Below are 56,833 nucleotides of genomic sequence, written 5' to 3' on the forward strand. Positions count from 1 at the left end.
GGTGGAACGCTTCTACAACCCGCTGGTGCGCCGCTTAGCCGCGCTGCCGAAGCCGGTTATCTGTGCCGTCAACGGCGTTGCCGCTGGTGCCGGTGCCACACTGGCCTTGGGCTGCGACATCGTCCTTGCCGCGCGCTCGGCGAAGTTTGTTATGGCCTTCAGCAAACTCGGCCTGGTGCCGGACTGCGGCGGAAGCTGGGTGCTGCCGCGCGTAGCCGGTCGCGCTCGCGCCGTGGGTTTGCTGATGCTTGGCGATAACCTCAGCGCCGAACAGGCCGCGCAGTGGGGCATGATCTGGCAAGTGGTCGACGATGCCGAGTTGAAAGATACCGCGTTGACCATGGCGCGCCATTTCGCGACGCAGCCGACCTATGGCCTGGGGCTGATTAAGAAAGCCTTGCAGCTTTCCGAAACCAACACGCTGGATCAGCAGCTTGAGCTTGAGCGCGACTACCAGCGCATGGCCGGTCGCAGCGACGACTATCGCGAAGGGGTCAGCGCCTTTCTCGGCAAACGCCCACCACAGTTCAGCGGGAAATAAGCCATGACGCAAACTCTTCATCGCGTTGCCGTGATCGGCGGCGGAACAATGGGGGCAGGCATTGCCGAAGTGGCTGCCAGCGCCGGACATTCGGTCCTGCTGTATGACATTTCCACTGAGGCGATTACTCGCGCCATTGAGGGTATTCGCCAGCGACTCGACGTTCGTGTTGGTCGTGGAAAAATCAGTGCGGAACAGGCCAGTGAATTACTGGCACGGATCGCCCCCGCGACTGAACTGAATCAGCTTGCCGATGCACAACTGGTGATTGAAGCCGCTTCCGAGCAACTGGAAATTAAAAAAGCGCTGTTCAGTCAGTTGGCGGAGATCTGTTTGCCGTCAACGCTGCTGACCAGTAATACCTCGTCGATCTCAATTACCGCAATTGCGGCGGGAGTGAAGCATCCGGAACGTGTGGCGGGGCTGCATTTCTTTAACCCTGCACCGGTGATGAAACTGGTGGAAGTGGTGAGCGGCCTTGCCACCTCAACTGAGGTAGTTGAGCTGCTTAGCCAGTGCGTAATCGCCTGGGGCAAGCAGCCGGTGCGCTGCCGCTCAACGCCGGGTTTTATCGTCAACCGTGTGGCGCGTCCGTACTACGCTGAAGCCTGGCGCGCGCTGGAAGAACAGGTTGCGTCAGCGGAAGTGATTGATGCGGCGCTGCGTGATGGCGGCGGCTTCCCGATGGGACCGCTGGCGCTGACCGACTTGATTGGTCAGGACGTCAACTTTGCCGTGACCTGTTCGGTGTTTAACGCCTTCTGGCAGGACCGCCGTTTTCTACCGTCTTTGCTGCAACAGGAGCTCGCTCTGGCGGGGCGTCTGGGAAAGAAGAGCGGCCACGGCGTCTATCGCTGGCCTGCTGAAGTATCGCCTGAACTGGCTGTTGCAGCGGTAGCGCCTAAAAATGCAGCAAAAAATATCAAGCGTGACGTTGTCACTGAGCTGGATGATGTGCTGCTCCTTGAAACTACCGGTGAAACCGCGCTGGCCTTAAGCGTGCAGCACCAGCGCCCGGTGGTGGTGTATGACCATGCTGCGGGCGACACCGTCGTGCTGGCAAGCGCACCAACCAACCCGGCTTCAGCCACCGACAAAGCGGTGTACTACTTCCAGCAGCAGGGCAAAAAAGTGCTGCGTATTGCCGACTACCCAGGGCTGCTGGTATGGCGCACGGTAGCGATGCTGGCGAACGAAGCGCTGGATACGCTGCAAAAAGGAGTCGCCAGCGCCGAGGATATCGATGCCGCCATGCGCTTGGGGGTCAACTACCCGCACGGGCCGCTGGCCTGGGGCGAATCGCTCGGCTGGGGACGTGTGCTTCGTCTGCTGGAAAATCTACAACAGCACTACGGCGAAGAACGCTATCGCCCGAGTGCGCTGCTGCGCCAGAAAGCGCTGATGGAGATGCGTCATGAGTAACGAAGCCTGGCGCAACGCCCGCGCCATGTATGTGAAAGACACCTGCGCGCAGGCGCTGGGGATTGAAATTATTGAGATGGACGACGGTTATTCGCAGATGACTATGACCGTGTCGCCGTCGCAGCTGAATGGCCATCAGACCTGTCACGGCGGGCAACTGTTTTCACTGGCGGATACTGCCTTTGCTTACGCCTGCAACAGTCAGGGACTGGCGGCAGTAGCCTCAGCGGCCAGTATCGACTTTCTGCGTCCGGCCTTTGCAGGTGACAAACTGACCGCCACCGCGCGGGTCAAGCAGCAAGGCAAACTCACTGGCGTTTACGACATTGAAATTGTCAATCAGCAACACAAAACCGTGGCTCTGTTTCGCGGCAAATCCCACCGCATCGGTGGCACGATTACAGGAGAAGTCTAATGCGTGACGCATTTATTTGTGACGGTATTCGTACCCCGATTGGTCGCTACGGCGGGGCGCTGGCAGGCGTGCGTGCCGACGATCTGGCGGCCATCCCGTTGCGTGAATTACTCAACCGCAACCCACGCCTGGATCCCAGCGCTATTGACGATGTGATCTTCGGTTGCGCCAACCAGGCGGGCGAGGATAACCGCAACGTGGCGCATATGGCGACCCTGCTGGCGGGTTATCCGCACAGCGTTGCCGGCACGACCATCAACCGTCTGTGCGGCTCAGGGCTTGATGCAATCGGCTTCGCTGCTCGCACGATCAAAGCCGGTGATGCCGACCTGCTGATCGCTGGTGGTGTTGAGTCAATGTCACGCGCGCCGTTTGTAATGGGCAAAGCCACCGCGCCGTTTCAGCGTCAGGCCGAGATGTTTGATACCACCATTGGCTGGCGTTTTGTGAACCCGCTCATGCAGCAACAATTCGGAACTGACAGCATGCCGGAAACGGCGGAGAATGTAGCTGAATTGTTAAATATAAGCCGAGAGGACCAGGACGCCTTTGCGTATCGCAGCCAGCAGCGCACGGCGAAAGCCCTGCGTGACGGCATTCTGGCGCAGGAAATTGTGCCGGTACAAATCATTGGCAAGAAAGGGGCAGTTAGCGCAGTACGTGAAGATGAACATCCGCGTGCAGAAACCACGCTGGAGCAACTCGCACAACTGAAAACACCGTTTCGTAAGAACGGCGTGGTTACCGCAGGCAATGCCTCTGGGGTGAACGACGGCGCGGCAGCAATGATCGTAGCCAGCGAGCAACACATAAAGGCCCAGGGACTAACGCCGCGTGCACGCATTGTCGCGATGGCGACGGCGGGCGTGGAGCCGAAGTTTATGGGGCTTGGGCCAGTTCCTGCGGTACGAAAAGTGCTGGAGCGCGCCGGGCTGAATATCAACGATATGGATGTGATTGAGCTGAATGAAGCCTTTGCCGCCCAGGCGTTGGGTGTGATGAGACAGCTTGGACTGGCAGATGACGCAGAACACGTGAATCCCAATGGGGGGGCTATCGCTTTAGGTCACCCGCTGGGGATGAGCGGTGTGCGGTTAGCGCTGGCCGCAACGCTGGAGCTGGAACGACGCAATGGACGTTATGCGCTGTGTACGATGTGTATTGGCGTGGGTCAGGGCATTGCCATGATCCTTGAGCGAGTGTGAGCTAATTGACCTGCGAGTGCCCTACAAAATGACAACGACAACAACAAAATTAGATCCGATTGAAACCGCATCGCGTGACGAATTACAGGCTTTGCAAACCGAGCGCCTGAAATGGACGTTAAAACACGCCTATGAAAATGTCCCGATGTACCGCCGTAAGTTCGACGCGGCGGGGGTTCACCCGGATGATTTCCGTGAGCTGAGCGATCTGAGCAAGTTTCCCTGCACCACCAAGCAGGACCTGCGTGACAACTATCCCTTCGACACCTTCGCGGTACCGATGGAGCAGGTGGTGCGTATCCATGCATCATCCGGCACCACGGGTAAACCGACGGTGGTGGGCTATACGCAAAATGATATCGATACCTGGGCTAACATCGTCGCCCGCTCGCTGCGTGCCGCAGGCGGTACCGCGAAAGATAAAATCCACGTCGCTTATGGCTATGGCCTTTTCACCGGCGGACTGGGCGCGCACTACGGCGCGGAACGCCTGGGGGCAACGGTTATCCCGATGTCCGGCGGTCAAACCGAGAAACAGGCGCAGCTGATTCGCGATTTCAAACCTGACATGATTATGGTCACGCCATCCTACTGTCTGAACCTGATTGAAGAGCTGGAGCGCCAGATGGGCGGTGACGCGCGGGGTTGTTCGCTGCGTACCGGTGTTTTTGGCGCAGAGCCGTGGACAACGGGGATGCGGACGGAGATCGAACGTCGCCTGGGTATTACGGCGCTGGATATTTATGGCCTCTCGGAAGTGATGGGGCCGGGCGTGGCGATGGAGTGCATCGAAACGGGTGATGGTCCGACAATATGGGAGGATCATTTCTTCCCGGAAGTGGTCAATCCGGATGACGGTACGCCACTGGCCGACGGAGAGCACGGCGAACTGCTGTTCACCACGCTGACGAAAGAAGCGCTACCGGTCATTCGTTATCGTACCCGCGACCTGACGCGCCTGCTGCCGGGTACCGCGCGCACGATGCGTCGTATGGATCGCATTAGCGGGCGCAGCGACGATATGCTGATTATTCGCGGCGTCAACGTCTTTCCATCGCAGGTGGAAGAAGAGATCCTCAAGATTGAACATCTGGCTCCGCATTACCAGTTGGAAGTGGATCGCCGTGGCCATCTTGATTCGCTTTCGGTACGCGTGGAGCTTAAAGAGAGTAGCCTGGTGCTAAGCCATGAGCAGCGCTGCCAGATTTGCCATCATTTGCGTCATCGTATTAAGTCGATGGTCGGTATTTCAACGGACGTAAGCATTGTTAACTGCGGCAGCATCCCGCGCTCAGAAGGAAAGGCGTGTCGGGTGTTCGACCTGCGCAAAGTTGCCGCCAACGGTTAAGACTCGTAGGCCTGATAAGCGCAGCGCCATCAGGCGAGAGCGCACAAGTTACCGGATGGCGGCGTTGCCTTATCCGGCCTACAAATTCCTGCCATATCGCGGAAATTATCCTGTGCTATGATTCAAAAAGGACAAAAAAGACAACAGTATGAATCATATGGAAAAACTCGATAGTTTTATTCAGCAGGCGGTAACCGCAATGCCGGTCAGCGGCACCTCGCTTATCGCCTCGCTTTACGGGGACTGTTTATCGCAACGCGGTGGAGAAGTCTGGCTCGGTAGCGTTGCCGCGCTGCTGGAAGGGCTTGGCTTCGGTGAACGTTTTGTACGTACCGCGCTGTTTCGCCTTAATAAAGAAGAATGGCTGGACGTAGTACGTATCGGCCGTCGCAGTTTCTACCGCCTGAGTGATAAAGGGCTACGCTTGACGCGCCGCGCCGAGAGCAAAATCTACCGTGCCAACGCCCCTGAGTGGGACGGTACCTGGCTGCTGCTGCTGTCGGAGGGGCTGGAGAAAAATACCCTGGCCGAAGTTAAAAAGCAGCTGTTATGGCAAGGTTTTGGCGTACTGGCGCCGAGTCTGCTGGCGTCGCCATCGCAAAAACTGGCGGACGTACAGTCGCTGCTCCATGAAGCTGGGGTGGCGGAAAACGTCATCGTTTTTGAGGCGCATTCGCCGTTGGCACTCTCCCGCGCTGCGCTGCGTGAGCGGGTAGAAGGGTGCTGGCACTTAACCGAACAAAATGCCATGTACGAGGCGTTTATCACGCTGTTCCGTCCGTTGTTACCGCTACTGCGTGACGCCGGGCCGGACGAACTTACGCCAGAGCGCTGCTTCCAGATCCGCCTGTTGCTCATTCACTTCTATCGTCGGGTTGTGCTCAAAGATCCGCTGCTGCCGGAAGAATTGTTGCCTGCTCACTGGCTGGGTCAGACGGCGCGTCAGCTGTGCATTAATATTTATCAACGTGTTGCGCCCGGCGCCCAGGTTTTCGTCAGCGAAAAAGGCGAGAGCTCGGTGGGGGAACTGCCCGCGCCGGGTCCGCTCTATTATCAACGCTTCGGCGGATTAGCCGAGGTGTAACAGGAGAAGCCATGCCGATTTACCAGATTGACGGGATGATCCCGGTAGTTCCTGCAGAAAGCTATGTTCACCCAACCGCAGTGCTGATTGGCGATGTCATTCTCGGCAAAGGTGTTTATGTTGGTCCCAACGCCAGCCTGCGCGGAGATTTTGGGCGTATCGTGGTTAAAGATGGGGCGAATATCCAGGATAACTGCGTGATGCACGGATTTCCCGGCCAGGATACGGTAGTGGAAGAGGACGGACATATCGGCCACGGGGCGATTCTGCACGGCTGTGTGATTGGGCGTAACGCGCTGATCGGCATGAGCGCGGTGATTATCGATGGCGCGACCATCGGTGAAAACAGTATCGTTGGTGCTTCGGCGTTTGTGAAAGCGCGAGCTGAGATGCCCGCCAACCATCTGATTGTCGGCAGCCCGGCGAAAGCGATTCGCATGTTAACTGAGCAGGAACTGGTGTGGAAAAAACAGGGCACTCGCGAGTATCAGGTGCTGGTGGGGCGCTGTCAGCAGACGCTTGCAGAAGTGGAGCCGCTGACTGCGGTAGAACCCGACAGAAAGCGGCTGGAGTTTGATGAGAATTTGCAACCTAAGTCAGCGAGTTAGCGATTCTACGCAATACCCGGTGTCAGAACTGATAGCTGGCGGTAACGCTGACGTTACGCGGCTCACCATAAACGATAGAACCGTCGATATTCGTGTCGTAGGTTTTATCGAACAGGTTATTAAGGTTACCCTGCACTGAGAAGTTTTTTGTTACCTGGTAGCGGGTGAACAAATCTACCAGGGCGTAGCTTCCCTGTTCCGCGCGGAATGTGCCATAAGGCGTGACCGTATCGCTGTAAACACGATTCTGCCAGTTAACTCCACCGCCAACGGTCAGTTCCGGCATGGCTGGCAGGCGATAACGGGTAAACAGTTTGACCGTGGTCCGCGGCAGGTTTGGGTTTACTGCATTGCCTTCGTTGTCTTCTGCAACATAGCGTGTCGCACCAAACGTCATCTGCCAGTTATCGGTGATCGCACCGTTAATCTCGAATTCGACCCCTTTACTGACCGTACCATCCATCGCTTTAAAGGCCGTGTCGCCATTGCTACCGGCGATTGGCACGCCGGTTGATTGCGCTACGTTATCCTGTTCGATGCGGAACACCGCGAGCGTGGTGGTTAAACGGCTGTTCATCCAGTCGGACTTCAGACCAAGCTCATAGTTGTTGCCGGTGATCGGAGAGAGATATTTACCGGAACTGTCGCGCTTGTTCTGCGGCTGGAAGATTGAGGTATAGCTGGCGTAGGTAGACCAGTTATCGTCAATGTCATATACCAGACCCGCATACGGCGTGGTGTGGTTTTGCTCCATGCTGTAGGTCAGGGTGTCGATACGCCAGTTGGTGTAACGTGCGCCAACAATCAAATGCAGTGGGTCGGCCAGCGAAATACGCGTTGCGGCGTACAGCGATTTCATGTGCGTGGTATCGTCCTGAGCCAATGACTGCGGGTTCCAGTTGGTTTCAGGGAAGTTACCATCATAGGTATAGAAGCTGCCGATTTCGTTGGGGAAAACGTTCGCCCACGAGCTTTCATAACGGTTATTCTGTTTACTGTAGCTGCCGCCCAGCATCAGATTATGCTGACGACCAAACAGATCGTAACCGCCGTCGGCAAATAGATCGACAGCATCCACTTTACGTTTGCCGCTGTTCCAGCCGGTTCCTCCGACGTAGTCATATCCCGGACCATAGTTGCCATATGGGCCAATCAGCGTGCCGTCGGCCTTATTAACATAGGCATCGACGTACATCATTTTACTGTCGAACTTGACCTCGGAGTGGGTGGCGTTCATGGTCGCCTGCCAGGTATCGGCAAAACGCTGTTTGATGGTGACAAACACTTTGTTGAAGTCTTTATCGTTGTAAGCCCAGTCCGGCGCAGTGCTGCGCGAACGGTCGTAGCTGTTTTTACTGCCATCGGTATTCCAGCGCGGCAATCCACCCCAGGTTGGGCTGTTGATATCAATGCGCTGATATTCATAGCCCGCAGACAGGCTGGTGGTGTCACCCAAATCGGCATCGACAATCCCGGAGAAGAACATTTTTTCGCTATTGTAGCGATCAAGCCAGGAGTCGTTATTCTGGTAACCCGCCACGATGCGACCGCGCACGTTGCCGTCTGCCGTAAGCGGGCTTTGCAGATCGGTCACATAGCGTTGTTTGTTCCAACTGCCATATTCCGCTGAAACATTACCGGTGAACTCGCGGCTGGTGGCATGCTTACGGATCATGTTAATGGAGGCTGAAGGGTTACCCGTCCCGGTCATTAGCCCGTTTGCGCCACGGACCACTTCGACACGCTCAAAAAGGGCGGTGTCAGAAAGGGCGTCACCGAGATTCCAGCGGGATTCAAAATAGGTCGGGATCCCATCGACCATATAGTTATCAATCTGAAATCCGCGCGAGTAATAGCTGCTGCGATCTGAATCCGCCTGGCTTTTGCTTATCCCCAACGTGTTGTCCATCACATCGCCCAGCGTTTGCAATTGCTGATCTTCCATGCGTTGCTGGCTGACAATGCTGACCGATTGCGGAATATCGCGCTGTGTCATTTGCATTTTTGTGCCAGCGGTCGTTGATTTAACGCTGTAATCTTGCTCCTCACTGGATGCCGAAGGAGCAGAACCTTCCACGATCACTGTCTCTTCTGCAGGGGCTGCGAGGCTGGTGGAAGGTAAAAGGGCTAGCGTGATGCATGCTGCCAGCAAAGAAGGGGCAAGCCCCGGTTGGCGTTGAACATTCCCGTTGAGTGTTGTGAAAGACATCGAAAAGTCCTTGATAATTATTAATATTAAGTTCAAATCACCGGTAGTTGTGATGAACCCTTTGGTTGTAAACTATTAAATGCGCATGTAAATACAAATGCGAAATATACGCATTAGCAATTAATGTGTAAACAGATGCTACGACATAAATGAAATATTGTTTCAGTACTATGCTTGAGCAATAGCGCAGGAAAATGGTTATAAGAGCAGCACTGACTGAGGTTTTCGCTTAAAAAATCGAGGGTTAAAGTTGAAAGAGCGTGAGGAACTCGCTCATACTCTATACTCGCAGAGTTACCCGGCGTAGCATGGCAAAACGCTTGGGCTGTTAATGAAAAAGGAAAACGTCGTGGCAGAAGAAACTATATTCAGCAAAATTATTCGTCGTGAGATTCCGTCGGATATCGTATACCAGGATGAACTGGTCACTGCGTTTCGTGATATTTCCCCTCAGGCACCAACGCATATCCTGATCATTCCTAACATTCTGATCCCAACTGTCAACGATGTGACGGCGGAACATGAACAGGCATTGGGCCGCATGATCACCGTTGCGGCGAAAATTGCTGAGCAGGAAGGCATTGCTGCAGATGGGTACCGCTTAATCATGAACACCAACCGCCACGGGGGGCAGGAGGTGTATCACATTCATATGCACCTGCTGGGTGGACGTGCGCTTGGCCCAATGCTTGCGCATAAAGGTCTGTAAGCATGACCAGAGGATGCATTGCGCTTTCACTGGGCTTGTTGTTGCTGGCGGGTTGTCGTTCACACCCTGAAATCCCAGTAAGTGATGAACAGTCGCTGGTGATGGAATCAACAATTCTGGCGGCGGGTATTACAGCAGAGCAGCCCACGTTAACAACGTCTGATATTCAGGCTTCGGCATCCTCGCGACTCTATAACGAAAGACAAGAACCCGTTACCGTTCATTATCGGTTTTACTGGTATGACGCCAGAGGGCTGGAAATGCACCCTCTGGAAGCGCCACGCAGTGTGACTATTCCGGCCCATTCGTCGGTGACGCTGTACGGCAGCGCCAATTTTCTGGGGGCGCACAAGGTTAGACTTTATCTTTATTTGTAAGGGGTGAATCTTGATGAACAAAATGAATCGCTACGCACTGATTGCCGCGCTGGCGATGTTTCTCTCTGGCTGTGTGGCGCAACGTGAGCCCGCGCCGGTAGAGGAAGTGAAGCCGGTACCGGAACAGCCTGCGCAGCCGCAACAGCCGGTGCCGGTTGTGCCAACGGTGCCAAGCATACCGCAGCAGCCGGGCCCAATTGAGCATGAAGACCAAACGGCGCAGCCTACGCCACGTCAACGTCACTATGACTGGAACGGGGCTATGCAGCCGATGGTCGGCAAAATGCTGCAGGCAGACGGCGTCAAAGCGGGCGGCGTTCTGCTGGTTGATAGCGTGAATAACCGCACCAACGGTTCGTTGAACGCGGGTGAAGCCACCGAAACCTTACGTAACGCGCTGGCGAATAACGGTAAGTTTACGCTGATTTCTGCCCAACAGCTGGCTGTCGCCAAACAGCAGTTAGGTCTGTCGCCGAATGACAGTCTGGGAACGCGCAGTAAAGCGATTGGTATCGCCCGTAACGTTGGCGCGCAGTATGTGCTTTATTCCAGCGCATCAGGCAACGTCAATTCGCCTGCGCTGCAAATGCAATTAATGCTGGTACAAACTGGCGAGATAATCTGGTCAGGTAAAGGTGCCGTTCAGCAACAATAACAGACTCACGCGCGGCGAAGTGTTGTCGCGCTATTTCCCGCAGTATCATCCCGTCGCGACCAGCCAAACCGGCCTGAGCGGCGGGAGCTGCATCATTGAACACCGTTCCCACCGACTGGTACTGCGCTGCCATCACGACCCTGACGCGCCGGAATCTCATTTCTTACGCCAATATCATGCGTTAAAACACCTGCCAGAAAGCCTTGCGCCACGTCCTCATTTTTATACGCGTGGGTGGATGGCAGTCGAGTTTTTTCACGGTAAGGTAGAATCCAGATTACCGGACGCCGACGAACTCGCAGGCTTACTGTATCATCTGCACCAGCAACCCCGATTGGGCTGGCGAATCAACCTGCTTCCGCTACTTGAACAGTACTGGCAGTGTGGCGATCCGGCGCGTCGTACACCATGCTGGCTGCGCGCGCTGAAGCGGCTAAGGAAACGAGGTGAGCCTCGACCTTTGCGCCTGGGGCCGCTGCATATGGATGTTCACGGTGACAACATCGTACATACGGCATCAGGACTGCGGCTGATTGACTGGGAATACGCCGGAGACGGTGATATTGCCCTGGAGCTGGCGGCAGTATGGGTTAGCGATGAATCCCAGCACCAACAGTTGGTTAGCACCTACGCCCAACGAGCGCACATTGAGCCAGACGTTTTGTGGCGACAGGTCAGACAATGGCAACCCTGGATAATGATGCTGAAGGCGGGGTGGTTTGAGTATCGCTGGCGGCAAACCGGCGATCGACAATTTATCAGGCTGGCCGATGAAACCTGGCGGCAGCTAACAATGAAAGGATAAGGAGAGCAGTGTGGGCCCAGTAATGTTGGATGTCGAAGGGTATGAGCTGGACGCTGAAGAGCGTGAGATTCTGGCACATCCGCTGGTAGGTGGGTTGATCCTCTTTACCCGAAATTATCATGACCCGGAACAGCTGCGTGAATTAGTGCGTCAGATCCGGGCTGCGTCACGTAACCATCTGGTGGTGGCGGTAGATCAGGAAGGCGGACGCGTACAGCGTTTTCGTGAGGGCTTTACCCGCCTGCCTGCAGCTCAATCCTTTGCTGCGTTGCACGGTCTGGAAGAAGGCGGCAAACTGGCTCAGGACGCAGGGTGGTTGATGGCCAGCGAAATGATCGCGATGGACATTGATATCAGCTTTGCACCCGTGCTGGATGTGGGCCATATCAGCGCGGCAATCGGCGAGCGTTCTTACCATGCCGATCCGCTAAAAGCGCTGGCGATGGCGACCCGCTTCATTGACGGGATGCATGCTGCTGGCATGAAAACGACCGGTAAACATTTCCCAGGACATGGGGCGGTGACGGCGGATTCACACAAAGAAACCCCAACCGATCCACGCCCAGAAGCCGAGATTCGTGCGAAAGATATGTCCGTGTTCCGGACGTTGATTACGGAAAACAAACTGGATGCCATTATGCCTGCGCATGTCATCTACAGTGATGTCGATCCGCGTCCGGCGAGTGGCTCACCTCACTGGTTGAAAACGGTGCTACGCCAGGAGCTTGGCTTCGATGGTGTCATTTTCTCCGACGATTTGTCGATGGAAGGGGCGGCGATTATGGGAAGCTATGCGGAGCGTGGACAGGCGTCGCTGGATGCAGGTTGCGATATGATCCTGGTCTGCAATAATCGTAAGGGAGCGGTCAGTGTGTTAGATAATCTGTCGCCGATCAATGCAGAACGTGTTACACGTTTGTATCATAAAGGTTCATTTTCACGTCAGGAACTGATGGACTCGGCACGCTGGAAGACGGTAAGCGCTCAGCTTAACCAACTTCATGAGCGCTGGCAGGAAGAGAAAGCAGGTCATTAACGCAAGTTTGGCGAGGATGCGATGATTATCTATTTACACGGTTTTGACTCTAACAGCCCGGGCAACCATGAGAAGGTGTTGCAGCTGCAATTCATCGACCCGGATGTCAGGCTGATTAGCTACAGTACGCGGCATCCTAAACATGATATGCAGCATCTGCTGAAAGAAGTGGACAAAATGCTGCAGCTGAATGTGGATGACCGTCCGCTGATTTGTGGTGTGGGGCTCGGGGGATATTGGGCTGAACGGATTGGTTTCCTGTGTGATATTCGTCAGGTAGTGTTTAATCCCAACCTGTTCCCGTATGAGAACATGGAAGGCAAAATCGACAGACCTGAGGAGTATGCAGACATCGCAACAAAATGCGTGACCAATTTCCGTGAGAAGAATCGCGATCGCTGCCTGGTGATCCTGTCACGTCATGATGAGGCGCTTAACAGTCAGCGTTCGTCGGAAGAGCTGCATCATTTTTACGAGATAGTCTGGGACGAAGAGCAGACGCATAAGTTTAAGAATATCTCTCCGCATTTGCAGCGCATCAAAGCGTTCAAGACGTTAGGTTAATTCTTATTGAGTGTGTAAAAAACCAGTCATCGGGCTAATGCTCGTCAGTTACGAACGTATGGTGAACATGTGATTCCGGCTCAGGGTTCCGTTCACCTCAGTGGTGTCATTTCTCTGAAGCGCAGATACCTGTGAACGTGCAAGGGAGGCTCACCGCCGCCTCCCTTGCAACCCAGGCTCCCGGCGGGAAAATCGTCGCTACGCGAGTTATTCGTCTTATGCCGTCTGCCTGTCGGGTCGGGGTCGAGCCTGCGTCCGTGCAGGCCGTCCCCTCTGCCCGCATCCCTGCGGGCAGACCCGGTCAGTCGTCAACGCCTCATCGATTTTCAGCCGGACCGGGGTCATCGCTTCAACGCACTGACTTCCAGTTAAATCTTTTTTGCTGTTTAAACAAAAAAACGCAGATGGTCAGGTGTGGGCTGGTCCGGCTGAAAATTGCCGACGTGATTCCGTAAGGCCGGGAGAGCCAGCATGGATGCTGGCTCAGGGCGCGCTTTGCATGGATGCTACCTCGCGCCCGGCCCGGTAGCCTGGAGGAATAAGCGGAGGGTATTGCGCAGCAACAATTTTCCCGCCGGGAGCCGGGATTGTAAAGGGCGTGGCGGAGAACGCCCTTTACACGTTCACAGGAATCGGTGCTTAAGAGAAATGATGAGCATGAGGTGAACGGAACTCTTTCTCCGAGATAGCATGTTCTTTACCTCGGGCAGCACAGGTTGAAGCTTTCTGAAACTGAGGCGCTAACTGACTGGCATTACAGCCGCCGGGCTGGTTTTTTTGTTCTTAAAGTTCCGGTTGTCTATCTTTTCAGCATCAAAACTTGATACACATCAATTTTGGTATGACCAATGCACCGTTCGTGTTATTCTCACTCTCGAAGAACATTTTCATTGCCGTAACTTGTTGTTAATTAAAGGCTATGTTCATAACTTTTAATTAACAATTGGTTAATAAATTTGAGGGGGTCACGTTGACTACACCATTGAAAAGGATCGTGATTGTCGGCGGCGGTGCTGGCGGACTGGAAATGGCGACGCAGCTGGGTAAAAAACTCGGGCGTAAGAAAAAGGCCAAAATCACACTGGTAGACAGAAACCACAGTCACTTGTGGAAACCGTTACTGCATGAAGTGGCGACGGGTTCACTGGACGAAGGTGTGGATGCGCTGAGTTATTTGGCTCATGCCCGTAACCATGGCTTCCAGTTCCAGTTAGGCTCGGTGGTGGATATCGATCGTGAAGCGAAGACCATTACTCTCGCTGAGCTGCGCGATGAGAAGGGTGAGCTACTGGTTCCTGAGCGTAAAGTGCCGTATGACACGCTGGTGATGGCGTTGGGCAGTACGTCCAACGATTTCAACACCCCTGGCGTGAAAGAAAACTGCATTTTCCTCGATAACCCGCATCAGGCGCGTCGTTTCCACCAGGAGATGCTGAATCTGTTTCTGAAGTATTCCGCGAATCTGGGCGCTAACGGAAAAGTGAATATCGCCATTGTGGGCGGCGGTGCGACGGGTGTTGAACTCTCCGCTGAGCTGCACAATGCGGTAAAACAACTGCACAGCTATGGTTACAAAGGGCTGACCAATGACGCGCTGAACGTTACGCTGGTCGAAGCCGGTGAGCGTATTCTGCCTGCGTTGCCGCCGCGTATTTCCGGTGCTGCGCATAATGAGTTAACCAAACTGGGCGTACGCGTACTGACCCAGACGATGGTAACCAGCGCTGACGAAGGGGGACTGCACACCAAAGATGGCGAATACATTAAAGCCGATCTGATGGTGTGGGCGGCGGGTATCAAAGCGCCAGACTTTATGAAAGACATTGGCGGCCTGGAAACGAACCGTATTAACCAACTGGTGGTTGAGCCAACTCTGCAGAGCACGCGCGATCCTGACGTGTACGCGATTGGCGACTGCGCTTCCTGCGCTCGCCCGGAAGGCGGTTTTGTGCCTCCGCGCGCTCAGGCAGCACACCAGATGGCGACCTGTGCGATGAACAATATTCTGGCACAGATGAACGGCAAGCCGCTGAAAGCGTATCAGTACAAAGATCACGGCTCTCTGGTCTCGCTCTCTAACTTCTCTACCGTGGGTAGCCTGATGGGCAACCTGACCCGTGGTTCGATGATGGTGGAAGGACGTATTGCGCGCTTTGTGTATATCTCGCTGTACCGCATGCACCAGATTGCGCTGCACGGTTACTTCAAAACCGGCCTGATGATGCTGGTCGGCAGTATCAACCGGGTGATTCGCCCGCGTCTGAAACTGCATTAATATCGACTTGTGGTGCCGGATGATTTTACGCATCCGGCGCCTTCCTTCAGAGTTGTCTGAATCATTCCGCTTTCGCTCCACCTCCCGCTATTTTCATCCGTAATCTGATTGGCATTCCTTACCTTCTGTTGCAAAGTTGTTGCTAATAGCAAAAAAGGAGGAAGTCCCGTGAATAAATCAATGTTGGCGGGTATAGGGATTGGCGTAGCTGCTGCGCTGGGTGTTGCAGCGGTGGCCAGTCTGAACGTTTTCGAGCGTGGCCCACAGTATGCGCAAGTTGTCTCTGCAACACCGATTAAAGAGTCGGTAAAAACACCGCGTCAGGAGTGCCGGAACGTAACGGTCACCCACCGCAAGCCGGTACAAGATGAAAACCGTATCGCGGGTTCCGTACTGGGCGCGGTTGCGGGTGGTGTTATTGGGCATCAGTTTGGCGGTGGACGTGGTAAAGATATTGCCACCGTGGCCGGTGCTTTAGGCGGCGGCTATGCAGGTAACCAGATTCAGGGTTCGATGCAGGAAAACGATACTTACACCACCACGCAGCAGCGTTGTAAAACGGTGTATGACAAATCTGAAAAGATGCTGGGCTACGACGTGACGTACAAAATTGGCGATCAGCAGGGGAAAATCCGTATGGATAAGGATCCCGGCGCGCAAATTCCGTTGGATAACAACGGACAGTTGGTACTGAATAACAAAGCGTAAAATAGCATTATCCTGAACATTAGCCCCCCATTCGCTCAGGCTGGGGGGCTTTTTTTATCAGAAGGTTAAGGCGTAGTTCAGACCAAATGTACGACCCCGGCCCTTGTATTCATACAGTGACGGGCTGCCGTAGGTTGGGCTGTACAGCAGTGGCGCACGTTGTCCCCACAGTGTGGTGTACTCTTCATTCAGCAGGTTTTCCACGCTGAAGGTCAGCTTACCCAACGGGAGCTGATAGCTGCCGATAAAGTCCATCGTGTTATAGCCATCCAGCTTGTTACCGCTGGCGTCGGTCAGATCAAATGTTTGCTGGCTCTGTACGCGCAAGGTCCACGGTTCTGGTGCCCAGCCGACCCACGCGGTTGCTTTGGACGGTGAGGCCAGCGTGACATCCCATTTTTGCCATTTACCGTTCTGTTTCACTTCCGATTTAATGACGTTGAAGTTGCCACCCAGGCTCCAGTCCGTGTCCGCAATGAAATAATCCACCGCACCTTCAAGGCCATAAATGCGGCGATCGTCGGGCTGAACGTTAATAGTCATATCGCTGCGGTTGATAACGATCGATTTATCTGAAGTCGAGTAGTAAGCGGCCAGTTGCGTGCGCAGACTATCGCCGGTATAGCGCCACCCCAGTTCGTACGAGTTAACTTTAATCCCTTCCAGACGTGAATCCGCCACGTTGACGCTGCGCTGGAGCTGGTAATGATCGCCAACCAGCGAATAGGTACCGTTACCGTAATATTTCCCTGGGTCCGGAAGCTCCACGCCCTGAGAAAAGTTAAACCACGTTTGCTGACGGTCGGTCAGGTGGGCAAGGATACCGGCGTTGAACAGGAAATTATCGTAATCGGTTTTGCCGCCTGGAATGGTATCGGCAGAGTTCGCAAGCCCGGTCGCGATTCCCTGCTGTTGAGCATAGCCAACGAAATCATCAACCCTGTTTTCGGTCCACTGATAGCGCACGCCGGCGCTGAGGGTAAAGATATCGTTAATGTCATAGCTGTTTTGCAGGAAAGGCGCGAAGTTGGTGATGCTGTAACCGGGGTAACGTCCGGTGGTATAAGCGGTACGGTTATCCATACCGCCGGAGGGCAGGGACCAGGCCAGATCGAAGAATTTCTGATTGGAGTCGAAGGTTTCGTGATCGGCATCGACACCCCACGTCAGCTCCCAGTTATCCATCAACTGGCTGTTGAGGGTAATTTTGGCACCAAACTGGTCGGTGTCCTGCTGTGATGCGGAGAAACTGGTGACTTTGCCTTTGCTGAGCGTAGGGAAGGGGTAGAATTTCAGCGATTCGTCACGGTAATAGATTTGGCTGACCAGGTTCTGGCCAAAAAAATCTGCATCTGAATATTGCAGACTAATAAGATGACGTTCGGTGCCGGGAATACGATCGGAATTCAGTCCGCTGCTGGTATATGCTTTGCCGTTTCCGGTCACGGCGGACATGTTCTCGCCGAGATCCAGCCCGTAATCGTCATCCCCCTGACTTTTATAGTACTGCGTAACCAGTTGCAACTGACGGTTGTCGTCAAGTTCAATCGTCCCTGTGCCCATGACGTCCAGACGATCGGAGTGCTGTAACCCGGTTTGGGTGTTATCGAGCAGCAGGGCATCGTGATTACCGTCATACCAGCCGCCAAATCGTTGATACGCGACGGACATACGCCCGGAAGCGCGATCGGTTCCGCCACTCACCGCCGCGGCAACGCGTTCATCATGATCGTTGCTATTGTTGAAGCCGCTTTTGCTCCCCAGTTCGAGTTCTACTTCACGCTCCGGCTGGCCTTTTTTGGTGACAATGTTGATTAATCCGCCGGTACTGCCACCGCCATAAAGTGAGGTTGCGCCTGAAATGACTTCAATGTGCGCAATGTTAAATGGGTCAATGGAGTCAAGCTGACGGCTGTCGGTTCGCGAGGAATTCAGACGGACGCCGTCAATTAGCACGACAATGGCGCGACCGCGCATGTTCATGCCGTAGTTTGTGCGTCCCTGGCTACTAACATCGATTCCTGGGATTAGCTGAGCAAGAACATCCTTGAACTCTTTTCCTCCCTGAACCTGTTGTTCAATCTCGCTTCCTTCAATAACCCAGGTCGTTTGCGCCATTTCTGCCACTGTGCGCTGGCTACGGTTGGCGCTGACGATGAGGTTCTCTTCCTCAGCCGCAACGGCGGGTAGAGTTAAAGATAACAGAAGAGGATTGAGCACCCAGAGACGCTTATGCATTTGTATTCCTTTTAAAAAAGTCGGTCTGTTTTTGTTATAGCGGTAGAGAAACCGATGGTTACATTGTGAAACAGGCATTAAAACAAATGCGAATATTGCTGATAATAATTGTCGTTATCAATACTTTTTACAAAAAATGATCGGGTAACACGATGAAAACAATGAGAAATGTAGGGTCAATAGAACGGGAATCTAACCGGGGGCTTTATCAGCTCCCGGTGGTGTGAGTACAGCGGGGGAATTGTGGGAAAGGGTTAAGCTTTGACGAGTTCGGGCCACAGTCGCAGGGTTGTGTGTGCGATCTGCATCAGTTTTTCAAACGTTGCGCCTTCACGGGCGCTGATCGACATACCTTGTAAAATACAGTTCAGGTATTCGGCCAGTTTTTGCACGTCGCAATGGGCCGGAATTTCGCCTCGTTGCTGGCGCTGGTGAAGGAACTGGGTAAGCGTCTGTTCCTGCATTGCATGGCGGGATTTCACCGTGTGTGCAATATCGCGGGAAGAGGCTGCCAGCGTCGCAGAAGTATTAATCATGAAACATCCCGCCGGGGTGTCCTTGCTGGTAAAGCAGGTCGCTATAGCAGTGAAATAGTCTTCCAGTGCGGACTCAAGGCTTTTTTCTTCACAAAACAGCTGGGCTTCGTGTTTCGCCGCAAAGCGGGTGATGTAGCGGTCCAGTACGGCACGGAACAACCCTTCTTTATTGGTGAACTCCGCATACAGCGTAGGCGCTTTTGCGCCGGTGGCTTCCACGAGATCGGCGAGTGAGGTCGCTTCATATCCGTGCTGCCAGAAGAGTGTCATGGCCTTATCAAGCGCGGCTTCCCTGTCGAACACTTTTGGTCGGCCACGGCTTTTTTTTGCACAACCTGTCGTTTCAGTTGTCATGGCGCCGATGTACCTTTGTTGGGTTTATTGAATAACCATTATAAAAATATTCGACTGCACACTCCAGCGGATTCACGATAAAAATAATTTATAGCTATTAGTATGAAAAATAAGACCTTTATATTTTATATAACGATCATTATAAAAAAATGTTGACGTGTGACCTGGATCACATCTATGATTTACCTATCGATCGTTAAGTTAATCTTTTCGACACCCATTCATCTGCTAAAGGTCACTATTATGAAAAACGTAAAAACACTGTTTGTTGCTGCTGTTCTTAGCTCACTGTCATTTGCAAGCTTTGCCGCTGTTGAAGTTCAATCCACTCCTGCGGGCCAAGAGAAAGTCGGTACTATTTCTGCGAATGCGGGGACTAACTTAGGTTCTTTGGAAGATCAACTGGCGCAGAAAGCCGATGAGATGGGTGCGAAGTCTTTCCGTATTACTTCCGTTACCGGTCCTAACACTCTTCACGGAACTGCTGTTATCTACAAATAAGATTTAACCCATCGCAATGCCACTGCGAGTGCGAGTTAAATAAAAAACCCCCGCGGAATAAAATCCAGCGGGGTTTTTTTTATACACTACGTTTACAGCGGTTGTTGAGCAACGTCATGATGACGGGTCACATCGACCGGCATGCCTGAGCGAATCTCCATCGCATGATCCATGACGGCGGTATCTGTTTGCGCCGCATTTTTAAATGTCTGCATGGACGCGTTCAGCGCGATCGGCAGCAGTTGCGGGTCGTCATTGATTTTTTCGGACAGCGGTTGGTGTACTTCCACCAGGCGCACGCCGTTAGGCTCAACGGATGCTTTGATCGGCGTATTGATAATATTGACCTTAGTTCCGGGCGTTACCTGACGGAACAGGGTTTCTATATCACCGTCGCGCAGACGAATACAGCCGGAGCTGACGCGCATTCCGATGCCAAAATCAGCATTTGTACCGTGCAACAGGTACACGCCGCCGTATGCCGCTAAGCGAATCGCATGATGGCCCATCGGGTTATCCGGACCGGCAGGCACAACGGCAGGCAGGTCAATCCCGTTTGCTTTGTATCGCGCGCGGATATTTGCCGTCGGCGTCCAGGTGGGGTTGGCGCGTTTATCAGAGATGGTGGTTACCATCGTAGGCGTCAGCGTGTCACCACCTAACTGGCCAATACCAATAGGATACACGGTCACCGAATTGGTCCCCGGCTGGTAATAATAAAGACGCAGTTCGGCGAGGTTGATAACAATACCTTCGCGCGGGGCATCAGGTAGCAGAGTTTGTAACGGGATCGTCAAAACGCTGCCCGGACGTGGTACGTAAGGGTCAACGCCAGGGTTGGCCTGCAGCAGCGCGAGAAAGCCGACATTGTACTTTTTCGCAATCGCTTCCAGAGAACCGCCATTGTCTTCAACAACGTGAACGGCATTCTGACCCACCAGACGGCTTCCCGGTGGCGGCAGCGGCCAGGTGTTTGCCTGAGCCGGAAGTGCTAACGCGAATGTCGCTGCAAGCGTAAAAAACGCGAGCCAGCGAGAGAGTCGTTTATTGTTTAACATCACCATAAATCCATTGTTTTTACGTGGTTTTTATTATGTAAAAGTAAACGAGAATTATGGCTGTTTGCTGTGTCGGGAAGTGCAGGGAAGTGCAAAGAGTTTGTAAATTCATCAGGCCGGGTGAGTGGTGTGCTCACCCGGCCTGTTCACTATGCTTATGCTACGGCGTTTTCTTCAAGCTGACGCATAAACTGGCGGACCCAGTCGATCCGCGTTTTACGCTCGCTCAACTCCTGCATAAATTTCAGCCGGGTTGGACCGTCCAGACGGAAGTGCTGCGGCTGCTTTTGCAGTAAACCAATCAGCCAGACCGGGTTGACGTGGTTTTTCTCGGCAAATTCAATGGTACCGCCTTTTTCATTGCCTTCGAGCTTTCTGATCCCCAGTTTCTGCGCCTGCTGGCGTAAACGGGCGATATCCAGCAGCGTACGAGCCGGGTCGGGCAGCAAGCCAAAACGGTCTATCAGCTCGACCTTAATTTCTTCCAGTTCGTTTTCGCCTTTCGCACTGGCAATGCGCTTGTAGAACGACAGTCGGGTGTTTACATCCGGGATATAGTCATCCGGCAGCAGAGACGGCATGCGCAGTTCAACTTCGGTTTGCTGGCTGGTGAGATCTTCCAGTGACGGTTCACGCCCTTCTTTGAGCGCATCGACCGCGTTTTCCAGCAGTTCCATATACAGCGAGAAGCCGATGCTTTCCATGGAACCACTCTGATCTTCACCCAGTAATTCCCCGGCGCCGCGAATTTCGAGGTCGTGGGTCGCCAGCGCAAAACCTGCACCCAAATCTTCCAGCGAGGCGATGGCTTCCAGACGTTTTTGCGCGTCGGTGGTCATCGCTTTCGGATGCGGCGTCAGCAGCCAGGCGTAAGCCTGGTGGTGAGAACGTCCCACACGACCGCGCAACTGGTGTAATTGCGCTAAACCGAAGTGATCCGCTCGTTCGATGATGATGGTGTTAGCGGTGGGGATGTCGATCCCGGTTTCGATAATGGTGGTACACACCAGCACGTTAAAACGCTGATGGTGGAAATCGTTCATCACGCGTTCCAGTTCGCGCTCGCGCATTTGTCCGTGACCGATACCAATACGCGCTTCCGGCACCAGTTCTGCTAATCTGTCAGCGGTTTTCTGAATGTTTTCGACGTCGTTAAACAGATAATAAACTTGTCCCCCGCGCAGAACTTCACGCAGGATCGCCTCGCGTACCACCAGGTTGTCGTATTCGCGCACGAAGGTTTTGACCGCCAGACGACGAGCGGGCGGCGTGGCGATAATCGACAGATCGCGCATGCCGCTCATTGCCATATTGAGCGTACGTGGAATAGGCGTTGCTGTCAGGGTCAGAATATCGACATCTGCGCGCATCGCCTTGATGCGTTCTTTGTGGCGAACGCCGAAACGGTGCTCTTCATCGACAATCAGCAGACCCAGATCTTTTAACTTCACATCCGCTTGCAGCAGTTTGTGCGTGCCGATGAGAATATCAATTTTTCCCTCGGCAACCTGCTCCAGAATCTGCGCTTGCTCTTTGGCGCTACGGAAACGGGACAACATCTCAATGCGTACCGGCCAGTTGGCAAAGCGGTCGCGGAAGTTGTCGAAGTGCTGCTGTGCGAGCAGGGTGGTCGGCACCAGCACGGCAACCTGCTTGTGGTTCTCTACGGCGAGAAAGGCCGCGCGCATCGCGACTTCGGTTTTACCAAAGCCGACGTCGCCGCACACCAGGCGGTCCATGGCCAGCGGTTGACACATATCGCTGAGTACCGCGTTAATCGCCTGCGCCTGGTCAGGCGTGGTTTCAAACGGGAAACTGTCGCAAAACAGCTGGTACTGTTCACGGTCATGCTTAAAGGCAAAGCCTTCTTTCGCTGCGCGCTGGGCATAAATATCCAGCAGCTCTGCCGCAACATCGCGCACCTTCTCAGCGGCTTTCTGTCGGGCACGTGACCAGGCATCGCCACCAAGTTTATGCAGCGGCGCATTCTCTTCCGCGCCGCCGGCATAGCGGCTGATCAGATGCAGTGACGACACCGGCACGTACAGTTTGGCGTCGTTGGCATAGGTGAGCATCAGATATTCACCGGTGATGCCGCCCGCTTCCAGCGTGGTCATACCGGCATAACGACCCACGCCATGCTCCAGATGCACCACCGGCTGACCGGGGTGAAGCTCTGCGAGGTTACGAATTAACGTATCCGGGTTGATGGTGCGACGAGAATCCTGGCGGCGGCGCGCCACGCGTTCCCCAAGCAGATCGCTTTCACAAATCAGCGCCAGATTGCGTTTGCTATCGATGAAGCCGTGCTCAGCTGCGCCAATCATCAGATAACGACCGTTATCTACGGCTTCATCGAGTCGCAATATCCGCTTCGGCGCCACTTTGATACGGGCGAGCAGTTCGCCAAGTGCTTCACGGCGGCCTTCACTTTCCACCGAGAAAATCACCGGACCGGCGAAGCCTTCAAGGAATTTACGTAACGCATCTAACGGCGCTTTTTGCTGTGCCTGAACGGCGATATCCGGCAGCTTCTGGAACCCGAGGTTAGTATTCGCTGCTTTGTTCGCCAGACTCTCGGTTTTCAGTTGAACGCGCGGCCAGCGTTTAAGTTCAGAAAACAGCTCATCAACCCGCAGCCACAGCGATTCCGGCGGCAGAAGCGGGCGCATCGGATCAACACCGCGATTCTCAAAGCGTGACAGGGTATCGGCCTGGAAGCGTTCTGCGCTGGTCTCGATATCACCGGTATTCACCAATAACGTATTGGCGGGGAAGTAGCTGAACAGCGGCGGCAGCGGCTCGCTGAAAAACAGCGGTTGCCAGTATTCAATACCCGCAGGTAACGTGCCTTTGCTGACCTGCTGGTAAATATGTTCGGCGTCGCGTTTCACCTCAAAGGTATCTCGCCACTGGCTACGGAACAGCTCAATGGCCGTTTTGTCAGTCGGGAATTCGTGTGCGGGTAGCAAATTAATGGCATCGACTTCTTCCAGCGTGCGCTGGGTGTCGGTATCAAACAGACGCAGACTGTCGATTTCGTCATCAAAGAAATCCAGGCGATAAGGCAACTCGCTACCCATCGGGAACAGATCCAGCAGTGCGCCGCGGGTGGCGTATTCGCCGTGTTCCATGACCTGATCAACATGGCGATAGCCAGCGCTGTCCAGCTGTTCACGCAAAGCGTCACGTGAAAGTCGCTGACCTTTTTTCATGACCAGCGCATGGCCGTGCAGATAGCTGTGCGGACAAACGCGCTGCATCAGGGTATTTACCGGAACGATCAGCACGCCGCGCTGCATGGCAGGCAGCTGATACAGCGTGGAGAGACGCGAGGAGATAATCTCCTGATGAGGAGAAAAGCTGTCGTAGGGAAGCGTTTCCCAGTCGGCCAGGTTCATTACCATCTGGTCGGTAAACTGACGAATTTCATCATGCAAACGCAGCGCATTTTGCATGTCCGGCGCGATCAGGACCACTGGACCAGCATGATGTTCGGCGATTTCGGCAACCAGCGTTGCGCAGGCCGCGCCGGTAAGCTCACCCAACTGGCGCTGATCGCCTGCTTTCGCTGGGAGCGTGTAACGATGTTGTTCAGGCATTCGGTTGTCAGGATCTCGTTTAGATATACATCTGATAAGCAATGTTCTTTATTATCCGTGATCGTTTCTCATAAGCAAATTGATTCGCCCCCTGATGGGGGCAAAAAGCGCGTAGGGGTTAGCGCGAGACAGCCGATAAAGAAGGCGGGGAAAAGAGCAGGTCGGCCACTGTTTTTTGTGAAATTTTACGTACCAACAGGCCAAACAAGGTGCACAGTAGCAGGCAGGCGAACGGATACACCAGCAGCAGGGCCAGCTCCGCATATGCAGGCCAGGCGGTATGATTGATTTTAGGGATTAGCGTTAAGCTGAACAGCTCAACCAGAATACGGTGGGTGGTGTAGATGGCGATGGTATTGGCACCAATCACGCTTAACGGGCCGGACTCACGCATACCAAAGCGCAACTCAAATTGATAAAACAGCTTCATGATCAGCACAATGGAAAGCAGAGAAAGTAATAGTGAGACATTTGCCAACCACGCGACGACGGCGGCGATTGCGCTAACCAGAACAATGACCGCATGGCGGCGCAGGGGCACCTCCTTGATCCATACCATTAGCGTTGCGCCAAACCATGCACCGAGGCTGTACCAGGGCAGATTGCGAATCACGCTGTTCATTCCCCACCACGGCGTCGGGACAAAATTGATCGCCACGCTTAGCACCACAAATAACGCCAACAGTGGCACCGCCCAGCGGCTGAAAATCTTACACAGAACAAAATAGACAATCAGCGCGTACAGATACCACAAGCTGGTGCTGGCGGTCAGCATTCCGTGGGTAAAACCTGTGATCGAATCGGCATAAGCGGCGTTGGCAGCATGGCTCAGATCGCGCTGTGGGGCCAGCCAGTTATTGAGCGCGACTAACGCCAGCCATTGCACCACTCCCCAAAGCACCAGCACCCAGGCAATGCTCCAGATCCGCTTATCCACGCAGGTTGTCCACGGGACGCTATCAATGTAGCGACGGATCAGATACCCCGAAATAAAGAAAAAGACCGGCATGCGAAACGGCGCCAGGTACAAATTTAGGTAAATCCAGCATTTGCTCAGCAGCTCTGAAAGCGGATGCTGAAAAGTAGTGAGGTGCGGGTAAAACGTGATTACCGAGTGGTAAATTACCACCAGACAAATACATAACCCTTTGATTTGATTAATCCATAGTTCTTTTTTCTTCATCGAGACGGCGTATCCATATTGTTGGCTATAGCCTGCCATCCTGCGCAACCCGCTGTGCGCTGTAATGCGTAACTGTCTGCATTTTGTTTTTTTAAGATAAAGATCAGGGGCCCGGGCTGAAGGGAAGAGGGACAACTTTAGCGAATTGATTTATTTATACTTTTAGGAATAGTGCTGACGAACACTTACGGTTCAGTCATTTACCCATTCCGCTTTCGCTTATATACTCGTGACTTTGCTAACAGCAACCAGACGGATTTCATGTACCAACCTGTCGCTCTATTCATCGGCCTGCGTTATATGCGTGGGCGTGCAGCAGATCGCTTCGGTCGCTTCGTTTCCTGGCTCTCCACCATAGGCATTACTCTCGGGGTAATGGCGCTGGTCACGGTGTTGTCGGTGATGAACGGTTTCGAGCGCGAGCTGCAAAACAATATTCTTGGCCTGATGCCTCAGGCCGTACTCTCGTCTGAACAGGGTTCCCTCAACCCGCAACAACTGCCGGAAAAAGCGGTGGTGTTGAACGGCGTCAACCGCGTTGCACCTATAACTACGGGAGATGTGGTGCTGCAAAGTGCGCGTAGCGTGGCGGTCGGCGTGATGCTCGGTATCGATCCGGCGCAAAAAGATCCGTTAACGCCGTATCTGGTCAATGTGAAGCAAACAGATCTGCAACCGGGTAAGTATAATGTCATCCTCGGCGAGCAGCTTGCCGGGCAGTTGGGCGTGAACCCTGGCGATCAAATCCGTGTGATGGTGCCCTCGGCCAGCCAGTTTACGCCGATGGGGCGTTTGCCGAGCCAGCGTTTGTTTACAGTGATTGGCACTTTCGCCGCCAACAGCGAAGTCGATGGCTACCAGATGCTGACCAACATTCAGGATGCCTCGCGTCTGATGCGCTATCCGGTGGGTAATATCACTGGCTGGCGTCTGTGGCTGAACGAACCGTTAAAAGTTGACACGCTGAGCCAGCAAACGTTGCCGCAAGGCACCAAATGGCAGGACTGGCGCGAGCGCAAAGGGGAACTGTTCCAGGCCGTGCGCATGGAAAAGAACATGATGGGGCTGCTGCTTAGCCTGATCGTGGCGGTGGCGGCTTTTAATATTATTACCTCGCTGGGTCTGATGGTAATGGAGAAGCAAGGGGAAGTGGCGATTTTACAAACGCAGGGGCTAACGCCGCGGCAGATAATGATGGTGTTTATGGTTCAGGGGGCCAGTGCCGGGGTGATTGGCGCGCTGCTGGGCGCTGTGCTGGGGGCATTGCTCGCCAGCCAACTGAACAATCTGATGCCAATTATTGGTGTGCTGCTGGATGGCGCTGCGCTGCCGGTCGCCATTGAGCCGCTGCAGGTTATCGTCATTGCGCTGGTGGCGATGGCCATCGCGCTGCTGTCTACGCTTTATCCTTCCTGGCGCGCTGCCGCCACTCAACCCGCTGAGGCTTTACGTTATGAATAAGATCCTGTTGCAATGCGACAACCTGTGCAAACGCTATCAGGAAGGCACTGTGCAGACCGATGTACTGCACGATGTCAGTTTTTGCGTCGGCGAAGGTGAGATGATGGCGATTGTCGGCAGCTCCGGCTCCGGCAAGAGTACGCTGCTGCATCTGTTAGGCGGGCTGGATACCCCGACTTCCGGCGACGTTATTTTTAGCGGTCAGCCAATGAGCAAGCTCTCGTCGGCGGCGAAAGCGGAACTGCGTAATCAGAAGCTGGGCTTTATTTACCAGTTCCACCATTTGCTGCCGGATTTTACCGCACTGGAAAACGTAGCGATGCCGCTGCTGATCGGCAAGAAAAAACCGGCTGAAATCACCGAGCGCGCACGGGATATGCTGAAAGCGGTAGGGCTGGATCATCGTGCCAGTCATCGCCCGTCTGAACTGTCTGGCGGCGAACGTCAGCGTGTGGCCATCGCGCGTGCGCTGGTGAATAACCCGCGCCTGGTCCTGGCAGATGAGCCAACGGGTAACCTGGATGCGCGTAACGCGGACAGCATTTTCGAGCTTCTGGGCGAGCTGAACCGCTCTCAGGGCACGGCATTTCTGGTGGTGACGCACGATCTGCAACTGGCGAAGCGGATGAGTCGCCAGCTTGAAATGCGCGATGGTCGCCTGACGGCTGAACTGAGCCTGATGGGAGCTGAGTAATGGCTTCGCCTTTATCGTTATTGATTGGTCTGCGCTTTAGCCGTGGTCGGCGGCGCGGCGGTATGGTTTCGTTGATTTCGGTGATATCTACCGTTGGCATCGCGTTGGGTGTGGCGGTGTTGATCGTCGGTTTAAGTGCCATGAACGGATTTGAGCGTGAGCTGAACAACCGTATTCTGGCCGTAGTCCCACACGGAGAGATTGAAGCCGTAAATCAGCCGTGGAATAACTGGCAGGAAGCGCTCGACAAGGTACAAAAAGTGCCGGGTATTGTCGCCGCGGCGCCTTATATCAACTTTACCGGACTGGTGGAGAGCGGGGCGAACTTACGCGCGGTGCAGGTGAAGGGCGTTGACCCGAAACAGGAACAGCGTTTAAGCGCGCTGCCATCCTTCGTGCAAAACCACGCCTGGGATAATTTTAAAGCCGGTGAACAACAAATCATCATTGGTAAGGGTATTGCCGATGCGCTGAAGGTGAAGCAGGGCGACTGGGTGTCGATTATGATCCCTAACGCCAGCGCGGATCATAAGCTACAGCAGCCTAAACGCGTGCGTTTGCACGTGACGGGAATCCTGCAACTGAGCGGTCAGCTCGATCACAGCTTTGCCATGATCCCAATGGAAGATGCCCAGCAATATCTGGATATGGGAACCAGCGTTTCCGGGATCGCGCTGAAGGTTAACGACGTGTTTAACGCCAATAAGCTGGTGCGAGACGCGGGTGAAGTCACCAATAACTATGTTTACATAAAGAGCTGGATTGGCACCTACGGCTATATGTACCGCGATATTCAGATGATCCGCGCCATTATGTATCTGGCTATGGTGCTGGTGATTGGCGTGGCCTGTTTTAATATCGTTTCCACGTTAGTGATGGCGGTAAAAGACAAAAGCGGCGATATTGCGGTATTAAGAACACTCGGGGCGAAAGATGGGTTGATCCGTGCCATTTTTGTCTGGTACGGCCTGCTGGCGGGTCTGTTCGGTAGCCTGATAGGCGTCGTCATCGGGGTGGTTGTGTCGTTGCAACTGACGCCGATCATAAACGGGATTGAGGCGCTTATCGGCCATCAGTTCCTGTCCGGCGATATCTATTTCATTGACTTCCTGCCATCGGAATTACACTGGCTGGATGTGATTTACGTGCTGGTGACAGCACTCGTGCTGAGTCTTTTGGCAAGTTGGTATCCGGCGCGTCGCGCCAGCAATATTGATCCTGCGAGAGTACTTAGCGGCCAATAACAACAATAATACACGACAGCATTCATGCTGCATCAAGGCGTAGCCAACGCAGAGGCATCTTGAAGGATGACGTGTATCAAGGAGCGGTGATGTATTACGGATTTGACATCGGCGGGACCAAAATTGCGCTGGGCGTGTTTGATAAGCAACGTCGTCTGCAATGGGAAACTCGCGTTCCTACGCCTCGCGACAGCTACGACGCTTTCCTTGATGCGGTCTGCAATCTGGTGACGGAAGCGGATCAGCGGTTCGGCATCAAAGGTTCGGTAGGCATCGGCATTCCGGGCATGCCGGAAACCGAAGACGGCACGCTGTACGCGGCCAACGTTCCTGCCGCCAGTGGCAAACCGCTCCGCGCCGATCTCAGCGCTCGTCTTGACCGCGATGTGCGTCTGGATAACGATGCGAACTGTTTTGCTCTCTCCGAAGCCTGGGATGACGAGTTCACCCAATATCCGCTGGTAATGGGGTTGATCCTCGGTACGGGCGTCGGCGGCGGCCTGGTGCTTAACGGGAAATCCATCACCGGACGCAGCTATATCACCGGTGAGTTTGGTCATATTCGTTTGCCGGTCGATGCGCTGACGCTGATGGGCTTTGATTTCCCGCTGCGCCGCTGCGGATGCGGTCAACTGGGATGCATCGAAAGCTATCTTTCCGGCGGTGGATTTGCGTGGTTGTATCAGCATTACTACCATCAACCGCTGGATGCCCGCGAAATTATTGCGCTGTGGGAGCAGGGTGATGAACACGCGCGTGCCCACGTTGAACGCTATCTGGATTTGCTGGCGGTGTGTCTTGGGAATATCCTGACTATCGTCGATCCTGATTTGGTAGTGATTGGCGGAGGCTTGTCGAATTTTACCGCTATTACGACGCAACTGGCGGATCGACTGCCACGTCATCTGCTGCCGGTTGCTCGGGTGCCGCGTATTGAGCAGGCACGGCACGGTGATGCCGGCGGGATGCGCGGGGCCGCTTTCCTACATCTTACCGATTAATACAAAGAGGTTGTTATGCTGTCGCGTCGGGGTCATCGGTTAAGCCGCTTTCGTAAAAATAAACGCCATTTGCGCGATCGCCTGCGTCAACGAATCTTTTTCAGAGACAGAGTGGTGCCTGAATTGATGGAAAAACCAAGAGTGCTGGTACTGACTGGAGCGGGAATCTCCGCTGAGTCAGGAATTCGAACATTCCGCGCGGCGGATGGTCTCTGGGAAGAACATCGGGTAGAGGACGTTGCGACTCCGGAAGGATTTAGTCGAAACCCGGAACTGGTTCAGTCGTTTTATAACGCCCGTCGCCATCAGTTGCAGCAGCCTGAAATCCAACCCAACGCGGCGCATATCGCACTGGCAAAACTCGAAGCCGAGCTGGGCGATCGTTTTTTACTGGTGACGCAGAACATTGATAATCTGCATGAGCGTGCGGGCAGCCAGAACGTTATCCATATGCACGGCGAGTTGCTCAAAGTTCGCTGTTCGCAAAGCGGGCAGATTCTGGAGTGGACGGGCGATGTGACCCCGGAAGATAAATGTCATTGCTGCCAGTTTCCGGCACCGCTGCGACCACACGTAGTGTGGTTTGGTGAAATGCCGCTGGGTATGGATGAAATTTATATGGCGCTGGCAATGGCAGATGTGTTCATTGCGATTGGCACATCGGGACATGTTTATCCGGCAGCGGGTTTTGTGCATGAGGCGCGGCTGCATGGGGCACATACGGTAGAACTCAATCTCGAACCGAGCCAGGTAGGCAGCGAGTTTGAAGAGAAGTATTACGGTCCGGCAAGCCAGGTAGTGCCTGAGTTCGTTGAGAAGTTATTGAAAGGGCTGTAACGGCTATCCGGATAATACTGTTTAAGCCTGTACAAGCTGGCGGTCCTCACGCAGGGCCGCCACAATCAAAAACCCTACGATGTAAAAACAACAGATCAGACCCAGTGCGCTTAGCCATATGGGTAGTCGGGTAATGTAAACCAGGCTGCACGAGATAATCACCAGAATAATTCCGGTATACATGGGGTGCGCAATCCAGGCAAAAATGCCACGCGTAACCTTTTTTGCGCGGGGTAAATAGTAGCCTGTCCACGTGTGGCTCTCCCCCAAATCCCATTTTCCTTTGATGACCAGCGCGTTACCGACGATCGCCAAAATCAGACATCCCCACTCCACCGGGCCAATCTGATGACTGAAAAACAGGCTATAACCAAAAACCAGGATCGGTATTAAAAAGGTGAGCCGTAGCAGGTGGGTTGCGATGACAGGTAGCAAAGGACGAGCGTTTACCGGCTGCTTACGCGGGAGAATCACCAGCGTAAATACGATCAGATTAGCCAACTCAAGTAGCAGCCAGAGCGTTGTCATTGGAAGCCTCAGAAGCCGGCCTGGAATACTGTAAGCATAGCCAGAAACTGGGGAGCGGGAATCAGTCGAAAGACGTAAAAAGTAGGGATTGGCAGGTAGCAACCCGGCGCAGCGACGCCTGCCGGGTTGCACGAGTATTAGCGTCCTGCTTTTAGCTTCTGATAATACTCTTCATAGATAGCGCTGGCGGAACCGACATCGTTCTGCCATTCCCCTTTGTTGATGGTTTCCGCGTCAGGGTAGAGCGTTTTGTCGTTCGCGACCTCAGGACTTAACAGCTTGCGTGCTGCCAGGTTTGGCGTCGGGTAACCGATAGTTTCTGCGACTTCTTTCGCGACGTCCGGGCGCAGCAGGAAGTTAATCAGCTTCAGCGCACCTTCTTTGTTTTTCGCGTTAGCCGGAATAGACAGGCTGTCCATCCAGAAAATGCCACCTTCTTTCGGCCATACCACTTCCAACGGTGTGCCCGCCTGACGCGCAACATACGCGGAGCCGTTCCACACCATTCCCAGATTGACTTCGCCTTCCATATACGGATTGGCCGGGTTGTCAGAGTTAAATGCCGCAACGTTAGGCATCAGCTTCTTCAACTCGTTATAGGCGGCTTCAATCTCTTTAGGATCGGTGGTATTGCCGGAATATCCCAGCTTGCGCAGCGCCATCTGGAACACTTCTCGCGCATCATCCGTTAGCAGCAGACTGCCTTTGTACTCCGGCTTCCACAGATCGGCCCAACTGGTGACGGTTTTCGGATCGATAGCATCGCTGTTGACGCCAATGGCCGTTGCACCCCAGATATACGGGATGGAGTAGTCATTGTTTGGGTCAAACGGCTTGTTGAGCATTTCCGGATCGAGGTTGTGGAAGTTGGTCAACGTCGACTTGTCGATCTTCTGGATCATGCCTTCTTTACGCATTTTATCGACGTAATAGGTGGACGGAACCACCAAATCGTATGCGCCGTCTTTATAGGTTTTGAGCTTGGCGTACATGGTTTCATTCGACTCGTAGGTCGAATAGATAACCTTAATGCCGGTTTCTTTGGTGAACTGTTCCAGCAGACCCGGCGGGACGTATTCAGTCCAGTTATAGAAATAGAGCGTGTTGTTGTCATTCGCGTGAGCGGCGCTCATGCCCAGTACCAGAGCACCCGCCGCGAGCAGGTGGCGTGACCATTTTTTCATCATTTAACGTCCCCTGAATTAAGGGCCTTAGCGGCCCTTGGTTTTATCACGTGCAATAAGCTGGCTGGCAATCACCATAACCAGCGACAGAACCAACAAAATGGTCGCCAGCGCGTTCACCTCTGGTGATACGCCGACTTTAACCATTGAGTAGATTTTTAATGGCAAAATTTCATAACCCGGTCCGGTGACGAAAGATGAAACAACAACATCATCCATCGACAGCGTAAAGCTCAGCAACCAACCCGCAGCCACCGCAGGCATAGCCAGTGGCAGTATTATCTTGCGCAGAATAGTTACTTCGCTGGCACCCAAATCTTTAGCCGCCTCAAGCATGCGGACATCAAAACCTTTCAGGCGAGAATAAACCGTCACCACCACAAAAGGCAGACAAAAAGTGATATGCGAGAACAGCAGCGACCAGAAGCCCAGTTGAATGCCGATCAGCATAAACAGCACCAGCAGAGATATTGCCATCACAATATCCGGCGACATCATCACCACGAACAGCATGCCACTGACGAACGGTTTACCGCGAAAACGGTAGCGGTATAGCGCAACCGCAGTGAGTGAGCCGATCAAGGTGGCAAACGTGGCGGATAGCACCGCCATGGTCAGCGAGTGCTGCGCCGCTTGCAGCAGGCTGTCGTTGTTCACCAGCAGACCGTACCACTTGGTCGTAAAACCTTGCCAGTTGATGCCAAAGCGCGAGCTGTTAAAGGAGTTCACAATCAAAATAATGATTGGAATGTACAGATACGCGTAGATAGCGGTCATAAAACCGCCGCGAAGCAGTCGACCGATCATTCGAGTTCTACCCTCTTATTCAGTAAGCGGGAGGCGCGCCAGTAGATCAGCAGCATCAGACCCATCACGATGGTCAGTGTAATGCTGGTGGCTGCACCAAACGGCCAGTCGCGGATGTTCAGGAACTGAACTTTAATTACGTTACCAATCAGCAGGTTTTTCGCGCCGCCCATTAAGTCGGAAACGTAAAACAGCCCCATTGCGGGCAGCATGACCAGCAGGCATCCGGCGATAATCCCCGGCATCGTCAACGGAATAATGATGCGGGTGAAAGTCTGAAGCTTACTGGCGCCTAAATCGCGTGCGGCTTCCAGTAGCGGTTTATCGAGCTTTTCAATGCTGGAATAGAGCGGCATCACCATAAACGGCAGCAGGATGTATACAAGCCCGATAATCACCGCGCTGGGGGTAAACATAATGCGAATGGGTGTATCGATAACGCCGAGCCATAACAGAAACTCGTTGAGATAGCCTTTGGTACTGAGGAAAATTTTGAGTCCGTAGATGCGAATCAGAGAATTGGTCCAGAACGGAACAATCAGCAGGAACAGCAGCAGCGGGCGTACTTTTTCCGGCAGTTTCACCAAAAACCAGGCAAACGGGTAGCCGAGTACCAGACAGGCGAGCGTGGCAATCAGCGCCATATTGAGGGAGTGAACCAGCACCTCAAAATAGAGCGGATCGAGCAGACGCGTATAGTTCTCCAGCGTAAAGACCATTTTGACGAAATTGGCGTCGTCACGGGTCAAAAAGCTGGTGCCGATGATCATCAGGTTGGGCAGAAAGACAAATAACACAAGCCAACCGACAATGGTGAAGATCACCACACTCTGGAATTTACTTGTGCTCTTCATCAGCCAGTACGACCTCCCAGCTTTCTACCCAGTTAATTGCCATTTTCTGGTCGAGCGAGTGGTCAAAGTCAGGATCGTCTTCGTTGAAGAATTCACTGACCATCACCATCTTGCCATTTTCCAGTTCCACAACCGACTCCAGCGTCATGCCTTTGTAGTTGCGTTCACGCACGTAGCCGATAAGACCTTCAATATGATTATCATCATTGATTTCATCAACGCGCAAATCTTCAGGGCGTAACAGGACGTGCAGCTTTTGTCCGGGAACTACCGCGAAGTTGACATAAATATTGCACTCGCGGCCTTCAACGTTAGCACGAACACGCTGTTCATCCAGACGTTCAATCACCGTGGCGTTAAACATATTGATCTCGCCGATAAACCCGGCGACAAACAGATTCTTTGGCTCTTCGTAGATTTCGCGCGGCGTACCGTCCTGCTCAATCTTACCATCGCGCATCACCACGATGCGGTCGGACATGGTTAGCGCTTCTTCCTGATCGTGTGTGACAAAGACAAAAGTGATACCAAGCTTACGCTGCAGTGCTTTCAGTTCATTCTGCATCTGCTTACGCAGTTTGTAGTCCAGCGCAGAGAGGGATTCATCTAACAAGAGTAAGCGGGGTTTGTTGACCACTGCTCGGGCAATCGCTACGCGCTGCTGCTGTCCGCCGGAAAGTTGATGCGGTTTTCTCTGGGCGAACTCTTCCAGTTGCACCATGCGCAGGGCTTCGGTAACGCGGGGAGAAATGTCGGCTGCGGGCGTTTTTTGCATGCGCAAACCAAAGGCCACATTTTCAAACACAGTCATGTGGGGGAATAGCGCATAGCTTTGGAAGACGGTATTCACGTAGCGATTTTCCGCTGGAACGTGAGTGATGTCCTCGTTGTCCAACAAAATATGACCGGAATCAACCGTTTCCAGACCGGCAATCAGGCGAAGAACGGTTGTTTTACCGCAGCCAGAGGGGCCAAGCAGCGTAAGAAACTCGCCATTATTGATGGTCAAATCCAGGCTGGAAATCACCTCTTTGCCATCGAAACTTTTGCGAATTCCCGCTAATTGCACCAGTGGAGAAAGCGAACGCGGTTGTTTATTCAATTTTTTACTCTGTCCCATGTAAACGCAACGGATGGCTGACCGATGCGGGGTTTGTGGTTAACCACCTTGATGACTCTTAATGAGGGCCGTTATTCTACGGCAAACCATTGTAATCGCCAATCCTTGTTGCGAATTACTGACTTAGCCCTATAGTCAGAGGGGATGTCAGGGCGAAATATTCTCACTTGCGGGGATAAAAGTGACCTGACGCAATATTTGTCTTTTGTTGCTTATTGATAATGTTGTCACAAAAAGTGAGGGTGACTGCATGGATAAACTACTTGAGCGTTTTTTACACTACGTGTCGCTGGACACCCAATCAAAATCGGGCGTGCGGCAGGTACCCAGCACCGAAGGACAGTGGAAATTATTACAACTGCTCAAACAACAGCTCGAAGAGATGGGGCTGGTTAATATTTCACTGAGCGAAAAAGGCACGCTGATGGCAACGTTACCCGCGAACGTTGCTGGCAATATTCCCGCGATCGGCTTTATTTCCCATGTGGATACCTCACCGGATTTCAGCGGTAAAAATGTCAATCCACAAATCGTTGAAAACTATCGCGGTGGCGATATTGCGTTAGGCATTGGTGATGAAGTTTTATCGCCGGTGATGTTCCCGGTGCTGCATCAACTTCTGGGTCAGACGCTGATCACCACAGACGGTAAAACGTTGCTGGGCGCGGATGATAAAGCAGGCGTGGCGGAAATCATGACCGCGCTGGCTGTGCTTATCCAAAAAGATATTCCGCACGGTGATATCCGCGTAGCCTTTACGCCGGACGAAGAAGTGGGTAAAGGGGCGAAGCATTTTGATGTTGCGGCATTCGATGCGCAGTGGGCCTATACCGTTGACGGTGGTGGCGTAGGTGAGCTGGAGTTTGAAAACTTCAACGCCGCGTCGGTCAATATCAAAATTGTTGGCAACAATGTGCATCCCGGCACCGCAAAAGGGGTGATGGTAAATGCGCTGTCGCTGGCGGCGCGTATTCACGCTGAGGTCCCGGCAGATGAAAGCCCGGAGAAGACGGAAGGCTACGAAGGCTTTTATCATCTGGCGAGCATGAAAGGGACGGTCGATCGGGCGGATATGCACTACATTATTCGTGATTTTGACCGTAAGCAGTTTGAAGCGCGTAAACGCAAGATCATGGATATCGCCAAGAAGGTCGGCAAAGGGTTACACCCGGACTGTTATATCGAATTGGTGATTGAAGACAGTTACTACAATATGCGCGAAAAAGTGATTGAGCATCCGCACGTGCTGGATATCGCCCAGCAGGCGATGCGCGATTGTGATATTGAGCCTGTGCTGAAACCGATCCGTGGCGGCACTGACGGCGCACAGCTGTCATTTATGGGATTACCGTGTCCGAATCTGTTCACCGGCGGCTACAACTATCATGGCAAGCATGAGTTTGTAACCCTGGAAGGAATGGAAAAAGCGGTGCAGGTGATTGTGCGTATTGCTGAATTGGCCACGAAACAAAAATAAAGCATGTGTAGTTGCCGGATGGCGCTTTGCTTATCCGGCCTACAATATTTCACTCCAGTAGGCCTGATAAGACGCATAGCGTCGTATCAGGCACAGTCCGCATTACCCTTCGAAGAACCAGTACCCGCTGTTGACCAGCGCGGCAAGCATGGCAAGGAAAGAAGGATCTTCCAGCGCATCCTCAAAGTTCTCAGCCGTCAGCACAATATGACTGGCCAGCGCTTCCAGCGCAGGACGATGCGGCGAATCAATTTTCTCACCGTTAGCGTAGACGTCATCGCCAATGCGCAATACGCGCAACCCGCCCAGACGCACTAACACATCACCTTGTTTCAGGGCATCATAAATTTCGTCTGGCTGATACGGTGGCTCCGGCGGGGCAATATCCAGCTCATGACGAGACTGAGAGATAAATTCGCCAAACCACTGCTGGAAATGTTCTGGCTGATTAATCAGGCCCAGCATCATTTCGCGCAGCTTATCCATCTCCTGCGGCAGAACATCTGCCGGATGATCGCGCGGTGGCAGGTCCGGATCGCTGTAATAGGTGCTGCCCAGTTCGCGTTGTAAAACGTAATCGGCGAACCCGCTGATCAGCTCGCGAGTGTTTGGCGCGCGGAAACCAACCGAATAGTTCATCGCGTTTTCTAACGCATAGCCTTCGTGCGGGAATCCCGGTGGAATGTACAAGATATCGCCGGGTTCCAGCTCTTCATCAATGATGGCTTCGAACGGGTCGACCTGAAGAAGATCCGGGTGAGGGCAGTGCTGCTTCAACTGCAGCTTTTCGCCTACGCGCCAGCGACGACGACCGGTTCCCTGAATGATAAATACATCGTACTGATCCAGGTGCGGGCCAACGCCGCCGCCGGGTACAGAGAAAGAAATCATCAGATCGTCGATACGCCAGTCCGGTAATTCACGGAACGGGCGCATCAGCGCGGCGGTAGGTTCGTGCCAGTGGTTGACCGCCTGCACCAGCAGAGACCAGTTGTTCTCGCCAAGATGGTCGTAACTTTCGAAGGGACCGTGGCTAACCTGCCATTTACCATCCTGATGGCTGACGAGTCGGCTGTCGACTTCGCTTTCCATTGCCAGTCCAGCCAGTTCGTCAGGAGAAAGAGGATCAATAAAGTTATTAAACCCGCGTTTTAAGACCACTGGGCGTTTCTGCCAGTGGCGTTCAAGAAAATCGGGCCAATTAAGTGTGAGTTGGTATTCCATAGTGAGCATCCCGCAGGCTGGTATCTGCAACCGATTATAACGGATACTTAACCTCAAGCGTGAAGTCAGTACATATTTATTACATGCGACGATTACTCGTCTTTCTGGCCCGGCTGCTGGCGACCAAAAATAACTTCCATGCGCGCACCACCCAGCAGGCTATCACCAGCAATAATCTGCCCGTCATACTGTTCGGTGATTTCTCGCGCCACCGCCAGACCGACGCCTTGTCCGGGACGTAGTGTATCTACGCGCTGTCCGCGGTCAAACACCACTTCCCGTTTGCTTTGCGGAATACCAGGACCATCGTCTTCGACCAGAATATGCAGCTGATCCTCAGACAGTTGCGCCGAAATCTCGACAAACTCCAGACAATATTTACAGGCGTTATCCAAGACGTTGCCCAATACCTCGACAAAATCATTCTGTTCGCCCACAAAGCTGATCTCAGGTGAGATATCGAGATTAATGTTGACCCCTTTGCGCTGATATACCTTATTCAGCGCCGAGGTGAGCTTATCCAGCAACGGCGCGACCGGGTGCAGCTCGCGGCTGAGTAGGGCACTGCTGCCACGCATACTGGCGCGATGCAGGTAATAGCCTATCTGTTGGGAAATACGGCTGATTTGTTCCAGCATGATAGGCTCTGCGTCGCTGACGTTCATCTTTTCATTACGCATTGAGCGCAACGTACTTTGCAGTACCGCCAGTGGCGTTTTCAGGCTATGAGTGAGATCGGTTAACGTGGTGCGGTATTTATCGTAGCGCTCACGTTCACTTTTTAAAAGTCGATTGAGATTACGAACCAGGCTGGTCAATTCGCGTGTGGTAGCGGGGTTTAGCATCTCACGATGATGTTCCTCAAGCTCACGGACTTCACGCGCCAGCGACTCAATCGGCCGCAGGCTCCACCAGGCGGCCACCCATAACAGCGGAATGACCAGCAACAGATTGGCGACCAGCACATAAATAAACCAACTCCAGACCATATAAGAGCGCTTCAGCTCTATAGGAATGGTATCGACAACTACAATGGTCAGTTGCGGCATTCTGGCAGTGGCGGGGTAGACGTTCACCGCCACCGAGTGGGTCATTTCGGCGTCGTCATCATCTTCTCTGACCTCTTTTAACTGTTGCTGAGCGGAGTGATCTTCGCCCAGTAAAGTGCTGGTGGCGTCTACATTGGCTTCAATTTCATGAAAACCGTTCGTTTTTAGCCAGTCCGGTTGGATACTTTTCGTCAGCCAGGGAACATTGCGCTGCGCCCACAACAACTCACCGCTTTCGTTATAGATCAGCGACATTGTTGGGCTTTGCATATCGAGATTTTCAGGCAACTCGACGTTTATCTTGCCGTTTTCCCACTTTGCCAGGGTATAAAACAGATTACTTTCACCCCGCAGCAGGCGAAACGTTGTCTTATCAAAGCTGACGCTGTAGCCCACCAGAGCAACCATGCCGTAGGCCAGCGAGAGCACTAATACAACGCCTGCGGTTGCCAGTAAAAAGCGCAACCGTAGCGATAGCGGGAAAAAATGACGCAATAGTTTATTCATTAGCGCAGTTCAAAAAGATATCCCTGACCACGCACGGTGGTGATGACGTCGTCCGGATATTGCGCCTGAATTTTCTTACGCAGACGTCCCATTAGAACATCAATGGTGTGACTTTCGCGCAGCTCGGCATCCGGGTAAAGCTGCAGCATGAGCGAATCTTTACTGACCACTTTGCCATTATTACGGATGAGCGTTTCCATAATGGTGTATTCAAACGCAGTGAGCTTGATAACTTCATCATTGACGGATAACTCGCGTCGAGAGAGGTCCACCTGAAAAGGCGGAAGGGAGATAATTTGCGATGCCAGACCGCTGTTGCGGCGCATCAGTGCCTGCATGCGCGCAGCCACTTCTTCGATGTGAAACGGTTTGGTGACGTAATCGTCAGCACCGGCGCTGAGGACTTCCACTTTATCCTGCCAGCCTTCACGCGCGGTTAATACCAGAATCGGCAGCGAAACCTCATTACTGCGCCAGCGGCGGATCAGCGACAAACCATCTTCATCGGGGAGTCCTAAATCAACGATCGCGATATCCGGCAGATGTTCATTCAGATAATAGTCCGCTTCCTTCGCATCTTCTGCATCATCCACCTGATGCCCTAAATCCTGCAACTGAACCTTGAGGTGGTGGCGTAATAAAGCATTATCCTCGACAACCAGTACGCGCATCATCGTTTCTCCCTAAAATAATGGTATGAATAGTTTAACGCTGATTATGTGGATTGAAAGCAGCGCTATGAAATTAAATAACTTTTCTCATGCTCCCCTGCCCGTGGGGGCGCCCTGGGGGCAGTGCCGTTGGCATCTGATTGTTCAGCATGTTGACCTGATCCTGGTTCATGTCGCCAATCCACTTGGAGTAAACCTCGTACACCATGCGCGCATCTTCATGTCCCATCTGACTCGCTATGAATGACGGGTTCGCTCCGGCCATCAACGTCCAGCATGCGTAGGTATGCCGTGACTGATAAGGATTCCTTTCGCGGATATTTGCAAGTTTAGTGCCTCGCTTCCAGCCATAGGCAATCGAGTTCTTGGAGAAGTAACTGCCTTTTTTTGACGAATATGCTGTTGGTGAAAAAACGAAGCGAAGAGATTGCTGCTCAGTTTTTCCGATCTCCCGATGGTGAAATCGAATTTCTTGCTTCGGATTAGCGCCGGTGACTTCGTATTGTTCCTTCAGTGCATCCAGAGCAGGTTTAAGCAACGTTATCGTCCTTATTCCGGCATCTGTCTTAGGGGGTACAAATACTCGCTTATTCGTCAAACTTCTGGATACGTGGATTTCACCTTTTACCAAATCAATGTCTTCCCATGCCAGGGCGCATATCTCGCCCGGCCTCATCCCCGTATGTACGGCAACAATAATGATTAATGCCTGGCTACGGGGAAGGGCGGCTATCAGTGCCTGGTACTCATGAAGTAAAAGTGGGTCGGGATCATTTTTAGATAACTTGAGTCGCGACACTCCTTCATAAGGAGCATGCAATATAAACTGGCTTCGGTTTGCGAGCTTAAGCATTTCTGATAAAACTGCCATCTGTTTATTGACTGTTGAGGGCGCGCGGCCCTGCCTGGTCAGATTCGGCATTGCCGGGTTAATAATTGTCCCGGTCAATAACTCCTTTCGGTAATGCAAAATATCGGCATGCTCAATATCTACCAGACGGGTATTTTCTCCGACTACACGCAGTAACGTATTTACGACCGAAGTAAGCGATAGCAGTGTTGCACCAGATACCTCTAAGGCTTTGGTGTCTGTAAAAAAATCACTTAGTTCTTTAAACGTGGTAATTTTTTTGGTTGTGATGAACTTCTTAAGCGCTTTGGATTCCGGGAAACGTTCCGCATAGTCGAACTTACCGAGCTGTATTTCACTTGTTATGAGCGCACGAAGATTTCCAGCTTTTTTGATGTTGCTGCTGTTCACCGTCCAGCCGCGAAGGACTTCGCGGCAACGTTTGCCGCGATAGGTAAATGTGATCCGTATTTTTCCATTATGCAGCTCAACGCCGGTTGGAAAGTCCATCATGCATCCTGTACTAATTGGTTAATCTTTGGATAGTTGTACCAAAGCAGACCTTTAGAATTGTCAGTTTCCCCGAGAGCTGTCAGATGTTTGAAATGCACGCCTTCGATCCACAAATTCAACCGATAACTTTTAATTTGTCTTTCCGACAAGCCGGTCTTTTCTGTTAGTCGCGCTTCAACCATCCACTCTTCGCTGAAAATGAGTTGCGACATACATAACTCCGATGCCGCCAGCTACAACAGTACATGCTGTAGCTGGCTGTAAGTGAAAACCTAAAATCAGTTTTTTGTCAGGCGCTGCCAGATTGCAGATACGTATTTGACCTGATGCCGGGCGTCAGAAAGCGCATTGTGCATGCCGCCTTCAAATGGGATGTCGAAGCGCGGGTTGATACCGACAGATTTACCCAGTTCAACCATGGTCCTTACGTCCCTGTCATTCCAGAACGGAACAGCGAAGGGAGTCTCTGTTAATGCATATGCGCGGCGGAGAATGACGTTATCAAACGAGCATCCATTACCCCACAGCTGAACAGTGTGACTACCGTTAGCAGCATTTTCAGCAATGAAGTCAGCCAGTAGTTCAAGGGTTTCACGCAGCCCCATGGCCTCATCAACCAGAATTGCAGAGCGGGCTTCAGATGATTGTTTCAACCACCACTGAATTGTTGACGCATCCGGTTTCATGCCAAACGACATCGATGATTCCAGACTGACAACCTGGTAAAATTCGGCACCAGTGTTACCAGTTGAAGGATCAAAATATACGGCGCCGATAGAGACTATTGGTGCATCAGGACCGCTGCCCATAGTTTCCAAATCAACCATCAGGTGAGTATAAAAAGCGTTCAGGTGATCCGTATCTATATGGTGAACGGGTTCATTATTCAGGGACGCTTGAGGCTCACCAGTTGCATCAGTGCTTTCAACTGGCAAAGCTGCTGCTTCGCCCTGAGGCACATCAGGATTGGCTTTGATTTCGCTGTTGTCAGTTTTTTCCATCTGCACATCGTTGGTGGTTTCCTCGGTATTGGCTTGATGTAATTTTTCTTCGACGGCGCGCTGGCGTACCTGGTCTACGACAGAAAGCGCTGGCGCCGGCTGGTTACCCATCAGGCCATCAATGGAGAAAACACCGTTGCCCATGTTGGCGATTTCTGGTTGCTCGGCTATTGCCTTCTGTTCAGCTGTGGACTTCTCTTTAATCTCGTTTTCCCAGCTTTTTTCTGGTACGTGACCGGCTGCCGCCAGGGTTTCTTCAGTTGGGTGCTGGTGGTCGGTTTCAGTCAGGTTTTTGTTGATGTAACGGCTCAGCAGTTCCGGGAAATGGTGAGTGTTTTCTTCTGCACTACGAATAAGCGCGAAAATAGCTGCGCGGGAATAATCCAGGATGCCAGCGCGTTTGCGCAGGGCGGCGGACCACTCTTTGAACGGACTTTCGTTTTTAGAAATGATCTCTTTTGCACGACGGAAAACGCCACCAGGAATATCGTAGATGTTGAAATCCATTGGAAGTGTGGCCAGCGCAATATCAATGTCCAGAGTATCCAGCGTGTGGACAAGTTGCGGGTTGCGATCGGTCTTATTGCCTCCACCAGCGTTGGTTCCGGAGTCAGTGCGCTGAATCTGCGACACACGATTGCCCTTACACCACTCTTTAACCAGCAGCCCACGGTCAATGTGTTCAGTGTTGAACCAGGCCTTAAAGAACTGAATGACGGTGACCAGTTCAACTCGTTTTCCATCAACCGGAAAAACGGTTTTCAGCGCGCTGACAATCTTCCAGATATCGATCTCTGGCGCTTTCCTGAATGGTTCTACATTCTCGGCGGCAAGCAGCAGGTTCTGCACATAGCTGTTATCCACATCCAGTTCGAGTTCCTGAATAGTTTTCTTCTGCTCAGTATCAATATGGTAAGCATATTCTTCAGAAATAAACTGAGCTAAGAGGCGCTGGCGTAGCGGCAGAGTCGCAACGGTAATAAGCTCTGGCGTTACAGGTGGAGTGTCATGTTCATCACCCGCAACTCGTGCTTTCTTATTATTAACCCACTCCTGAACGATAAGATCCCGCTTTTCTGGTTCTTCAATCCATTCGGTAATAAATTGCTCAAATGAAGCAACGGTATTGACCTGCTCACGGTCAAAAACTTCTTTTATTGCATTTGCCAGCTTCCACTCAACATGAGCAGAAAGCTCTTTCACCGCCGGCACATTCGCAACGGCCAGTAACAGGTTTTGTACATAGAGATCATTTTCGTCCAGTACCATTTGTCCGATCTGGATGTGCTGCGCTTCACTGATTTCCTTCTCTTCAGTGTCATTGACCAGGTGCGCAATCAGTCGCTGAGACAGGCGCAGGCGAGATATGGGGCGGAGCAACGTTGGTGCATCGCTGGTGGGTACATTGGCACTGGTAGTTTCAGGTTTTTGCTGGCAGGAAGTCTCCTGATTCTCATGATCAGGCTTCTGTTTCAGTTGCCACGTTTGCTGATCTTCTGCCAGTTCGTAACGATCGCACCATGTGTCATCAAGTGTGCTTTCCTCAGGAAGATCGTCAACAACAAACCAGTTGGTGCGGACAGGTAATTGATAGTCGGCGCCACGACCGACGGCAATATCGTTGTCTTCGAGAATATTGAGGATTTCGCGTTCTGCACGGGAATCTGATTTCGCAGAGAACCAGCAAAACAGGTTTTTTGCCTCAGTTGCTTTCGCTTTGGCTTTAATAAGATACGCATACGTTAACATTGCGTTCGGGCTCCATTGGATTGTAAGATACCCGGCAACTGATGATCGCCGCCTAAGGTAGTGGTTATTGGTCAAAACTCGTTCCGGAAAGCTTTGGTCGGCTGACCGGGTACTTAACCCGCCTTGCGCGGGTTTTGTGCTTTATGGGGTAGGGGATTTTCCCTGCACCAACTGTGCGACGGGGACCCACTCCAGAGCATTCAGCACGGGCTCAAATGAATCAGGCGTGTGAGTAACGGCGCGAACGACGTCAGCCACGCTGGGGTTTGCTTTGCTAAGGTGGTACCCGCCACCAGCGCCACGCTGGCTGGTGACGATTTCACTTCTGCGCAGCTTCGAGAAAATCTGCTCGAGGTAAGACACAGACAGCTTTGATTCTTTACTGATAGATGCGACGGAAACAGGGCTGCCGTTGTAAATCCTGTTGAGGATGGCAACCACCTGAACAGATGCCACCACACGTTTCATTCCAAATTCCATAGTCACTTCCTTACTGATGCTGGCAACAGCCATTGGTCAAACTCGTTATGAACGAACTGCAGTCTGTTGGTCGGCAGACGGGTCGCCCTTCTGGGCGAGCATGTAGCAAATCAGTCGAATGATTACTTCAATGCGATTTAGATGTACGGCCTGACACCGCACTGGTTTACGCGCAAAATCAATCATTTTGGTTTCCTTGTTTTACCGGTCATTTCTCCATTTCAGGCTCGGTGATAAGCTGGTATTTCCCATCTAGCCAGCAAGGACATAAAACTGGCCGCTCGACCAATAAGTGTTTTTTGGTTCAAGAACCGCGCACAGTATGATTCCTGTAAAGAAGTTCTGACCGATTCGTGGGTATTACCTGATGACTATCGGGACTGGCTCATCCGTTTCAATCAAATGATTGAGCGTTACGAACGTAGCGGTATCCAAGTTATTAAAATAGAGATAGAGCCCAACGAGTTCTCCGTTTGGTGCCTCTCCAATGGCTGTGAAATAAGCACCAAGAGCTGCAACGATTTCGCTGTTTTCCATGGCAGTAGCTATGCGATCCGCGACAGAGAGCTTGATAGGGGATATGACTAAGCAAACCTTGCCTCCAACTTTAGTTATTTCGATCCTCATAATGTTTCCCTCAACATTCTGTCCCTGTGTCCAGTAACAGTGATACAGGGGGTTCTTCATTTAGCCTTATCGCTGGCAAGCGGAACGGTACTGACTGCTGCGCATTAATGTTCGCCATCTCATCCGGTGATTCGTATGCTGCCGGCAGCTACTTCGTGGGCGTCCTGCCTAGATGACGTTTTTCAAACTGTGTTTATATTTAAACTCTAAATGTGTTTGAAAGTCAACACAGCATGTGTTTAAGGTGGCGTGGATGATAACGATATGGGAAAAGGGAAGGTGAAAGGCATAAAAAAACCAGCCAAGTAGGCTGGTTAGATTGTTAAAAATTGTAGTTTAATCGTCAGTTGGCTTTAATCGTCCCCGAAGGTACTTCTCGACATACTCATCAATTTCTTTCAGCCGCAATTGAAAGGTATCGATCATTCTGTCTTGTTCAGACTCCGGCAACTGGTCAAAAAGAGTAATCAACTTACGATGTTTTGGCGTTAACCATGATTCGGCGTGATCATCACCAAACATTAGTTCAGCCGGGCTAATTCCGAGAGCTTTAGATATCGTTATAGCGTCGTCAACGCCCACATTGCGGCGACCCGCTTCATAGTTCCCGATGCGTGACTGAGCCCACCCACATAACTCTGCGAGTTTAGATTGCGACATATTTTTCTGTTCGCGTAGCTGCTTCAGTCTGGCGGCAATTGCAGTGTTTATATTCATTACTGATTTTTACCACGTTACGTGTTAACGCTCAAAGAACGTTTCGTCTTGACTATCTAACACATTGTGTGTTTAATTCAGCTAAACACTAAATGTGAGGACAAGATGAACAACATCGCCAAAGAACGGCAAGCGCTCGGTTTAACTCAAGAGCAATTAGCCAAATTATTCGGGTGGCGTCAGTCAAGGCTCTCAAATTATGAGAACGGAACACGTCAGCCTGGCCTACCGGAATGCAGATTGATTGTGGAGAAGCTTAACGAGTTAGGGCGCACCTGCTCTCTTGATAGTGTATTTCCGCCACAAAGCGAGGTCTGAAAGATGCAATCAGTAGCTTATTCCCATAATAAACCACGAGTAGCCGCTGCGGTGAAATCGCAAAATCAATTTAAACCCCAGCGACGTGACAGTATCCAGCACCGTGCCATATTGGCCGCCGTTCGTGAATGGGAATCGACATTACCAGGACAGGCACAGGAACGGATCGCTCAGCTGGTGGCTGAAGAGTGGGCCAAAGCAGATGGCCGCGGAATCGCTGTTAATAAACAGAATTTATTCCGATATCTGAAAAATGAAGGGGGGTCAGAAAAGTACACGGCTTACGTTATGCAGCTGTCAGACTCAATCATTGCTGCTATGCCAGTTCAGATTGCCAGGAAGCACGGGTTAAGTAATGCGAGCACAGAAGCGGAGCTGGTGGCGAACGCTATCAAAGAGTGCAGTGAGGCACACCATGCGAAATTAATTGGCGCTCCATTACAAAAGCTCGAGAAGGAAATTCGTGAGGCGGCAATCGCATTGTTCAACATGCTACCTGCTGACGCGGCGGGACCACTACTGGCGAGTATAAGCGCCGTAGCGCCGCAATTGTTTTAATCGAGTTTTGACCTATGACCATTATTACTGCAACTCGCGGGGTGAAGTATGCCTAATCCTTTGGCTAAGGCCATGCCTAAGAGTAAGGCTAGTAACGAGCCTTACCGTAAGGTGAAGATCACCATGTGGGATGATCCTAAGTTTCGAGCCTTATCACCACTCCCGCCAAGTGGGCAGAGTCTGTTTATTTACCTGCTTACAGGTCCATTCACAGGGATTATTCCCGGGCTTTATAAGGCGGGAAGGGCGGCTATGGCCGAAGAATTAAACTGGGATGTCGAAGCCTTCGACTTAGCCTTAGGTGAAGCCATAGCGTTAGGTATGGTGGAAGCCGATCTTAAAGCCAGAGTTTTTTGGTTGCCTAATGCGGTGAAACATAATCCGCCAGCATCAGTAAACGTGATCAAATCCTGGGCAAGATCGTTTGAATTACTGCCCGAATGTTCACTGAAAGATAAAGCTTATGAAGCTCTCAAAGTCGCCTGCTACGGGGTTTCTGACGCTATGGGGATGGCTTTTGATAAGGCTTTCGCCTTGCCTAAGGATAAGGCTAAGTCTTTGGCTAAACCTTTGCCATCAGGTATCCAGAAAGCAGTTAGCAGTAAACAGATCTTAAACCCCTCTCTTAACGCGGGCGCGATGAAAAATCCGAATGGGGAGGAACTGCCATCCCCGTCCATGCCCCGGTACCTGGACGGTGTTGATGAACCGATCGGGAAATTCAGCATGGCAGATAGCTGGCTTCCCTCCAGAGACTTCCGACAGCGCGCCGCATCGTGGGGTATCTCCCTGCCTGAACCAGATTACCTTCTGACTGAACTCGCAGAATTCACCGCGTATTGGGAGTCGGAAGGGAAAGTTTTTACTCAAATCCAGTGGGAACAAAAATTTGCCCGACATGTAGCCCGGGTGAGAACGCAGGTAAAACCAGAAACCGGAGGTAACAGTCATGTGGGAGCAGGATCAGAACCAACAGCATCCCGGGCAGTTCAGCAAATTCAGTCAGCACACGCAGAGTGGCGCCGCAGGAATGGACTTGATGGCGACGGAAACAGCCTGGCGACTGTGGCAGGTCATGGGGGAGGTGTATTCGAACCGATGGACCCAGAAGAACGGGGCGGAGCCTTCGCCTATCTGGATAGCCCAGATAGGTTCGATGACTGAACAGCAAATTCGGCTGGTCTGTCAGCAATGCATGGAGCGCTGCGCGATGGGAAATACATGGCCGCCTGACCTGGCTGAGTTTGTTTCTCTGGTTTCAGAGAGTGGTGCGAATCCATTCGGACTGAAATCGGAGCAGGTTATGACGGAATACCGGCGCTGGCGCAATGAGTCATATCGGTATTCAGGAAGCGATAAATATCCATGGCCTCAGCCCGTGCTGTATCACATCTGCATTGAAATGCGGAGAACGGGCGTAGAACGACAAATGACAGAGGGGGAGCTGAAACGACTGGCAGAAAAGTTACTCACGAAGTGGTCGAAGCATGTTGGTAATGGACTAAGTGTCCCACCAATTCGACGTCAACTGGAAGCGCCGCGCCATCCGGCAGGACCAACGCCAGCACAATTACTGATAGATGAATACAGGCGTCGAAAAGCGGCAGGATTAACAAATTGAATAATGAACAATCAGTAAATCTGATATTAAAACCACATAGCCATCATATTCGAATTTTCGAATGTGATGGTTGACGACACTCAACTATTGCAGGAAACTACGGAGAGAATTCAGGAGACTAAAATGGCTGAACTAACTTCTCTACAACTCTTCAAAAACCTTTCCGATGAAACTCGGCTGGGCATCGTATTGCTGCTTAGAGAAATGGGAGAGCTATGCGTGTGCGATCTCTGTACGGCGCTGGATCAGTCGCAGCCCAAGATCTCCCGTCATCTGGCAATGCTCCGGGAAAGTGGATTATTACTGGATCGCAAGCAGGGCAAGTGGGTTCACTACCGCTTATCTCCGCATATTCCGTCATGGGCTGCTCAGGTAATTGAGCAGGCTTGGTTAAGCCAACAGGACGACGTACAGGCCATCGCCCGTAAGCTGGCATCGGCAAACTGCTCTGGTAGCGGTAAGGCTGTTTGCATCTAAAAAATTTGCCTGAACATATATGATTTTTCGAATGTGAGGTATTCAGAATGAAGACGTTAACGGTGTTTGACCCGGCAATGTGCTGCAGTACCGGCGTATGTGGCTCAGATGTCGATCAGGTTCTGGTTGATTTCTCTGCTGATGTGCAGTGGCTGAAAGGACGTGGCGTACAGGTTGAACGTTATAACCTGGCGCAGCAGCCCATGAGCTTTGTTCATAATGAGAAAGCGAAAGTATTCCTCGAAGCATCTGGAGCAGAAGGGCTTCCGCTACTGCTGTTGGACGGTGAAACGGTGATGGCTGGGCGATACCCAAAACGCGCTGAGCTGGCTCGCTGGTTCGGTATTCCGCTGGAGAAGGTAGGGTTAGCTCCCACCAGCTGCTGTGGTGGTAATACTTCCTGTTGCTGAATATGTCAGGAGGACATATGAAATTCTTAGAGAATATCCCGCCTTACCTGTTTTTTACTGGCAAGGGTGGCGTAGGAAAAACGTCCATTTCCTGCGCGACGGCTATCCGCCTTGCCGAACAAGGTAAGCGGGTTTTGCTGGTCAGTACAGATCCAGCCTCCAATGTCGGTCAGGTATTCGACCAGGCTATCGGTAACACCATTCGCTCTGTGACAGCAGTTACTGAACTTTCCGCTCTGGAGATTGACCCTCAGGAAGCCGCGCAACAATACCGCTCCAGAATCGTTGATCCTATCAAAGGTCTTCTGCCTGAAGACGTTGTTAACAGTATCAGCGAGCAGCTTTCAGGAGCCTGTACGACTGAGATTGCGGCGTTTGATGAGTTCACCGGCTTATTGACAGACGCTTCCCTGCTGACCCGCTTCGATCACATCATTTTTGATACAGCGCCGACGGGCCACACGATTCGCCTTCTCCAGCTTCCCGGTGCCTGGAGTAGTTTCATTGAAAGTAATCCGGATGGTGCTTCCTGTCTTGGCCCAATGGCCGGGCTGGAAAAGCAGCGTGAGCAGTATGCTCATGCGGTAGAGGCGTTGTCCGATCCTGAACGTACCCGCCTGGTTCTGGTTGCACGACTGCAAAAATCTACGCTGCAGGAAGTAGCCCGCACCCATGAAGAACTGGCCGCAATTGGCCTGAAAAACCAGTACCTGGTTATTAATGGTGTGCTGCCTAAAGCCGAAGCTGAACATGACGCGCTGGCTGCTGCGATATGGCAACGGGAGCAGGAAGCACTGGCAAATCTTCCTGCTGGTTTATCTGAGCTACCGAGAGATACCTTATTACTCCAGCCAGTAAATATGGTTGGTGTGTCTGCGTTGAAGGGGCTGCTGGATACCCGTTTTGATGCATTACCGCTCCCGGTACCGAACGTCCTGTACACGCCTGAAAACTTATCGCTCTCTGACCTGGTCGATGATATCGCCCGCAGTGAACATGGCCTGATTATGTTGATGGGCAAAGGTGGTGTAGGGAAAACCACGATGGCTGCTGCTATCGCCGTAAGGCTGGCAGACATGGGATATGACGTGCATCTCACCACCTCTGATCCCGCTGCGCACCTGAGTACAACGCTGAACGGCAGCCTCAAAAACCTGCAGGTCAGCCGCATCAACCCTCACGATGAAACCGAACGCTATCGCCAGCATGTTCTTGAGACGAAGGGAAAAGATCTGGACGAAGCAGGGAAACGGCTATTGGAAGAAGATTTACGTTCTCCCTGTACTGAAGAAATTGCCGTGTTCCAGGCTTTTTCCCGAGTGATTCGTGAAGCAGGTAAGCGGTTTGTTGTCATGGATACAGCTCCCACTGGGCACACGCTGTTGTTGCTGGATGCTACCGGGGCTTACCACCGAGAGATTGCCAAAAAAATGGGGGAGAAAGGTCATTTTACTACCCCAATGATGCAGCTTCAGGACCCGGAACGAACCAAAGTTCTGCTGGTCACTCTGCCTGAAACCACACCGGTACTGGAAGCGGCAAGCCTACAGGCTGACCTTGAAAGAGCGGGGATTCATCCATGGGGCTGGATTATCAATAACAGCCTTTCCATCGCGGATACGCGTTCTCCGTTGCTTTGCCAGCGCGCTCAGCAGGAACAGCCTCAGATTGAGGCTGTTAAGAATCAGCACGCTGACCATATAGCGCTCGTTCCGGTACTGGCTTCTGAGCCAACAGGTATTGAAAAACTCAGAGAGTTGGCGAGTTAATTTTTTGTTTATACAGGGCGGCAGATCCGCCCTGTCAGGAGGGTGTATGTTACTGGCAGGCGCTATTTTTGTCCTGACCATTGTCTTGGTTATCTGTCAACCGAAAGGATTAGGGATCGGCTGGAGTGCAACGCTGGGCGCGGGCCTGGCTTTGATTTCTGGCGTTGTGCATATAGGCGATATTCCGGTGGTGTGGAATATCGTCTGGAACGCGACAGCGACCTTTATTGCGGTGATTATCATCAGCCTGCTGCTCGATGAATCAGGCTTTTTCGAATGGGCGGCATTGCATGTTTCACGCTGGGGTAACGGTCGTGGCCGTTTGCTCTTTACCTATATCGTCCTGCTCGGCGCAGCGGTGGCGGCACTGTTTGCCAACGATGGTGCGGCACTTATTTTGACACCAATCGTTATTGCTATGCTGCTGGCATTAGGATTCAGCAAAGGTACCACGCTGGCATTCGTCATGGCAGCCGGGTTTATTGCCGATACTGCCAGCCTGCCGCTTATCGTGTCGAACCTGGTGAATATTGTTTCGGCGGACTTCTTTGGTCTGGGATTCACCGAATATGCATCGGTGATGGTACCGGTCGATATCGCCGCCATTATTGCCACACTAATTATGCTGCATCTGTTTTTCCGCAAGGACATCCCGCCAACTTACGATCTGGCCCTCCTAAAGAAACCAACAGAGGCAATAAAAGATACGGCTACATTCCGCACTGGCTGGATAGTTCTGATTCTCCTGCTTGTTGGTTTCTTCGTCCTCGAGCCGCTCGGTATTCCCGTTAGTGCGATTGCAGCGGTTGGGGCGATAATTCTGTTTGCAGTGGCGAAACGAGGCCATGCCATTAACACTGGTAAAGTGCTACATGGTGCACCCTGGCAGATCGTCATCTTCTCATTGGGGATGTACCTGGTAGTTTACGGTCTGCGCAACGCAGGGCTAACCGAATATCTTTCAGGTGTTCTGAACGTGCTGGCTGATAAAGGACTCTGGGCCGCGACGCTGGGTACTGGCTTCCTGACGGCTTTCCTGTCTTCCATCATGAACAACATGCCTACCGTGCTGGTTGGCGCTCTTTCTATTGATGGCAGTACCGCAACCGGCGTCATCAAAGAGGCGATGATTTATGCCAACGTGATTGGCTGCGATCTGGGGCCGAAAATCACACCTATTGGTAGCCTGGCAACGCTGCTCTGGCTACATGTACTTTCACAGAAGAATATGACCATCACGTGGGGATACTATTTCCGCACCGGGATTATCATGACTCTGCCTGTGCTGTTTGTAACGCTGGCAGCGCTGGCGCTACGTCTCTCTTTCACTTTGTAATGAGATACTGATATGAGCAACATCACCATTTATCACAATCCTGCCTGCGGCACGTCGCGTAACACGCTTGAGATGATCCGCAACAGCGGTAATGAGCCGACCGTTATTCTTTACCTTGAGACTCCACCTTCACGCGATGAGCTGGTCAAACTCATTGCTGATATGGGCATTTCCGTCCGGGCGTTACTACGTAAGAACGTCGAGCCATATGAGGAACTGGGTCTTGCCGAAGATAAATTTACTGACGACCAGTTAATTAACTTTATGTTGCAGCATCCGATCCTGATTAATCGCCCCATCGTTGTAACACCGCTGGGAACCAAACTGTGCCGTCCTTCTGAAGTTGTTCTGGATATCCTTCCTGATGCTCAGAAAGGGGCTTTCGCCAAGGAAGATGGCGAGAAAGTCGTTGATGATGCAGGCAAAAAATTGAAATAAGCGACAGGAGAGCCGCCTGTTATTTAGGCGGCTCCTTTATCAAATAAAAACAATGGATTGCCTCGATTTAAATCTTTGGACTGTTGATGCAACATTCTTCGCGTAGAAAATCAATAATCGACTCTAACTTGTCATATTGAGAAACGCAGATTAAGGAGCGGCTTTCGCGATTTTGTTTGACCAGACCTACGGAAACAAGAGCGGATATATGATGACTCAGTGTTGAAGATGGAATCGCAAGTTGTTTTTGTAGATCACCTACAGGTAAACCTTGTTCACCGGCTTTAACAAGGTGTTTGAAAATAAACAAACGTGTTGGATGTCCTAATTCTTTCATAGCTTTAGCTACTTCTTCTAGTTGCATGGTACCTTCCTCATCTATTGATATTTCGATAATACCAGAAATATGTTGATCTAACCTCAATAATTCGATTATTCTAGAAATATGGTTTATAGGGGGGTTCATGAATAGCTGGATTTCTATGTTTACTAACGCGGCAGAGATGTTCTTGTTTCTTGCTGTCGAGTTGTCTGCGCTTTTTTTTCTGATTAGTGCGGGTGTTAGCCTTATCAGGCAAAAAATTCCGGACCAAAAGATTCAAAGAATGTTAGGGGCGAGAAAGGGGAGAGGTTACATACTTGCATCGCTGTTAGGAGCTGTAACACCGTTTTGCAGCTGCTCTACAATTCCCATGTTACGCGGACTGTTATCAGCAAAAGCAGGCTTCGGTCCAACACTTACATTCTTGTTTGTTTCACCTCTGCTTAACCCGATAATCATTGGTCTGATGTGGGTTACTTTTGGTTGGAAAGTTACCCTGCTATACGCTGTTATAGCTGCAACAGTTTCCGTACTGGCAAGTATTTTGTTAGATGTGCTTGGTTTTGACCGACATATTGTCGAAACATCAAAACCGCTGGCTAGCTGTTGTGGTGTTAGCAGTGGAAAAACTCCTGAAACTAAACTACAGAGTGTTTCAGCTTGCTGTTCTGTATCAAATCAACAGGACATAGGGGCTAATAGTTGTTCTAAACCACAAGAAACGTTTAAGAGTTTCTCAGCATTTCGGGGCACAAATTGTGAATTGAGCTGCGAGACGGGCCAAACAAATAAACAATTCTTCCCGAAAAGTGTAGTAAGAGAGCCTGGTGCGATACGACTGGCATTTCAGGATGCCTGGACTCAATTTAAAGATGTATTACCTTATCTGATGTTAGGTATTGTTATAGGGTCGTTTATCTACGGTTTTATACCTGCAGAGTGGATTGCTGCTCATGCTGGGAATGATAATCCGTTTGCGATTCCACTAAGTGCAATTATTGGAATACCGTTGTATATACGTGCTGAGGCAGTAATTCCGTTGGCATCAGTCTTGATGGATAAAGGCATGGGAACGGGAGCAGTAATGGCTCTGATTATTGGTAGCGCAGGAGCTAGTCTGACGGAAGTAATACTGCTTAAATCAATGTTCAAAACACCCTTGATTGCTGCATTTCTGACCGTTATTTTGGGCATGGCGATTATTATGGGATACCTGACACAGTTGTTATTTTGATTGGGTATGTTAGACAGAACCTGAAAAAGTTGCAGGGGGAGACGAGCATATGAAAGTTGCGCAATCAATCCCAATCAAAGCAGTTATCCAAATTTAAGGACGTTGATATCTCAATACTTACAATGGTGTCAAAACAACAAGTCCTCATTGGATTGAACCCGCTTCGGCGGGTTTTTTTTGCATCTCATTTATAGGCTAAGGTTAACAATTTGTGCTCTTAAGTCATTGATCATTTCAATGTATCGGTGTACTGTACAAATATACAGTATATGCAGTGGAGGCTAATATGAAAGTTGAACTCACCATTGATCGTACTAAAGAACTTCCAAAGGGAGCAGTGCCGGCGCTGGAGAAAGAGTTACTTAAAAGGTTGAGTAATCAGTATGAGAACTGCAGCCTGAGCATACGTCGTACAGGCTCTGATGGCTTAAGTGTTCTTGGTGGTGACAAGGAAGATAAAAAGAAAATAGAGACTATCCTCCAGGAAACCTGGGAAAGTGCTGACGACTGGTTTTATTAATTATTTTGGGTGTTACTTTTATCCCGTTTGCATGGGGGAGTTTAAGTGAAAGAAAAATTAGGATTGCCCAAAAAAGGCTACGCAGTCATCAGATGTCACGATGGAGTCATCGTTGCCAGGCTGCAATCATTTCCTGAGTGTGAGCGCGCCCTGATGTACCGTCGCGGTAGCATGGTGTCTTTCATGCCTCTTCAGGATAATGAAATTATTGGTACACCTACGTTGTTTACCCAGATGCTGGAAAGGGCTGGTTATCGCGTTACCCAAAAATCTGTTACACTCCCGTCATAGGCCTGAACAACCTATACCTGCTGCGCCACAGGAGAAAAGCCCCATGGCGCAAGATCAATTCAAGCAATCCCTCATACTGACGTTAACCAACGCCAGCGATTTTCTTTTTGCCGCATCCAGAGGTGCGTTATGAAGAAAAGCTGGTTTCAACATACACAACTCACCACTGAGCAGGCTGACGAACTGGAAGCCAGCTATAAAGCAAAGCAGATTAAGACCGAGCGTAGTCTGGATAATGACTTTATTCACTGGACGATCAGCGCGTTCTTGCCGGAAGCATCTAAGCCTCCTCGCCAGGACAGAACCTGGCAACAGCGGATCTGGAGGTGAATGTGAAAGTCTACGATATCACCCCAATGGGCAAGCCCCGAATGACGCGCGCTGACAAATGGAAAAAGCGTCCTGAGGTTCTGCGTTACCGGGCTTTCTGTGATGAAGTTCGTCTGCAGGGTGTTGAGCTGCCGGAAAGCGGTTCGCATGTCACCTTCATGCTTCCGATGCCAGCGAGCTGGAGCAAAAAGAAACGGGCTGAGTTAAACGGTAAACCACACCAGGCTAAACCCGATTTCGACAACATGATGAAAGCGCTGATGGATGCCATTTACGAAGATGACGCTCACATCTGGGATTCACGCGTCACTAAATTATGGGGAGAGAAGGGACAAATAATTATCGGGGAGATAGCAGAATGAGGGCGCTGCTGAAGCCGGTGGTTGCGCGTGAGCTTGGAATTGTGCTGCTCAAACCGGGCAGTGAGCTGATGTCATTATTCAGTTGTGAACGTGTGCTGGTGGAAAGCCAGCCGGCAAGCATGGAAAGGTTGCCTGCTGGCCGTGTTCCTGACGTTCGCCAGCCACTTGCCAGTGACGACTCCCTGAAGCCGTTCTTCCTGGATGAAAAAGTTATTAAGGCTGCTGGTGATTTGAGTGGCCTTGATTACTGGCTTCTGCGTTATGGCGGTAGCTGCTGCCAGTGGCCACACAGCGATTACCATTATCACGAGCTAACCACTCTGCGTCATGAACCTGGATCGGTTCTCCTGTGTGGACATTGTGATAACCATTTGCGTGACCACTACAGCGAACAACTTTCAGAGCTGGCGAGACGTAATGTTGTTAACTGGATTATTAACAGCATCATGGTGGCGCTGAATATGGATTCTTCCAGAGAGTTGTCGCTAGCGGAGCTTTGCTGGTGGGCTGTTCGTATGGGGATTACCGACGTAATTCCCGAATCAGTAGCCAGCCGGGCGCTCCGTATTCCTTCGGAAGAACATCAGTCAGTCATGCGTGAATGCGATATCAAACCGGGTGTAACCGCCACCAGCATCATTACAGCTAAAGCCAGCACAATACCCGTGAACTTGCCACCAGCGCAGGTACCTGCGGTTAAGCCCATAGTTGGTGTTCTGGTCGATCCTGAGTCCCCGCAAACCTATATGAAACGTCCAAAGCGGGTCCGCTGGACGGCCCCCAGGTATCTGGAATGGATTAAAACACAACCCTGCGAAT

At 51.9% G+C, this 56,833-nt stretch carries 58 protein-coding genes and 1 pseudogene (2 of these 59 only partly in view); 37 read left to right on the forward strand and 22 right to left on the reverse strand.

The window, feature by feature from the left end; all coding sequences use genetic code 11:
* The 7 genes from paaG to paaY form a co-directional block, all read left to right on the forward strand.
* Positions 1 to 541, forward strand: the 3' portion of a protein-coding gene (gene paaG / locus OGY33_RS19265) for a 2-(1,2-epoxy-1,2-dihydrophenyl)acetyl-CoA isomerase PaaG (RefSeq protein WP_048214432.1). 248 nt of this gene lie to the left of the window's left edge; only the last 541 of its 789 coding nucleotides appear in the window; its start codon lies beyond the left edge, outside the window; the stop codon is at positions 539 to 541.
* Positions 542 to 544: 3 nt separating this feature from the next.
* Positions 545 to 1,963: a 3-hydroxyacyl-CoA dehydrogenase PaaH gene (paaH, locus tag OGY33_RS19270; RefSeq protein ID WP_149608123.1), complete on the forward strand. Its 1,419-nt coding sequence runs from the start codon at positions 545 to 547 to the stop codon at positions 1,961 to 1,963.
* Positions 1,956 to 2,378 carry a hydroxyphenylacetyl-CoA thioesterase PaaI gene (gene paaI / locus OGY33_RS19275; RefSeq protein ID WP_003832239.1) on the forward strand — a complete coding sequence of 141 codons (423 nt, stop codon included), beginning with the start codon at positions 1,956 to 1,958 and terminating at the stop codon, positions 2,376 to 2,378. The genes paaH and paaI overlap by 8 nt, the downstream gene beginning before the upstream one ends.
* Positions 2,378 to 3,583 (forward strand): 3-oxoadipyl-CoA thiolase, encoded by a 1,206-nt coding sequence (gene pcaF, locus OGY33_RS19280; protein WP_103285044.1) that lies wholly within the window; start codon positions 2,378 to 2,380, stop codon positions 3,581 to 3,583. The genes paaI and pcaF overlap by 1 nt, the downstream gene beginning before the upstream one ends.
* A gap of 28 nt (positions 3,584 to 3,611) precedes the next feature.
* Positions 3,612 to 4,931, forward strand: a complete 1,320-nt coding sequence (paaK, locus tag OGY33_RS19285) for a phenylacetate--CoA ligase PaaK (protein ID WP_149608122.1) — start codon at positions 3,612 to 3,614, stop codon at positions 4,929 to 4,931.
* A 157-nt stretch (positions 4,932 to 5,088) separates the two neighbouring features.
* Complete coding sequence (gene paaX / locus OGY33_RS19290; protein WP_165612492.1) at positions 5,089 to 6,015, forward strand: phenylacetic acid degradation operon negative regulatory protein PaaX; 927 nt, start codon at positions 5,089 to 5,091, stop codon at positions 6,013 to 6,015.
* 11 nt (positions 6,016 to 6,026) lie between these two features.
* Positions 6,027 to 6,623: a phenylacetic acid degradation protein PaaY gene (paaY, locus tag OGY33_RS19295; RefSeq protein WP_032943013.1), complete on the forward strand. Its 597-nt coding sequence runs from the start codon at positions 6,027 to 6,029 to the stop codon at positions 6,621 to 6,623.
* A 22-nt stretch (positions 6,624 to 6,645) separates the two neighbouring features.
* On the opposite strand, the gene fhuE is transcribed toward paaY, so the two are convergent.
* Complete coding sequence (gene fhuE / locus OGY33_RS19300; protein ID WP_079934867.1) at positions 6,646 to 8,832, reverse strand: ferric-rhodotorulic acid/ferric-coprogen receptor FhuE; 2,187 nt, start codon at positions 8,830 to 8,832, stop codon at positions 6,646 to 6,648.
* A gap of 349 nt (positions 8,833 to 9,181) precedes the next feature.
* On the opposite strand from fhuE, the gene hinT reads away from it, so the two are divergent.
* The 8 genes from hinT to OGY33_RS19340 all read left to right on the forward strand — a co-directional run bounded on the left by hinT (position 9,182) and on the right by OGY33_RS19340 (position 15,961).
* Positions 9,182 to 9,541, forward strand: coding sequence for a purine nucleoside phosphoramidase (gene hinT, locus OGY33_RS19305; protein WP_003030826.1), 360 nt, complete (start codon positions 9,182 to 9,184; stop codon positions 9,539 to 9,541).
* Between the two features lie 2 nt (positions 9,542 to 9,543).
* Entirely contained in the window at positions 9,544 to 9,918 is a 375-nt protein-coding gene (locus tag OGY33_RS19310; protein ID WP_048214425.1) for a YcfL family putative periplasmic lipoprotein, read from the forward strand.
* A 13-nt stretch (positions 9,919 to 9,931) separates the two neighbouring features.
* A complete protein-coding gene (gene lpoB / locus OGY33_RS19315; RefSeq protein ID WP_008784426.1) occupies positions 9,932 to 10,573 on the forward strand; it encodes a penicillin-binding protein activator LpoB in 642 nt (213 codons plus the stop codon).
* Positions 10,554 to 11,378, forward strand: coding sequence for a thiamine kinase (thiK, locus tag OGY33_RS19320; protein ID WP_103285047.1), 825 nt, complete (start codon positions 10,554 to 10,556; stop codon positions 11,376 to 11,378). Before lpoB ends, thiK begins: the two co-directional genes overlap by 20 nt.
* 10 nt (positions 11,379 to 11,388) lie before the next feature.
* Positions 11,389 to 12,414, forward strand: a complete 1,026-nt coding sequence (gene nagZ, locus OGY33_RS19325) for a beta-N-acetylhexosaminidase (RefSeq protein ID WP_191238616.1) — start codon at positions 11,389 to 11,391, stop codon at positions 12,412 to 12,414.
* A gap of 21 nt (positions 12,415 to 12,435) precedes the next feature.
* The gene (gene ycfP / locus OGY33_RS19330; RefSeq protein ID WP_003030817.1) at positions 12,436 to 12,978 is read left to right on the forward strand and encodes an alpha/beta hydrolase YcfP; all 543 of its coding nucleotides are present in this window, start codon (positions 12,436 to 12,438) and stop codon (positions 12,976 to 12,978) included.
* Positions 12,979 to 13,948: 970 nt separating this feature from the next.
* Positions 13,949 to 15,253, forward strand: a complete 1,305-nt coding sequence (ndh, locus tag OGY33_RS19335; RefSeq protein ID WP_003832263.1) for an NADH-quinone dehydrogenase — start codon at positions 13,949 to 13,951, stop codon at positions 15,251 to 15,253.
* 168 nt (positions 15,254 to 15,421) lie between these two features.
* A complete protein-coding gene (locus OGY33_RS19340) occupies positions 15,422 to 15,961 on the forward strand; it encodes a glycine zipper 2TM domain-containing protein (RefSeq protein WP_003030814.1) in 540 nt (179 codons plus the stop codon).
* Between the two features lie 57 nt (positions 15,962 to 16,018).
* Here the strand turns inward: OGY33_RS19340 and OGY33_RS19345 are convergent, their stop codons facing one another.
* The gene (locus OGY33_RS19345; RefSeq protein ID WP_103014556.1) at positions 16,019 to 18,199 is read right to left on the reverse strand and encodes a TonB-dependent siderophore receptor; all 2,181 of its coding nucleotides are present in this window, start codon (positions 18,197 to 18,199) and stop codon (positions 16,019 to 16,021) included.
* Positions 18,200 to 18,453: 254 nt separating this feature from the next.
* On the reverse strand, positions 18,454 to 19,089 hold the full coding sequence (comR, locus tag OGY33_RS19350; protein ID WP_008784432.1) for a TetR family copper-responsive transcriptional repressor ComR: 636 nt from the start codon (positions 19,087 to 19,089) through the stop codon (positions 18,454 to 18,456).
* A gap of 243 nt (positions 19,090 to 19,332) precedes the next feature.
* On the opposite strand from comR, the gene bhsA reads away from it, so the two are divergent.
* Positions 19,333 to 19,590 carry a multiple stress resistance protein BhsA gene (bhsA, locus tag OGY33_RS19355; RefSeq protein WP_003030810.1) on the forward strand — a complete coding sequence of 86 codons (258 nt, stop codon included), beginning with the start codon at positions 19,333 to 19,335 and terminating at the stop codon, positions 19,588 to 19,590.
* Between the two features lie 92 nt (positions 19,591 to 19,682).
* On the opposite strand, the gene ldtC is transcribed toward bhsA, so the two are convergent.
* The 3 genes from ldtC to OGY33_RS19370 form a co-directional block, all read right to left on the reverse strand.
* The gene (gene ldtC, locus OGY33_RS19360) at positions 19,683 to 20,648 is read right to left on the reverse strand and encodes a L,D-transpeptidase LdtC (protein ID WP_191238615.1); all 966 of its coding nucleotides are present in this window, start codon (positions 20,646 to 20,648) and stop codon (positions 19,683 to 19,685) included.
* Positions 20,649 to 20,803: 155 nt separating this feature from the next.
* Entirely contained in the window at positions 20,804 to 24,250 is a 3,447-nt protein-coding gene (mfd, locus tag OGY33_RS19365) for a transcription-repair coupling factor (RefSeq protein WP_103014559.1), read from the reverse strand.
* A gap of 118 nt (positions 24,251 to 24,368) precedes the next feature.
* Positions 24,369 to 25,433 carry an acyltransferase family protein gene (locus OGY33_RS19370; protein WP_048214420.1) on the reverse strand — a complete coding sequence of 355 codons (1,065 nt, stop codon included), beginning with the start codon at positions 25,431 to 25,433 and terminating at the stop codon, positions 24,369 to 24,371.
* Between the two features lie 261 nt (positions 25,434 to 25,694).
* Between OGY33_RS19370 and lolC the strand changes: the two genes are divergently transcribed.
* The 5 genes from lolC (at position 25,695) to cobB (ending at position 30,670) form a co-directional block, all read left to right on the forward strand.
* Positions 25,695 to 26,894 carry a lipoprotein-releasing ABC transporter permease subunit LolC gene (lolC, locus tag OGY33_RS19375; protein ID WP_191238614.1) on the forward strand — a complete coding sequence of 400 codons (1,200 nt, stop codon included), beginning with the start codon at positions 25,695 to 25,697 and terminating at the stop codon, positions 26,892 to 26,894.
* On the forward strand, positions 26,887 to 27,588 hold the full coding sequence (lolD, locus tag OGY33_RS19380; protein ID WP_003832278.1) for a lipoprotein-releasing ABC transporter ATP-binding protein LolD: 702 nt from the start codon (positions 26,887 to 26,889) through the stop codon (positions 27,586 to 27,588). Before lolC ends, lolD begins: the two co-directional genes overlap by 8 nt.
* On the forward strand, positions 27,588 to 28,832 hold the full coding sequence (lolE, locus tag OGY33_RS19385) for a lipoprotein-releasing ABC transporter permease subunit LolE (protein ID WP_003030804.1): 1,245 nt from the start codon (positions 27,588 to 27,590) through the stop codon (positions 28,830 to 28,832). Before lolD ends, lolE begins: the two co-directional genes overlap by 1 nt.
* Positions 28,833 to 28,921: 89 nt before the next feature.
* Positions 28,922 to 29,833 carry an N-acetylglucosamine kinase gene (gene nagK / locus OGY33_RS19390; protein ID WP_020996481.1) on the forward strand — a complete coding sequence of 304 codons (912 nt, stop codon included), beginning with the start codon at positions 28,922 to 28,924 and terminating at the stop codon, positions 29,831 to 29,833.
* A 15-nt stretch (positions 29,834 to 29,848) separates the two neighbouring features.
* Positions 29,849 to 30,670: a Sir2 family NAD+-dependent deacetylase gene (gene cobB / locus OGY33_RS19395; protein ID WP_003832281.1), complete on the forward strand. Its 822-nt coding sequence runs from the start codon at positions 29,849 to 29,851 to the stop codon at positions 30,668 to 30,670.
* A gap of 21 nt (positions 30,671 to 30,691) precedes the next feature.
* Here cobB and OGY33_RS19400 read toward each other — a convergent pair whose 3' ends face one another.
* The 5 genes from OGY33_RS19400 to potA form a co-directional block, all read right to left on the reverse strand.
* A complete protein-coding gene (locus OGY33_RS19400; protein ID WP_191238612.1) occupies positions 30,692 to 31,198 on the reverse strand; it encodes a methyltransferase family protein in 507 nt (168 codons plus the stop codon).
* Between the two features lie 137 nt (positions 31,199 to 31,335).
* Positions 31,336 to 32,382: a spermidine/putrescine ABC transporter substrate-binding protein PotD gene (gene potD / locus OGY33_RS19405; RefSeq protein WP_191239025.1), complete on the reverse strand. Its 1,047-nt coding sequence runs from the start codon at positions 32,380 to 32,382 to the stop codon at positions 31,336 to 31,338.
* A 27-nt stretch (positions 32,383 to 32,409) separates the two neighbouring features.
* The gene (gene potC / locus OGY33_RS19410) at positions 32,410 to 33,189 is read right to left on the reverse strand and encodes a spermidine/putrescine ABC transporter permease PotC (protein WP_006684943.1); all 780 of its coding nucleotides are present in this window, start codon (positions 33,187 to 33,189) and stop codon (positions 32,410 to 32,412) included.
* On the reverse strand, positions 33,186 to 34,043 hold the full coding sequence (gene potB / locus OGY33_RS19415; protein ID WP_191238611.1) for a spermidine/putrescine ABC transporter permease PotB: 858 nt from the start codon (positions 34,041 to 34,043) through the stop codon (positions 33,186 to 33,188). Before potB ends, potC begins: the two co-directional genes overlap by 4 nt.
* A complete protein-coding gene (gene potA, locus OGY33_RS19420) occupies positions 34,027 to 35,163 on the reverse strand; it encodes a spermidine/putrescine ABC transporter ATP-binding protein PotA (RefSeq protein WP_003832287.1) in 1,137 nt (378 codons plus the stop codon). Before potA ends, potB begins: the two co-directional genes overlap by 17 nt.
* Positions 35,164 to 35,413: 250 nt before the next feature.
* On the opposite strand from potA, the gene pepT reads away from it, so the two are divergent.
* A complete protein-coding gene (gene pepT, locus OGY33_RS19425; protein WP_191238610.1) occupies positions 35,414 to 36,640 on the forward strand; it encodes a peptidase T in 1,227 nt (408 codons plus the stop codon).
* Between the two features lie 102 nt (positions 36,641 to 36,742).
* On the opposite strand, the gene roxA is transcribed toward pepT, so the two are convergent.
* From roxA to OGY33_RS19475, 10 genes and pseudogenes are all read right to left on the reverse strand, one after another.
* Entirely contained in the window at positions 36,743 to 37,864 is a 1,122-nt protein-coding gene (gene roxA, locus OGY33_RS19430; RefSeq protein WP_003030786.1) for a [50S ribosomal protein L16]-arginine 3-hydroxylase, read from the reverse strand.
* A gap of 92 nt (positions 37,865 to 37,956) precedes the next feature.
* Entirely contained in the window at positions 37,957 to 39,420 is a 1,464-nt protein-coding gene (phoQ, locus tag OGY33_RS19435) for a two-component system sensor histidine kinase PhoQ (protein ID WP_008784442.1), read from the reverse strand.
* Positions 39,420 to 40,091 carry a two-component system response regulator PhoP gene (gene phoP, locus OGY33_RS19440; protein WP_003846709.1) on the reverse strand — a complete coding sequence of 224 codons (672 nt, stop codon included), beginning with the start codon at positions 40,089 to 40,091 and terminating at the stop codon, positions 39,420 to 39,422. Before phoP ends, phoQ begins: the two co-directional genes overlap by 1 nt.
* Before the next feature lie 73 nt (positions 40,092 to 40,164).
* Positions 40,165 to 41,451 (reverse strand): site-specific integrase, encoded by a 1,287-nt coding sequence (locus OGY33_RS19445; RefSeq protein WP_044700610.1) that lies wholly within the window; start codon positions 41,449 to 41,451, stop codon positions 40,165 to 40,167.
* Complete coding sequence (gene xisR, locus OGY33_RS19450; RefSeq protein ID WP_032943036.1) at positions 41,451 to 41,666, reverse strand: excisionase family protein; 216 nt, start codon at positions 41,664 to 41,666, stop codon at positions 41,451 to 41,453. The genes OGY33_RS19445 and xisR overlap by 1 nt, the downstream gene beginning before the upstream one ends.
* A gap of 66 nt (positions 41,667 to 41,732) precedes the next feature.
* Positions 41,733 to 44,204, reverse strand: a complete 2,472-nt coding sequence (locus OGY33_RS19455; RefSeq protein ID WP_103014564.1) for a 3'-5' exonuclease — start codon at positions 44,202 to 44,204, stop codon at positions 41,733 to 41,735.
* A 141-nt stretch (positions 44,205 to 44,345) separates the two neighbouring features.
* On the reverse strand, positions 44,346 to 44,684 hold the full coding sequence (locus tag OGY33_RS19460; RefSeq protein ID WP_224776500.1) for an RrF2 family transcriptional regulator: 339 nt from the start codon (positions 44,682 to 44,684) through the stop codon (positions 44,346 to 44,348).
* Positions 44,685 to 44,729: 45 nt separating this feature from the next.
* A pseudogene (locus OGY33_RS19465) lies at positions 44,730 to 44,873 on the reverse strand (hypothetical protein); the annotation flags it as partial.
* Between the two features lie 171 nt (positions 44,874 to 45,044).
* Positions 45,045 to 45,311: a hypothetical protein gene (locus tag OGY33_RS19470; protein ID WP_044700608.1), complete on the reverse strand. Its 267-nt coding sequence runs from the start codon at positions 45,309 to 45,311 to the stop codon at positions 45,045 to 45,047.
* Between the two features lie 336 nt (positions 45,312 to 45,647).
* Positions 45,648 to 46,028: a helix-turn-helix domain-containing protein gene (locus OGY33_RS19475; RefSeq protein WP_003832307.1), complete on the reverse strand. Its 381-nt coding sequence runs from the start codon at positions 46,026 to 46,028 to the stop codon at positions 45,648 to 45,650.
* Between the two features lie 105 nt (positions 46,029 to 46,133).
* On the opposite strand from OGY33_RS19475, the gene OGY33_RS19480 reads away from it, so the two are divergent.
* The 9 genes from OGY33_RS19480 to arsC all read left to right on the forward strand — a co-directional run bounded on the left by OGY33_RS19480 (position 46,134) and on the right by arsC (position 52,955).
* The gene (locus OGY33_RS19480) at positions 46,134 to 46,346 is read left to right on the forward strand and encodes a helix-turn-helix domain-containing protein (protein ID WP_003832309.1); all 213 of its coding nucleotides are present in this window, start codon (positions 46,134 to 46,136) and stop codon (positions 46,344 to 46,346) included.
* Between the two features lie 3 nt (positions 46,347 to 46,349).
* Positions 46,350 to 46,904 (forward strand): toxin YdaT family protein, encoded by a 555-nt coding sequence (locus OGY33_RS19485; RefSeq protein ID WP_044700607.1) that lies wholly within the window; start codon positions 46,350 to 46,352, stop codon positions 46,902 to 46,904.
* A gap of 252 nt (positions 46,905 to 47,156) precedes the next feature.
* Entirely contained in the window at positions 47,157 to 48,068 is a 912-nt protein-coding gene (locus OGY33_RS19490) for a DnaT-like ssDNA-binding domain-containing protein (RefSeq protein ID WP_044700638.1), read from the forward strand.
* Positions 47,980 to 48,525, forward strand: coding sequence for a replication protein P (locus OGY33_RS19495; protein ID WP_122984015.1), 546 nt, complete (start codon positions 47,980 to 47,982; stop codon positions 48,523 to 48,525). Before OGY33_RS19490 ends, OGY33_RS19495 begins: the two co-directional genes overlap by 89 nt.
* Before the next feature lie 123 nt (positions 48,526 to 48,648).
* Positions 48,649 to 49,002, forward strand: coding sequence for an As(III)-sensing metalloregulatory transcriptional repressor ArsR (arsR, locus tag OGY33_RS19500; RefSeq protein WP_044700602.1), 354 nt, complete (start codon positions 48,649 to 48,651; stop codon positions 49,000 to 49,002).
* A 47-nt stretch (positions 49,003 to 49,049) separates the two neighbouring features.
* Positions 49,050 to 49,412, forward strand: a complete 363-nt coding sequence (gene arsD, locus OGY33_RS19505) for an arsenite efflux transporter metallochaperone ArsD (RefSeq protein ID WP_038641374.1) — start codon at positions 49,050 to 49,052, stop codon at positions 49,410 to 49,412.
* A 17-nt stretch (positions 49,413 to 49,429) separates the two neighbouring features.
* Entirely contained in the window at positions 49,430 to 51,181 is a 1,752-nt protein-coding gene (gene arsA / locus OGY33_RS19510) for an arsenite efflux transporter ATPase subunit ArsA (protein WP_044700601.1), read from the forward strand.
* Between the two features lie 46 nt (positions 51,182 to 51,227).
* Positions 51,228 to 52,517 (forward strand): arsenite efflux transporter membrane subunit ArsB, encoded by a 1,290-nt coding sequence (gene arsB / locus OGY33_RS19515; RefSeq protein WP_038641369.1) that lies wholly within the window; start codon positions 51,228 to 51,230, stop codon positions 52,515 to 52,517.
* Between the two features lie 12 nt (positions 52,518 to 52,529).
* Complete coding sequence (arsC, locus tag OGY33_RS19520; RefSeq protein ID WP_038641366.1) at positions 52,530 to 52,955, forward strand: glutaredoxin-dependent arsenate reductase; 426 nt, start codon at positions 52,530 to 52,532, stop codon at positions 52,953 to 52,955.
* 67 nt (positions 52,956 to 53,022) lie between these two features.
* Here the strand turns inward: arsC and OGY33_RS19525 are convergent, their stop codons facing one another.
* Entirely contained in the window at positions 53,023 to 53,319 is a 297-nt protein-coding gene (locus tag OGY33_RS19525) for an ArsR/SmtB family transcription factor (protein WP_038641364.1), read from the reverse strand.
* A 100-nt stretch (positions 53,320 to 53,419) separates the two neighbouring features.
* Here OGY33_RS19525 and OGY33_RS19530 point away from each other — a divergent pair, with 100 nt between their 5' ends.
* The 6 genes from OGY33_RS19530 to OGY33_RS19555 form a co-directional block, all read left to right on the forward strand.
* The gene (locus tag OGY33_RS19530; RefSeq protein ID WP_044700597.1) at positions 53,420 to 54,511 is read left to right on the forward strand and encodes a permease; all 1,092 of its coding nucleotides are present in this window, start codon (positions 53,420 to 53,422) and stop codon (positions 54,509 to 54,511) included.
* A gap of 286 nt (positions 54,512 to 54,797) precedes the next feature.
* Positions 54,798 to 55,031, forward strand: coding sequence for a DinI-like family protein (locus tag OGY33_RS19535; RefSeq protein ID WP_103014565.1), 234 nt, complete (start codon positions 54,798 to 54,800; stop codon positions 55,029 to 55,031).
* Between the two features lie 45 nt (positions 55,032 to 55,076).
* Positions 55,077 to 55,322: a hypothetical protein gene (locus tag OGY33_RS19540; RefSeq protein ID WP_071681812.1), complete on the forward strand. Its 246-nt coding sequence runs from the start codon at positions 55,077 to 55,079 to the stop codon at positions 55,320 to 55,322.
* A gap of 129 nt (positions 55,323 to 55,451) precedes the next feature.
* Positions 55,452 to 55,652, forward strand: a complete 201-nt coding sequence (locus OGY33_RS19545) for a hypothetical protein (protein ID WP_044700593.1) — start codon at positions 55,452 to 55,454, stop codon at positions 55,650 to 55,652.
* Between the two features lie 2 nt (positions 55,653 to 55,654).
* On the forward strand, positions 55,655 to 56,014 hold the full coding sequence (locus OGY33_RS19550) for a RusA family crossover junction endodeoxyribonuclease (protein WP_044700591.1): 360 nt from the start codon (positions 55,655 to 55,657) through the stop codon (positions 56,012 to 56,014).
* A protein-coding gene (locus OGY33_RS19555; protein ID WP_046670521.1) for a DUF968 domain-containing protein crosses the window boundary here: on the forward strand, positions 56,011 to 56,833 show its 5' portion. The gene runs 218 nt beyond the window's last position; only the first 823 of its 1,041 coding nucleotides appear in the window; its start codon is at positions 56,011 to 56,013; its stop codon lies beyond the right edge, outside the window. Before OGY33_RS19550 ends, OGY33_RS19555 begins: the two co-directional genes overlap by 4 nt.

The sequence above is a fragment of the Citrobacter sp. Cpo032 genome (assembly GCF_030332975.1).
In the GTDB taxonomy this organism is placed as follows: Bacteria; Pseudomonadota; Gammaproteobacteria; order Enterobacterales; family Enterobacteriaceae; genus Citrobacter; species Citrobacter portucalensis.

Bases quoted from the DNA above. Each gene is read 5' to 3' on its own strand.
- OGY33_RS19495 (WP_122984015.1), top strand. From the start codon at position 47,980: ATGGGGGAGGTGTATTCGAACCGATGGACCCAGAAGAACGGGGCGGAG.
- ycfP (WP_003030817.1), top strand. From the start codon at position 12,436: ATGATTATCTATTTACACGGTTTTGACTCTAACAGCCCGGGCAACCAT.
- OGY33_RS19470 (WP_044700608.1), bottom strand. From the start codon at position 45,311: ATGAGGATCGAAATAACTAAAGTTGGAGGCAAGGTTTGCTTAGTCATA.
- OGY33_RS19490 (WP_044700638.1), top strand. From the start codon at position 47,157: ATGGCCGAAGAATTAAACTGGGATGTCGAAGCCTTCGACTTAGCCTTA.
- OGY33_RS19400 (WP_191238612.1), bottom strand. From the start codon at position 31,198: ATGACAACGCTCTGGCTGCTACTTGAGTTGGCTAATCTGATCGTATTT.
- pepT (WP_191238610.1), top strand. From the start codon at position 35,414: ATGGATAAACTACTTGAGCGTTTTTTACACTACGTGTCGCTGGACACC.
- OGY33_RS19345 (WP_103014556.1), bottom strand. From the start codon at position 18,199: ATGCATAAGCGTCTCTGGGTGCTCAATCCTCTTCTGTTATCTTTAACT.
- xisR (WP_032943036.1), bottom strand. From the start codon at position 41,666: ATGTCGCAACTCATTTTCAGCGAAGAGTGGATGGTTGAAGCGCGACTA.
- OGY33_RS19485 (WP_044700607.1), top strand. From the start codon at position 46,350: ATGCAATCAGTAGCTTATTCCCATAATAAACCACGAGTAGCCGCTGCG.
- paaH (WP_149608123.1), top strand. From the start codon at position 545: ATGACGCAAACTCTTCATCGCGTTGCCGTGATCGGCGGCGGAACAATG.
- OGY33_RS19535 (WP_103014565.1), top strand. From the start codon at position 54,798: ATGAAAGTTGAACTCACCATTGATCGTACTAAAGAACTTCCAAAGGGA.
- OGY33_RS19310 (WP_048214425.1), top strand. From the start codon at position 9,544: ATGACCAGAGGATGCATTGCGCTTTCACTGGGCTTGTTGTTGCTGGCG.
- OGY33_RS19455 (WP_103014564.1), bottom strand. From the start codon at position 44,204: ATGTTAACGTATGCGTATCTTATTAAAGCCAAAGCGAAAGCAACTGAG.
- OGY33_RS19460 (WP_224776500.1), bottom strand. From the start codon at position 44,684: ATGGAATTTGGAATGAAACGTGTGGTGGCATCTGTTCAGGTGGTTGCC.
- OGY33_RS19530 (WP_044700597.1), top strand. From the start codon at position 53,420: ATGAATAGCTGGATTTCTATGTTTACTAACGCGGCAGAGATGTTCTTG.
- arsC (WP_038641366.1), top strand. From the start codon at position 52,530: ATGAGCAACATCACCATTTATCACAATCCTGCCTGCGGCACGTCGCGT.
- lolE (WP_003030804.1), top strand. From the start codon at position 27,588: ATGGCTTCGCCTTTATCGTTATTGATTGGTCTGCGCTTTAGCCGTGGT.
- OGY33_RS19475 (WP_003832307.1), bottom strand. From the start codon at position 46,028: ATGAATATAAACACTGCAATTGCCGCCAGACTGAAGCAGCTACGCGAA.
- arsR (WP_044700602.1), top strand. From the start codon at position 48,649: ATGGCTGAACTAACTTCTCTACAACTCTTCAAAAACCTTTCCGATGAA.
- pcaF (WP_103285044.1), top strand. From the start codon at position 2,378: ATGCGTGACGCATTTATTTGTGACGGTATTCGTACCCCGATTGGTCGC.
- lolC (WP_191238614.1), top strand. From the start codon at position 25,695: ATGTACCAACCTGTCGCTCTATTCATCGGCCTGCGTTATATGCGTGGG.
- nagK (WP_020996481.1), top strand. From the start codon at position 28,922: ATGTATTACGGATTTGACATCGGCGGGACCAAAATTGCGCTGGGCGTG.
- OGY33_RS19370 (WP_048214420.1), bottom strand. From the start codon at position 25,433: ATGAAGAAAAAAGAACTATGGATTAATCAAATCAAAGGGTTATGTATT.
- OGY33_RS19480 (WP_003832309.1), top strand. From the start codon at position 46,134: ATGAACAACATCGCCAAAGAACGGCAAGCGCTCGGTTTAACTCAAGAG.
- cobB (WP_003832281.1), top strand. From the start codon at position 29,849: ATGCTGTCGCGTCGGGGTCATCGGTTAAGCCGCTTTCGTAAAAATAAA.
- lolD (WP_003832278.1), top strand. From the start codon at position 26,887: ATGAATAAGATCCTGTTGCAATGCGACAACCTGTGCAAACGCTATCAG.
- lpoB (WP_008784426.1), top strand. From the start codon at position 9,932: ATGAACAAAATGAATCGCTACGCACTGATTGCCGCGCTGGCGATGTTT.
- OGY33_RS19545 (WP_044700593.1), top strand. From the start codon at position 55,452: ATGAAGAAAAGCTGGTTTCAACATACACAACTCACCACTGAGCAGGCT.
- phoP (WP_003846709.1), bottom strand. From the start codon at position 40,091: ATGCGCGTACTGGTTGTCGAGGATAATGCTTTATTACGCCACCACCTC.
- arsA (WP_044700601.1), top strand. From the start codon at position 49,430: ATGAAATTCTTAGAGAATATCCCGCCTTACCTGTTTTTTACTGGCAAG.
- OGY33_RS19525 (WP_038641364.1), bottom strand. From the start codon at position 53,319: ATGCAACTAGAAGAAGTAGCTAAAGCTATGAAAGAATTAGGACATCCA.
- ldtC (WP_191238615.1), bottom strand. From the start codon at position 20,648: ATGTTAAACAATAAACGACTCTCTCGCTGGCTCGCGTTTTTTACGCTT.
- potC (WP_006684943.1), bottom strand. From the start codon at position 33,189: ATGATCGGTCGACTGCTTCGCGGCGGTTTTATGACCGCTATCTACGCG.
- paaX (WP_165612492.1), top strand. From the start codon at position 5,089: ATGGAAAAACTCGATAGTTTTATTCAGCAGGCGGTAACCGCAATGCCG.
- potB (WP_191238611.1), bottom strand. From the start codon at position 34,043: ATGAAGAGCACAAGTAAATTCCAGAGTGTGGTGATCTTCACCATTGTC.
- potA (WP_003832287.1), bottom strand. From the start codon at position 35,163: ATGGGACAGAGTAAAAAATTGAATAAACAACCGCGTTCGCTTTCTCCA.
- paaI (WP_003832239.1), top strand. From the start codon at position 1,956: ATGAGTAACGAAGCCTGGCGCAACGCCCGCGCCATGTATGTGAAAGAC.
- potD (WP_191239025.1), bottom strand. From the start codon at position 32,382: ATGAAAAAATGGTCACGCCACCTGCTCGCGGCGGGTGCTCTGGTACTG.
- arsD (WP_038641374.1), top strand. From the start codon at position 49,050: ATGAAGACGTTAACGGTGTTTGACCCGGCAATGTGCTGCAGTACCGGC.
- fhuE (WP_079934867.1), bottom strand. From the start codon at position 8,832: ATGTCTTTCACAACACTCAACGGGAATGTTCAACGCCAACCGGGGCTT.
- comR (WP_008784432.1), bottom strand. From the start codon at position 19,089: ATGACAACTGAAACGACAGGTTGTGCAAAAAAAAGCCGTGGCCGACCA.
- paaK (WP_149608122.1), top strand. From the start codon at position 3,612: ATGACAACGACAACAACAAAATTAGATCCGATTGAAACCGCATCGCGT.
- bhsA (WP_003030810.1), top strand. From the start codon at position 19,333: ATGAAAAACGTAAAAACACTGTTTGTTGCTGCTGTTCTTAGCTCACTG.
- roxA (WP_003030786.1), bottom strand. From the start codon at position 37,864: ATGGAATACCAACTCACACTTAATTGGCCCGATTTTCTTGAACGCCAC.
- paaY (WP_032943013.1), top strand. From the start codon at position 6,027: ATGCCGATTTACCAGATTGACGGGATGATCCCGGTAGTTCCTGCAGAA.
- phoQ (WP_008784442.1), bottom strand. From the start codon at position 39,420: ATGAATAAACTATTGCGTCATTTTTTCCCGCTATCGCTACGGTTGCGC.
- OGY33_RS19445 (WP_044700610.1), bottom strand. From the start codon at position 41,451: ATGGACTTTCCAACCGGCGTTGAGCTGCATAATGGAAAAATACGGATC.
- mfd (WP_103014559.1), bottom strand. From the start codon at position 24,250: ATGCCTGAACAACATCGTTACACGCTCCCAGCGAAAGCAGGCGATCAG.
- arsB (WP_038641369.1), top strand. From the start codon at position 51,228: ATGTTACTGGCAGGCGCTATTTTTGTCCTGACCATTGTCTTGGTTATC.